Genomic DNA, 57,384 nt, shown 5'->3' with positions numbered 1-57,384 from the left:
GATCACGACGCTGGCCCAGAAGAACGAGCCGTCCTTGCGGACCCGCCAGCCATCCTCCACGTAGTGCCCGGTCTCTTCCGCGATCTTGAGCGCGCGGGCGGGCTTGCCCGCCGCCTGGTCGGCCGGTGTGTAGAAGCGCGCGAAGCTCTGGCCGATGATTTCGCCGGGCGAATAGCCCTTGATGCGCTCGCCGCCGGCGTTCCAGTTGGCGACGATTCCCTCCGGCGTCAGCATGTACAGCGCGTAGTCGGTGACGTTGCTCACCAGCAGGCGGAACTGGCTTTCGCTGGCGTCGAGATCCGCGCGCGCCTGTCGGCGCTCGGTCATGTCGCGGGTGACCATCGCGTAGCCGGTCAGCTTGCGCTTCTCGTAGATCGGATCGATGATGACAGAGGCATAGAATTGCGAGCCATCCTTACGGATGCACCAGCCCTCGGCCACGGCGTGCTTTTCCTTCCGCGCCATCTGCAACGCCTTCGCGGGAAGGCCCGATGCACGATCCTCCGCGGGATAAAAGACCGAGAAGTGCTTGCCGAGGATCGCCTTGGCCGGATAGCCGGTGATGCGTTCGGCGCCCTTGTTCCAGTTGATCACCCGTCCATCGGGGGCGAGCGTGCAAATCCCATAGTCAATCGCCCCTCCAACCAACGGCCGGAAGCTGCGCTCGCTTTGGAAGATGCCACGCTTGAGCCGGCCTGAATTCTTAACCATCACCAATCCTGCCAACCCCGGGAACGTTCGGGCGAGGCCAATGTTCCAATGCGATCAAATGCGCCGATCGGGCCCAAGCAATACGATCGGCTTACGCTACTGCGCAAAAAGTTCCAACACGCATTGGAACTTTTTGTTCCATCGACGATTAAGCTGCTCGGTTTGCGTCACAAATCGCGGTTTTGGCGTTTTCCCGCTTGAATAGATCAAGCGCAGTCATTCTTATGGTCACACTGGCTTCTCCGAGTCCCTGGATTCGTGGCCAGCGCGTAGGGGAAACTACATGACCGATCTCGGTTCGCCGCCTCGTCCCCGTGCTGATACACGCCGCGCCCAATCATCGAACGGAAGCCTCGATTCCTCGCACGATCTGCTGCAATCGCTGCAGGCGATGCGCGGCGGCGACTTCTCGGTTCGCATGCGTGGCGACTATCTCGGTATCGACGGCAAGATCGCGGACGCCTTCAACGAAATCGCCGCCGCCAACGAGCGCATGGCGCAGCAATTGGCGCGCGTCGGACAGGTCGTCGGCCGTGAGGGACAGACCCGCCAGCGCGTCAATTTCGGCCTCGCCAGTGGCGCCTGGGCCGACATGGAAAGCTCGGTCAACACCCTGATCGATGATTTGCTGTGGCCGACTCGCGAAGTCACCCGCGCGGTCGCCGCGGTGGCGCAGGGCGACCTGCTACAGACCGTGCAACTCGACGTCGAGGGCAGGCCGCTGCGCGGCGAATTCCTGCAGTCGGCGAACATCGTCAACACGATGATCAAGCAGCTCTCGGTGTTTACCTCCGAGGTCACGCGCGTGGCCCGCGAAGTCGGCACCGAGGGCAAGCTCGGCGGCCAGGCCGAGGTGCCGGAAGTGACCGGCGTCTGGAAGGACCTGACCGAGAGCGTCAACTCGATGGCCAACAACCTGACCGGCCAGGTCCGCAACATCGCCGAGGTGACGATCGCGGTCGCCAACGGCGACTTGTCCAAGAAGATCACGGTCGACGTCCGCGGCGAGATCCTGCAGCTGAAGGAGGCCATCAACACGATGGTCGATCAGCTGCGTTCATTCGCCTCGGAAGTGACGCGCGTGGCGCGCGAGGTCGGCACCGATGGCAAGCTCGGCGGCCAGGCGATCGTGCCCGGCGTTGCCGGCACCTGGAAGGACCTGACCGACTCGGTGAACGCGATGTGCGGCAACCTGACCGCCCAGGTCCGCAACATCGCCAACGTGACCACGGCCGTGGCGCGCGGTGACCTGTCGCGCAAGATCACGGTCGACGTCAGCGGCGAGATCCTCGAGTTGAAGGACACCATCAACACGATGGTGGACCAGCTCAACTCGTTTGCGTCGGAAGTGACGCGCGTGGCGCGCGAGGTCGGTACCGAAGGCAAGCTCGGCGGCCAGGCCCAGGTGCCCGGCGTCGCCGGCACCTGGAAGGACCTCACCGACAACGTCAACTTCATGGCGTCGAACCTGACCGCCCAGGTCCGCAACATCGCCGACGTCGCGACCGCGATCGCCGGCGGCGACTTGTCGAAGAAGATCACGGTGAACGTATCGGGTGAGATCCTTCAGCTGAAGGAAACGCTGAACACGATGGTCGACCAGCTCAATGCCTTCGCCTCCGAAGTGACGCGCGTGGCGCGCGAGGTCGGCACCGAGGGCAAGCTCGGCGGCCAGGCCAACGTGCTCGGCGTCGCCGGCACCTGGAAGGACCTGACCGACAACGTCAACTTCATGGCGTCGAACCTGACCGCACAGGTCCGCAACATCGCCGGCGTTACCACCGCGGTCGCCAACGGCGACCTGTCGAAGAAGATCACGGTCGACGTGCGCGGTGAAATCCTCGAGCTGAAGGACACCATCAACACGATGGTGGACCAGCTCAACGCCTTCGCCGGCGAGGTGACGCGCGTGGCGCGCGAGGTCGGCACCGAGGGCAAGCTCGGCGGCCAGGCCGAGGTGCGCGGCGTTGCCGGCACCTGGAAGGATTTGACCGACAGCGTCAACTCGATGGCCTCGAACCTGACGGCCCAGGTCCGCAACATCGCCGAGGTCGCGACCGCGGTGGCGAAGGGCGACCTGTCGAAGAAGATCACGGTGAACGTGTCGGGCGAAATCCTTCAGCTGAAGGAAACGCTCAACACGATGGTGGACCAGCTCAACGCCTTCGCCGGCGAAGTGACGCGCGTGGCGCGCGAGGTCGGCACCGACGGCAAGCTCGGCGGCCAGGCCGAGGTGCCCGGCGTTGCCGGCACCTGGAAGGATTTGACCGACAGCGTCAACTCGATGGCCGGCAACCTAACGGCGCAGGTTCGTAACATCGCCGAGGTCGCGACCGCGATCGCCGGCGGCGACCTGTCGCGCAAGATCACGGTCGACGTGCGCGGCGAAATCCTTCAGCTGAAGGAAACGCTGAACACGATGGTCGACCAGCTCAACCGCTTCGCGGGCGAGGTGACGCGCGTGGCGCGCGAGGTCGGCACCGACGGCAGCCTCGGCGGCCAGGCCAACGTGCCCGGCGTCGCCGGCACCTGGAAGGATTTGACCGACAGCGTCAACTCGATGGCCGGCAACCTCACGGCGCAGGTCCGCAACATCGCCGAAGTGACGACCGCCGTGGCGCGCGGCGACCTGTCGCGCAAGATCACCGTCGACGTGAAGGGCGAAATCCTCGAGCTGAAGAACACCATCAACACGATGGTGGACCAGCTCAACGCCTTCGCCGGCGAAGTGACGCGCGTGGCGCGCGAGGTCGGCACCGAAGGCAAGCTCGGCGGCCAGGCCGAAGTGCCCGGCGTCGCCGGCACCTGGAAGGACCTCACCGACAACGTCAACTTCATGGCGTCGAATCTTACGGCGCAGGTCCGCAACATCGCCGAGGTCGCGACCGCGATCGCCGGCGGCGACCTGTCGAAGAAGATCACGGTGGACGTGCGCGGCGAAATCCTGCTGCTCAAGGACACCTTGAACACGATGGTCGAGCAGCTCCGCTCGTTCGCCGCCGAAGTGACGCGCGTGGCGCGCGAGGTCGGCACCGAAGGACGGCTGGGCGGCCAGGCCGTGGTGCCCGGCGTCGGCGGTACCTGGAAGGACCTCACCGACAACGTCAACCTCTTGGCCGCGAACCTGACCACACAGGTCCGCAACATCGCCGAAGTGACGACGGCCGTGGCGCGCGGCGACCTGTCGCGCAAGATCACGGTCGACGTGAAGGGGGAAATCCTCGAGCTGAAGAACACCATCAACACGATGGTGGACCAGCTCAACGCCTTCGCCGGCGAGGTGACGCGCGTCGCGCGCGAGGTCGGCACCGAGGGCAAGCTGGGCGGTCAGGCTGAGGTGCGCGGCGTTGCCGGCACCTGGAAGGACCTCACCGACACCGTCAACGTCATGGCGGCGAATCTGACCGAGCAGGTGCGCGGCATCGTCAAGGTGGTGACCGCGGTCGCCAACGGCGACCTGAAGCAGAACCTGACGGTGAAGTCGAAGGGCGAGGTGGCAGCGCTCGCTGACACCATCAACAACATGACGGAGACGCTTGCGACCTTCGCCGCACAGGTGACCAGCGTGGCGCGCGAGGTCGGCGTCGAGGGACGGCTCGGCGGTCAGGCCAACGTGCCGGGCGCGGCCGGCACGTGGAAGGATCTGACCGGCAACGTCAACCTGCTCGCGGCCAACCTGACCTCCCAGGTGCGCGCGATCGCGGAAGTGGCGACCGCCGTGACCAAGGGCGACCTGACACGCTCGATCCAGGTGGACGTGCGCGGCGAGGTCGCGGAGCTCAAGGACAACATCAACACCATGATCGGCAACCTCCGTCTCACCACGGAGCGCAACACCGAGCAGGACTGGCTGAAGACCAACCTCGCGCGCTTCACCAACATGCTGCAGGGCCAGCGCGATCTTGCGACCGTCGGCCGCCTGCTGCTGACCGAGCTGGCGCCGCTGATCAACGCGCATATGGGCGTGATCTACCAGGTCGACAATCCCGAGAATGCGCAGCTGCGGTTGCTGTCGGCCTATGCCAGCGACAGCAGCAAACCGCATCCGCAGATCGTGCAGTTCGGCGAGGGACTGATCGGCCAGTGCGCACTCGACAAGCGCCAGCGCCTCGTCTCCGATATCCCCGGCGATGCAGTGCCGGTCAATTCGGCGCTGATGCGGATCATGCCGAAGAACCTCGTCGTATTCCCGGTGCTGTTCGAGAACCAGGTCAAGGCGGTGATCGAGCTGTCCTCGATCTCGTCGTTCACGACATCGCAAATCACGTTCCTCGAGCAGTTGACCGACAGCATCGGCATCGTGCTCAACAGCATCGAGGCGACGATGCAGACCGAGGCACTGCTCAAGCAGTCGCAGCAGCTCGCCGGCGAATTGCAGACCCAGCAGAAGGAATTGCAGCAGACCAACGATCAGCTCGAGCAGAAGGCCCAGCAGCTGGCCGAGCGCAATGTCGACGTCGAGCGCAAGAACCAGGAAATCGAGCAGGCCCGCCGCGCGCTGGAGGAGAAGGCGACCGAGCTGTCGCTGACCTCGAAGTACAAGTCCGAATTCCTCGCCAACATGTCGCACGAGCTGCGCACGCCGCTGAACTCGATCCTGATCCTGGGCCAGCAGCTCACCGAGAATCCGGACGGCAATTTGACTAGCAAGCAGGTCGAGTTCGCCCGCACCATTCATGGCGCCGGCACCGACCTGCTGAACCTGATCAGCGATATCCTCGATCTGTCCAAGATCGAGTCCGGCACGGTGACGGTCGATGCCGAGGAAATCCTCACCTCGAGCCTGCTCGAGACGGTCGGGCGGCCGTTCCGGCACGAGGCGGAGAACCGGCATCTCTCCTTCAGCATCGATGTCGACGCCAATCTTGCGCGCAGCATGGTGACGGACTCCAAGCGGCTGCAGCAGGTGCTGAAGAATCTGCTGTCCAACGCATTCAAGTTCACGGCGGAGGGCGGCGTCAGCCTGACCGTGTCGGCTGCGCTCGGCGGCTGGAGCGCCGAGCATCCGATCCTGAACACAGCACCAGCCGTGGTCGCATTCGAAGTGTCGGATACCGGCATCGGTATTCCCCAGGACAAGCAGAAGCTGATCTTCGAGGCGTTCCAGCAGGCCGACGCCGGCACCAGCCGCAAATATGGCGGCACGGGTCTTGGCCTTGCCATTAGCCGCGAACTGGCGGGCCTGCTCGGCGGCGAGATCCATCTGCGGAGCGCACCGGGCAAGGGTTCGACTTTCACGCTCTATCTGCCGCTGAAATATGCCGGGCCGACGGTGGCCTTGCGCCCCCAGGCGCAGGCGCTGGCGATGCCGCACACGGCGGCGACGTCGCTGCAGTCATCAGGCACACAGGAGCGTGTGATCGAGCAGCTGCCGGACGACCGGCTCGATCTCGAGCCCGGTGACACGATCCTCCTGATCGTCGAGGACGACCCGCATTACGCGCGGGTGCTGATCGATCTGGCGCGGGACAAGGGCTTCAAGGTGCTGGTCGCTAGCCGCGGCGCCGAGGCGCTGGATCTCGCCAAGCAGTTCCAGCCGAGCGCGGTTTCGCTCGACGTCTTCCTGCCCGACATGCTCGGTTGGACCGTGCTGAGCCAGCTCAAGCACAATCCGCTGACCCGTCACATTCCGGTGCAGATCATTACGCTCGACGAGGACCGGCAACATGCGCTGGCGCGTGGTGCCTTCTCCTTCGTCAACAAGCCGACCACGACCGAGGGCGTCAGCGCCGCGCTGTCGCAGATCAAGGAATACGCCAGGCCGCGTCGCAAGCGTCTGCTGATTGTGGAGGACAATGCGGCGGAACAGCTCAGCATCACCGAATTGCTCGGCCACGAGGATATCGAGATCGTGACCAGCGGAACCGGAGCAGGGGCGCTCTCAACGCTGCGCGAGCATCCTTGCGACTGTGTCGTGCTCGATCTGCGCCTGCCCGATATGAGCGGCTTCGAGGTGCTGGATCAAATCCGCAAGGACGAGACGCTCTCCAGCATACCCGTTGTCGTGTTTACGGGCCGGGAACTTTCAGCCGAAGAGGACGCGGAACTGCACACGATGGCGCGCAGCATCGTCGTCAAAGGTGTTGAGTCGCCGGAACGCCTGCTCGACGAAACGTCACTATTCCTTCACCGTGTGATCACGGAATTGCCTGTCGAAAAACAGAGGATGCTGGAGAAGCTCAATAGTTCCGATGAGGATCTTATTGGCAAGACCGCGCTCCTGGTCGACGACGACGCCCGCAACATCTTCGCGCTGTCGAGCGTGCTGGAGCGGCGAGGTATGAAGGTGTTGACTGCGACAACCGGTCACGAGGCGATCTCGCTGGTGGAGTCCAATCCGAAGATCGCGATCGTGCTGATGGACATCATGATGCCGCAGATGGACGGTTACCAGACCATCGGCGCCATCCGGCAAAATCCCGCCTTCGCGCGGCTGCCGATCATCGCGCTGACCGCGAAGGCGATGAAAGGTGACCGGGAGAAATGCCTGGAAGCAGGCGCATCCGATTATCTGGCGAAACCCGTGAACACCGAGCAACTGTTGCTGGCGATCCGCATGTGGCTGCACCGCTGATCGGCGATCGAATATGATGGACCATGAAAAGGTGAACATCCTTCTGGTCGATGACCAGCCGGCCAAGCTGCTAGCCTATGAGGTCATCCTGAAGGAGCTCGGCGAGACGCTCGTGGCCGCTTCGTCGGGCCGCGAGGCGTTGGAGTTCCTGCTCAAGAACGAAGTCGCGGTCATCCTGGTCGACGTCTGCATGCCCGAGCTCGACGGCTTCGAGCTCGCCGCGATGATCCGCGAGCATCCGCGCTTTCAAAAGACCGCGATGATTTTCATCTCGGCAATCCAGGTCAGCGACATCGACCGGCTGCGCGGCTACGAAATGGGCGCGGTCGATTACGTGCCGGTGCCGGTCGTGCCGGAAGTATTGCGCGCAAAAATCCGCGTGTTCGCCGAGCTCTACCGCAAGACGCGGCAACTCGAGCGCCTCAATGCCGAGCTCGAGGACCGGGTGCGCGCCCGCACCGCCGAGCTCGAGCAGTCAACCACACGGCTGGTCGAAAGCGAGGCGCGCCGCAGCATGGCGATTGCCGCGGGCAAGATGGGCTCCTGGGATTGGGATTGGGTCAACGGCGACTGGATGTGGGACGAGGGGCAATACAAGATATTCGGCGTCGATCCGAAATCCTTTGCGCTGACCTCCGACAATATCCAAAGGCTGTTTCATCCCGACGATCTCGAGAAACTCCGGCAGGGCTGGACTGGCTTCGGCAACGGCCGCACCTCCTATGAGGCCGAATTCCGCGTCGTGCGGCCGGACGGCGAGATCCGCTGGTGCGTTGGCACGGCTGCGGCGACCAGCGACAGGAACGGCAGGGTGGTGCGGGTCAGCGGCGTCACCGTCGACATCACCGATCGCAAGAAGGCCGAAGAACGGCAGAGCCTGTTGACCCGCGAAGTCGATCATCGCGCCAAGAACGCGCTCGCGCTGGCGCAATCGATCGTGCGCCTGACGCGTGCGCAGAACGTGACCGCCTATGTGCGGGCGGTCGAGGGCCGCATCACGGCGCTGGCGCGGGTTCACACCGTGCTGTCGCTGTCGAGCTGGCAGGGCGCCGAAATCCGGCGGCTGGTGACCGAGGAGATCGCACCTTATTCCGAGGCCGGGCAGATCCGGATCGCCGGCGGAGAGGTGCAGTTGCAGCCGGCGACCGCGCAGACGCTGGCGCTGGCGCTGCACGAGCTCGTCACCAACTCCGCCAAATATGGCAGCCTGTCGGTGTTGCCGGGCCGGCTCGCGATCACCTGGGAAGTGCACGGCGACACGCTGATCCTGGCCTGGGTGGAATCCGGCGGGCCCCCGGTGACCAAGCCGAAGCAGAAAGGCTTCGGCACACGAAGCGTCATCGCCAGCATCGAGACCCAGCTCGGCGGACGGGCCGATTTCGATTGGCGCGCCGAGGGCCTGATCTGCCGGCTCACGGTTCCTCTCAAGCCGCTTGTTGGAGACACGCCGGCGTTCCGCGAACCGACGACGGCCGAGCGCAAGCCCATGGTCAGTTCCGGGGCCGTGTAGTGCATGCTGCGGAGCGCTCGCCTGTGATGCGACGGCGCTTCCCAACGGCCATTGATACAGACGACATTGTGAATGCATCCTGCGCGCGAACTGCGCTATGAGCTGCGCGTCTGACAGGGACCTCGCGCGAGGAGCAAATGCGTAAGGCAAATCTTGCCGGCGTGAGCATTTCCGCCGTCATCCTCGCAGCGACCAGCATCGCGCGGTCGGGCGCTGAACCTGTGCTGAAGGGCGCGGAGGCCTTCGGCGACTGGCAGCGCGACAGACCGGGCACGGTGCGCCTGATCACGCCGCAGGACTTGCCCAAGCCGGGCGCAACGGCGTCCAGCAGCACCTCATCCCGCGTCGTGTCGCGCCCCGGATCGGCGGTGCCGCAGGTGCCGGCGGGCTTCAAGGTCGAGCTGTTTGCGAGCGGGCTCAGCGGTCCGCGGATCATCCGGACCGCGCCCAACGGCGATATCTTCGTGGTGGAAACCAGCTCCGGCCGCATCCGTGTCTTGCGCGGCGCCGACGGCGCCACCAAGCCGGCGACCAATGAGGTCTACGCAACCGGACTGAACCGGCCGTTCGGCATCGCGTTCTTTCCAAACGGCGACAATCCGCAATGGCTCTACGTCGCCAACACCGACAGCGTCGTGCGCTTTGCCTACCGCAACGGCGATCTCAAGGCGTCGGCAAAGCCCGAGAGGATCGTCGCCCAGCTGCCGCACGGCTACGCTCATTTCACGCGTGACATCGTGTTCACACTCGACGACAAGCGGATGCTGGTGTCGGTCGGCTCTGCCGGCAACGCTGGTGAGGGGCTGGGCAAGCCTCCCGAAGGTATAGAGGCCTGGAGTCGCGACCATGCACTCGGCGCGGCCTGGGGAGCCGAGACCGATCGCGCCGCTGTGCTGGCCTTCGATCCCGACGGCAAGAACCGGAAACTGTTCGCCACCGGTATCCGCAACTGCGTCGGACTTGCGATCCAGCCCGGCAGCGGCACGCCCTGGTGCTCGACCAACGAGCGCGACGGCCGCGGCGACAACCTCGTGCCCGACTATGTGACGCGTATCCGCGAGGGCGCGTTCTACGGCTGGCCCTGGTACTATATCGGCGCCAACGAAGACCCCGCGCATACCGGCGCGCGGCCCGATCTCAAGGACAAGGTGACTACTCCCGACGTGTTGTTGCAGGCGCACTCGGCCTCACTCGGCCTGACCTTCTATACCGGCAGCAGCTTTCCGGCCGAATATCGCGGCGATGCGTTTGCAGCCGAACACGGCTCGTGGAATCGCGCGAAGCGGACCGGCTACAAGGTCATTCGCATCAGGTTGAAGGACGGCGTGCCGACCGGCGAGTATGAAGATTTCGTCACCGGCTTTGTGATCGGCGATAACGAGGTCTGGGGCCGTCCGGTCGGTGTGGCCGTGGCGCACGACGGCGCATTGCTGGTCTCGGAAGACGGCAACGGCACGATCTGGCGCGTCAGCCACGACTAGCCGTTCGGACGGCAGCGGCTACCCCAGTCCGTCCTTGAGACCGTATTCCTCATAGATGGTCAGGGGATCGGTATCGGGAAACAACCGGCACTTGGCTTGCGCAAGATGCAGCGTGACGGCTCCGGCCTCACATCTCGCGGTCAGGAGCTTGCGGACGTCCTCCATATGCGCGCGCGGCTGATGCTTCGACGGCAACTGTTCGAGCGCGACCAGCGCGGTGGCCAGAGCTTCCGTGACCACCCAATCGTCGTGTCCGGTAATTCCCTTTCGCGGCATCACCACACCCTCCGTCGCACCGGCTGCGACATTGTAGCGCGAGAAGGGTGGGGGCTGTCATCAGCCAACATCCGCAGGGCGGGCAGGAACCGGTTGCCGCGGCCTGCCACGACGCGCCGCACGGAACCAGCGTGGCAGCGCGCGCAGGCAATGCCTACGCAGTTAGGCCGCCCGATGTTCGAACCCTGCTGTAATGGATCGTCGCCTGGACCGGGGTTGTCGGCAGCATGGTTCCTCGGCGATAGCGATCCGCTCGCCGAAATCGACCTGCAGATTGCAAGCCTTGCCGCGGCTGAACTCGACCGGATGGCGTAGGGTGCGCAGCGACTACGCCGCGGCGGCGCTGGCTCCGCTCAGCGACACACTCAAGATCCGCCATTTCGATATGTCGAAGAAGTAGGCGGCCTTGATACGCGCGGACGCGGGATCCGGCGCCTGAATCGCCGTGTGGAATTTCCGCTCCCCATCGCTCAGCGAAACCCGGAATGTCTGCATTGGTCGAACCTCCACGCGCGGATGCTGCGGCACGGACGGTTAACGTCAGGTTGCTGGCAGCGGTCCGGCGCAGCGCACGCGCGTCTCACGCGCTGCCGTTCTCACGTGAACCCCGCGGCAGCCGCACCATCGTGTCTTCTGCACCAACGACGCGTCCGTCCTGCGCTCTCAGCTCGAGGCGCCGCACCGGCAGTCCATTCTTTCGATCAACCAGCAGCACATGCGCTTCGTCGGGCTCGAAGAAGAAATCCTCACCCCACTGCCGGAGCGCGACAAGAAGCGGGAACAGCCCGCGTCCCTTTTCGGTCAGCACATATTCCTGATACGGGCTGCCGTCCGCCGCAGGCACAGTCTCCATGATTCCGTGCGCCAGCAGATTGCGGAGCCGGGCGGAGAGGATGTTCTTGGCAAGCCCGAGGCTCTTCTGAAATTCGCCGAACCGGCGCAGCCCGTCGAATGCATCGCGGACGATCAACAGCGACCACCAGTCGCCGATCGCATCGAGCGGCCGCGCCACGCCGCACATCGAGTCCCTGTGGCTCACTCGCTTCGCCATCGTGGTCCGCCTGACGCTCCTCAATCCACAATCTGATCGGGTGCGCGGCCCGAAAGACCGCCCCGTCGGGCTCGTGGTATATCGGTTGCAAAGTAAAACCACAAACGATACACGATGGTTTCAATCTAAAACCACCGGAGGCCTAGCCATGATCCAGTCCGACGCCACCTTCGACGGCACCTTTCCGTTCACGCCGCATTTCAGCGCGGCGCCAGGTTTCCGGATGCATTATGTCGACGAGGGCCCGCGGGACGGCGAGGTGGTGCTCTGCCTTCATGGCGAACCGACCTGGGGCTATCTGTTTCGCCATCTGGTGCCGGCCCTCAGCGCGACGCAGCGCGTGGTCGTTCCGGATCACATGGGGTTCGGCAAGAGCGCGACGCCGGCGCAGCGCAGCTATTGGCTGCAGGACCATGTCGACAATCTCGAAGCACTGGTCCTTGCGCTCGATCTCACCGACATCACGCTGGTCATGCATGACTTCGGCGGCCCCGTCGGCATGGGGTTCGCGGTCAGGCATCCGGATCGCATCCGCCGCATCATCTCGGCCAATGGGCCGACGCCGTTCGGGCAGAGCGATCTGTTCGAGCGCGTCACCGCCAATGCGCTAGCTTCGCCGTGGTTTCAATGGATCGCAAAGGCCGAGGCGAACGGGGAGCTCGAGCCGGTTCTCGGCCAACTCGGCTTCAACATCCTGAGCACGCTCAAGCTCAACGGCTTCGAGAACAACGCCGTCATCACCGACGCCTGGCTCGCCGCCTACGGCGCTCCCTTCGCTCGTCCGGCCGACTGCCTCGGCGCGATCGGATGGGCCAGGGGCTTTGCGACCGGTGCGCACAGGTTCGACGCGCCGGATCCCGCCGCCGACCGCGCGATCCGCAGCAGGCCGGCGCTCGCCATCTGGGGCGAGGCGGACCGCACCCTGCACGCAGAGCATTTCCTGCCGCTGTTTTCCGCGATCTTCCCGGCGGCACCGGTCAGGCGTCTTGCCGGCGTCGGGCATTACTGTCTGGAGGATGCCCCGGAGGAAATCGGCGGCCTGATCGCGGAGTTCATCCGGCAGACCTGACCGCGTTCCCGATCGCCTGCGCGGGGCAGGGCAGCGATGGCGCTGGTTAGGCGGCAGAGGGTTCGGGCGTTGATCAGGCCATGCCCTGCTCGCAGCAAACGAGCAGCACGGTCACGTTGCCACATCTCGATTGGCGTGTGGGTGGTTCAGCTCGCGCCCGCGATAATGACGAGGTTGTTGATGACGGGCGTCGAGCAAAACGCCACCACGAGGGCAATCCTGGAAAGGCTTTCGCTGCGCCAAAGCAACGCGATGACGAGGTACGTCAAACCCAGTTTCGGGATCAGCCACCAGGCACCGAACCAGGTCTGGGCCATCTCCATGAACGGATTAGCCTCGCCGAACCCGAGCTCCAAAATCCGGTTGGTGGTCGCGAGGTCGGCGCATCCAAGGAGCAGCACGGAGAGCAGCAGCAGTGCCTTGACCCAATTCATTTCAGCCTCTTGGTGCCCAGCGCCAGACTGGCAACGATCCCATCATTCAAGCTGATTCGTTAATTGTTGGTTTGGGCAGGAGATTCAACCGCGGCGCCAAGATGAGCTCCCAGCCAGTCAGCATACCGCTGCTCCGGTCACCCCCCTTGCATTTGCTCTAAACGACACCAGCGACCCTGATCGCCACTGGTTCGGCTCTCGCAAATCGTCTCCTTGCGTAGCCGATCAGCGGGGACTCGATCGTGCGCCAGGTGATCTCCGCCAAGACGCAGACAACTGGAAGCGCAAGGCAACCTGCAAGCGGACGGCCGAAGCCAAAGAACACGTCGTAGACGAGCATATGGAATAGATAGAGCGAATAGCATCTGCGTCCCGGCCATATGAACGGACGGAGCAATTCTGTCCGTTCCATGTTGGCGCCCAGCCACACAATCGCGCAGCATGCCAACGCTGCGACCGAGAGAAAGCCGTAGGGTTCAACCATGACCGCATACGCCACGTCGCAAAGCGGCGGCACGCAGGCCAGCATCATCCACACGGAGCGGGAACGGCAGTAGCCGCGCATGAAGCAGGCGAGGAGGACGCCGCCGAAAAGTTCATCGAGGCGGCCGGGCAGCAGAAACTGCCAGGAATGGTCCGGCAGATAGGCGTGAAAGAGCCAGCGCCAGACCGGTGCCAGCAGCACGCCTCCCCAAATGGTGCGGACCAGCCATTGGCGCGGCAGCCAGTAAATCAGGACGGGCAGGATCAGGTAGAACTGTTCTTCGATGGCCAGCGTCCAGGTGACGAAGGTCAGGTCAGGCTGAGGATAGCCGAACTCCAGCCACGGGATGGCCTGGATGAAGAGCAGGTAGTAGCCCCAGTGATCTGGCGGCACGAGCGCCAACAGCAGCCAATAGAGCGGCAAGATCCGAAATGCTCTCCGTCCATAGAAGGACGAGAAATAGCCCGGCTGTTCACGGCTATCCAACAGGATGCCGCCGATCAGGAAGCCGCTGAGAACGAAGAACAGATCAACGCCCAGCATGCCATATTTGAAACCGAAATAGTGACGAGCGATGACCAGCGAAATGGCCAGCCCCCTGAGCGCGTCCAGGGGTTCGGAACGGTCGGACTGACTCTTGCGTTCCGTGCTCATCGATCGCCGATGGCTGCAGTGCCCATCTTGCCCCGCCTTCAGGAGGAGCGGAAAGGCTCCCGCACCCGACAGCGGAGGGCAACCCGGGACTCTACGGAGAATTCCGGTGTTTGCTGAACGGTAATGCGCGGCTTCGGCGTCGTTTCCGTCGGGTGTGATTTGGCGGGAGGGGTGGGATTCGAACCCACGGTACCCTTGCGGGCACGCCGGTTTTCAAGACCGGTGCCTTAAACCACTCGGCCACCCTTCCAAACCAACAATCTCAAGTGCTTAGCGGTAGTCTCAGAGAGAACGAACCGCGAAATTGGCACCCGATTGGCACCTAACGCGCCAGCGCCGCATTGATCGCCGCCGCTGCCTTGCCGTCGTCGTTCCTAAACAAGTGGGCGTACACGCGCAAGGTGATGTCCGGCTTTGGGTGGCCGAGGCGCTTTGAGATGGTGACGATATCCACGCCGGCATCGATCAACTGGGATGCGTGGGTGTGCCGGAGATTGTGGAACCCCATGTCGGGCTGGAAGTCGCTCCAGGCCTTGCTGTAACGCTTCTGGGAAGGCAAGGCGCCGTCAAGGCATGCAAATAGCAGCGCATCGTCAGGAAGCTTTCCGGCGCCCAGCTTGAGCCGCAGCTCGAGGTGCTCTTTGCGGAAGTCGCGGAGGGTATCGACCAGGAGATCGGGCAGGGTGATGTCACGCCGGCCGGCCTTGGTCTTTGGAGCTTTGAGACGGACGCCATGGGCCTTGGTCTCCTCGATCGCCTCCCGGACCTCGATGACCTTTCTGTCGAGATCCAGCCGGCCCCATCGGAGGCCGAGCACCTCGCCAAGGCGCATGCCGGTGAACGTGAGACCATAGCCGGGACGAAAAGGCGGTGCCCGCGCAATGTTTCGATGAACGCCGGGACATCCTGGACGATTACCATTTCCTCGTCATCGACCTTAGGCGCCGACTCGATGGCGGCCACGTTTTTGATGACAAGCTCGTTCTTGGTAGCGTCGCGGAGTGCCTTCCCAAGAACACGGTGAGCATGACCGATCGTCCGCGGTGCGATGCCTCCCTTGCCGTCTGCTCGGCCGCCGTTGCGAAGAGCCGTGTGCCACTCCTCGATGTCGAGGGCGCGAAGCTTCTGTAGAAGCTTCAAACCGATGTGCGGCGCGATCTGATGTTCGGTCAGCTCTCTATAGCGCTCGGCGGTCCGGGCGCTGATCTCGCCCGAGGCTTCCCAATGGTCGACGCGGCCCCGCACCCATTCGGCGACCGTGATCTTGTTTGGCTCGACGTACTTCGCTTGACTGACTGACGCGATCAGTTCGGCAAGTTTGGTCTGCGCCTGGCGCTTGTTACCGCGGAAGGTATGGAATTGGGTCTTGCGCTTGCCGGTTTTTTCATCGCGGCCGGCGTCGAACTTCAGGCGCCACGAATCCTTGCCGCGCTGCTGAATGTGCCCTTTCATCTCGATCCCCGGTTTATGGCGAACTGATTCATCAGCCAATGAAACTGAAGGCTGCTGAGCATGTCCAACTCGCTTGTTCGCGCAATTAGTGAGGATTTCTCAGAGCTTGCCGCTCGCTTCTTCACTCGAAATGGCCGAAGGCATCCGCCATTACGGGAAGGAACGATTTCAAACCAGCCATCCACAAGGCCGGCGATACCGCGCGGGATCAGGCGCGGAGGTTCGAAGTGATGATAGATCGTCAGCAATTTCTTGAGATGTGGCGGCTGCTCGGGGAGCGCCTCTACATTCTCGCTAAGCCTGGCGCACCCTGATGCGGTTGCCGAGGCCTTCCTCCTCGAACGCGAGCGAAGTGGCTCGAAGGGACAGGAAGCCACGACGATCGAGGAAATCCGGCAGATCGGCGAAGCCGTAACGGCTGCCGCGGACCTCGTGCAATGCGCCGCCAAGCTGGTGCGAGATATCGCCGAATGGTGTGACGCGGAACAGGCTAAACAACAGCAGGAAGCGAGAAGTTCGTTGCAAGCGGCGACACCGGCTGGCAGTGCCTAATTCGGCCTCAGCAACCCTATCATTGCGGAGCCCTGAAACGAAAAGAGCCCGGCAGCCGTGAGGCCACCGGGCGGGACAGTTTTCCTATGCTGAAGTTGCGTGTTCAGCGAGTGACCCGTAGCATGGAACTACCGTGCGTTGAATCGCCCATTGGTGGTATTCACTGCCTGGGACGTCGAGTTCGCCGAAGGAAGGAGCGGCGCTCGCTGTGCTGGTCGCCGGCCTGCTGGACAAGCCGCTGCCGGATACTCTGCCCGATTGGGCGACTGCGTGGATCTGATCAAAAAGTACGCCGCCGGGCCCGAAATGGTTTGTCCCGGCGGCGCCCTGCTATTTTCCAGCGCTTGGGCCCTGAAATTCCCAGTTTCAATAGTCTAGCAAGCTCTCGGGCGGACAACTGTTGCCTGCCGCACACATAAACCTTGGAAGAAGAGCCGGCGCCAGGGCCCGTGCGCCAGCTCCTCCCGAAACGTGACCGTGCAAGTCCCCAATCGGTCCCGTCCCTAGAGAAGCCAGCGCCGATCTGGTTACTGATTTGCTAGCCGGCCCCCGTTTCGGGGATGCGCCCTTTGGAGTACGCCGTGAGACCCCGCAAGCATGCTACGACGTGGGATACAGTCCAGTACTGCCGCGGATGTACCGGCGCACTGCTGAACCGAGGCGGCCTGTTTACTGGCGCCCGCGCCCCCAGCAGACGGAATGACGGCCTCAGCGAGTCCCCACGCTGAGGCCGTTATCGGTTGGGGGTCAGTTTGATTGTGGCAGTGGGTGGCTCTGGGAGCCATTTTGCTTTCATGGGACAGTGGCTGAAAGTGGCGTTGATTGTTTTCGGCGTGTGCGCCGGATGGATGGTCGTTGGTTACTTGATCTTCGATGCTGATGACGACGACGTCGTCCACACCACCATGGCGCACAAATCGTATCGTACAAATGACCCCCAAACGCCCCCAGAGACCCTAACGACGGGCGGGTGTCAGAAGCGCCACCCAATAGTTGTCAGGAACCTAGTGGCAACGGCTGGAGTAGATACATGCTCCCTTTCAGGTGCCCATCCTCGACTGGGAGTTTTAGTGGCGACCTTGGCGCTCCCCGCGTCAGGGTCGCTTTTCATTTGCAGGGCCGTCGGTTCACACGCCGCGCCGGTTTTGTGCGCGACGCGGCCTAGGAACCTTTTGGTGTTTTTCTGCCTAGGAGATTTTGGGCCAACTTTCGTTTGTGGAGCTTGGAAAGATGACAAAGTCTGTCCGTCGCTGGACCGCCGATGACATCGAAAAGCTAAAAGGTATGGCGGGCAAATTACCCACCGCCAAAATCGCTGAGCAATTGGGCCGCGGTCCGATGTCGGTTGCAGTGAAGGCACACCAGCTCAAAGTCTCATTGCGAACCCGCGGCGACAGTTCTTCGACCAGGTCCTGATAGATTATGCCCGGCGGGCGTTTTCGTCCCTGAACTGGGGACACTGAAATCCCCAGCACCCTTAGAACTGCACGGACCGCGCCGCAGTCCGCGCTGAAGGGCGCAGGAACGAGTGACGATGTCGGGCGTAGTTTTGTTTGCTCCCGGCTTATCAGGCCCCCAAACCCAGGCTGGGAGCCCAGAGTGGCGACCCCGGCCCCCAACTGCCCCCCACACGCGCCGGGGGTCGTTTTTCATTGTGCAGCCGCCGGGTATCCCGCACTGCTTCAGCATCAAGTGTGCGTGAGATGTAAGGCCGTTCACATTTTAAAATCGCGAATAGGCCTAACGACCGGTAAGCCCCCGTGTCGGAGAATCGCGATGCCATCATTCAGCAGCGAAAGTTGGTCCGGAGTAGCCACCGCTTCGGTGGTCGGCATTCTCGTCGTCGCAGCGCTTGCCTTTGCGGTCGTTGGTTATGTGGAGTGGTCGTCGGACGCCAATCTAGCCCATTTCGTGAGCCGAACGACCGAGGTGGCCGAGGCCGCTCCAGCTCCGGTTCCGCCGCTCAAAGGGCGAACAGGTTGTCCGCAGGGCAACAAGGTGTTGCCTTCGACGCTTTCACAGTTGGACTGATGCTTTAAGCCGCGTTTGCTGACGACTTGCTGCGCAGCCATTGCGCGGCATTTGGCACCGGAATTGGCACCCAACTCAGTAAAACAGTCAGGGATGATCGGGTATCAACCGGACCCGACGACATTGAGAAACTCCAACAAAACAAGATAGTCTGGGACGGGAAGGGACTGGAGGGACAGCGAAAACTGTATTTCAAGACCGGTGCCTTAAACCACTCGGCCACCCTTCCGGATCATTCGGATCAGGCCCTTAGCGTAGGGCGACGCCGAACGCAACGCGAGCTTGGCGAGAACACCGGAGCGAAGTGGTCCGCTTGCTCGGTCTACCGGCAGCGAACCGTTTGAATTTGGGCGCGAGGACAAGCTGGCCTTCAGCCGATGCCATGGAGCCGAGGCCGCAGCAATTCGCCGCGGGTCACCGTCGCATGCGCGCACCACGGTTGACCACGACCATCGCCGTTGGCCACCATGAAGCCCATGAAGCGCGTCCTGTTCCTTTGCACCGGCAACTACTACCGCAGTCGATACGCAGAGGAGCTGTTCAATCATCTTGCCCGCGGCGAAAACCTGCCGTGGCGCGCCTCCTCGCGAGGCGCCGCAGAACGCGGCTCGCCAGACAATGTCGGCGCCATGTCGGTGTTTGCCGATGACCGGCTTCGCGCCAACGGCATCGTTCCGGAGGGCGCAGCGCGCTATCCGCAGCCATGTTCGTTGGCTGATTTCGACGGCGTGGACCTGGTGATCGCGCTCAAGGAGGCCGAGCACCGTCCGCTTATCGAGCGGCGCTTCCCCGAGGTCGCCGACAAGGTGACCTACTGGCATGTGCACGATATCGACGTTGCCCATCCCGCGGTTGCGCTGCCGATGCTCGACGAGCTCGTCCGCGAGCTGGTTTCATCGCTCAGGTAACAGGTTCGCTCTTCAGGAAGATCGCGAGCGCATATTCCGCCGAGAGTGCGAGCCTGCTGCTGATGCGTTCGAGGTCATCCACGGCGACGATTTCGAGGCGGCCTTCCGTGACCCTCAACCGGTCGATCGGCACGTCCCGCGCGAGGAACACCTCGCCGTGAAGGGTGCCGCCCGGCGTCGAATGATCCGGTCCGAAATAACGGCCGATCAGCTCGAAACGTTCGGGCGGCAGGTAATGGCCGATCTCCTCGTGGATTTCGCGCACCACGCATTCCAGGAAGGTCTCGCTGCCCTCGCGCCGCCCGCCAAACAGGCTGATCTTGCCGGGATCGGAAACGTGAGGAAGGTCGTCGCGCAGCTGCATCAGCAACCGGCCGTCCGTGCTGACCAGCAGCGCGGACGTTCCCTCTCGTACCCCGCCTGTCATTCGCGAATCCTCTCGCTGGAAACGTGGAGGATGCGTCAGGACTGGGTCTGGGAGAAGACGGCGGATCTGCCGTGCAGATCATAGCAGCCGAGCACTTGCTGGGTTGGTATCGCCAGCACGCCAAGGCTGAAGCCGGGGTTCGGGCGGCGAGAAATGAGGTGAGGGTAGCCGAAGCCTGTCGCATAGGCGCTGATGGCGCCAAGCACATCGCGTGTTCAGCCGAAAGCGAAGGCCAGCAGGCTCGAGCACAGCAGCACGAGGCTTGCCGCGGTCAGGGTTAGAAATCCGTCGGAGACCAAATCGTGATTACGCATGACACACCTGCCTTCAACCGATGCTCATCCGAATTGATTAAAGCTTTCCGAACATTCTCTCCTGGAAAGAGGTGACGCGTCTTTCCGCCTTCAACGCACTGTCAGGCCCGGTACCGATAGCCTTCCACGGCGTGCGCCAAGAAGATCGCCGCACTCACCAGGCCCATTACCGCCGTAACCGTCTCGATCATCGCAAACTTCCTATGCGCCCCACGTCCGCGAGAAAACGATTGCAGCCTTGCACAGTCAAAAAGATTCAATTGTCGGAATTGAAGATGCCCCCCGACTGATGATTTGCTGCAACAGTGTGTCTGATAGCGGGACAGGCGATGGCATTCTGCGCGGGAGGGAGGTCCGTAGAAGGACGGAGGAAGCGCAACAGACCATTCACCAAGGCGCCACCGCCCGATGGCTCTCCCCATTTCCGCCGTGTTCCGGTTGCGATATCTTCACCATCCGGTGCGGAGGTGGGCCGCACAGTGACAGAATCGATCCCGACGCCTCGGAGTAGGCGCGGGTCCGGGCAGAATGGTACTTGGGGCAGATGGGGATTAGACGGCCAGATTCGATGATCCGGACGGCGCGCGGCGCCGTTGCGGTGGCCACGTGCCTCGTCGTCGCCAATTGTGCCTCGTCGAACCAGTTCGCCAGCCGGGTCGATCCCAAATACGGCGTGTCCTCGAGCCCGCGCGTGGTGGCGTTCGGCGACCCCGTGCCGAAGGGCGGCGGCACCTACCGCATCGGCAAACCCTATGTCGTCGCCGGCCGCACCTATGTGCCGGAAGAGAATGTGAACTACCGCGCCGAGGGCCTGGCATCCTGGTATGGCGATGATTTCCACGGCCGCCTGACCGCCAATGGCGAGGTGTTCGACATGGGCTCGCTCACGGCCGCCCATCCGACCTTGCCGATGCCGAGCTACGCGCGCGTCACCAACCTGAGCAACGGCCGGTCGCTCGTCGTTCGCGTCAACGACCGCGGCCCATACCACGGCAATCGCCTCATCGATGTCTCGAACAAGGCCGCCGAACTGCTTGATTTCAAAGGCAATGGCGTCGCGCGCGTCCGCGTCGAATATGTCGGCCGGGCGCCGCTGGAAGGCTCCGACGACCGCCAGCTGATGGCGACCCTGCGCACCGGTACGCCGGCGCCGTCCCCGTCGATGGTCCGGGTTGCCTCGGCCCGGCCGTTTGTGCCGGAGATGTCGTCCTCGTCAGGCCGGGTCCGGGGCGATGTCCCGTTGCCCGAGGGGCGGCCCTACAGTCTCGGCAACACCCAGGCCGACTATGCCTCGGTCAACGCCACCTCGGAAATGTCGGCCTCGAGCCGGTCGCACCGCCGCGCGCCGAACAATCCGCACGAAGTCTCCTACGAGGGTGACGCGCGCTACGCCGCAACGCCGAGCGCGGCGGCCGCCTATGTGCCGATCGACGCGCGTGGACCGGCCGAGGTGCTGAGCGGGCGCGGGCTCTACTGAATCTAGCCGCTTGCTGAATCAAGTCGTGGCGAATCAAGCTTTTGGCCTGATCATTTCAGAAATGCGATCAGCGCCGCATTGACCTCGTCCGGGCGCTCCTGCTGGATCCAGTGGCCGGCGCCCTCGATGATCAGCTTCTGCCGCAGGTTCGGCAGCACGCGCTCCATGTCCGCAACCCGCTTGGCACCGATCAGCCCGGTAATCACCGAATCGTTCGAACCGGCGATGAACAGCGAGGGCTGATGGATCTGCGCATCCTGCCAGGGCGCGGTCAGCTCCCAATTGCGATCGAGATTGCGGTACCAGTTGAGGCCGCCGCGGAAGCCGGACTGCCGGTAGCCTTCGGCGAATTCGGCGATGTCGGCCTCGGTCAGCCAGGCCGGCAGCGGCATTCCGGTCGGCAGCTTGCCGAGGAAGCCCTTGGCTTCGTCGACGAACATCGAGCTCGGATCGGAGACGCCGCGCCCGAGCACCAGCCGCATGGTGTGGGCGACGTCGCGCTCGAACTCGGCCTCGGCCACGCCGGGCGGCTGAAAATATTGCCAATAGAAATTGGTGATGCCGCCCTCGCGCAGGGTCTCCAGCGGACGGCCGCGGCCACGGAACGGTGGCGGCACGCTGAGGCCGGCGACCTTGGTAAAGATATCAGGACGGAACAGGGCCGCGTGCCAGGCAACCGGCGCGCCCCAATCGTGACCGACGATCATGGCCTTCCGCTCGCCGAGTGCGGCCACCAGCGCGACCATGTCGCCGACCGTATCGAAGATCGTGTAGGCGCCGACATCGGCCGGCGCGGTGGTCCGGCCGAAGCCGCGCATGTCGGGGGCTGCGACCCGGAAGCCTGCCGCGGCGAGGGCTGCGATCTGGTGCCGCCATGAATAGGACAGCTCGGGCCAGCCATGGCAGAGCACGACCAGTGGGCCTTGCCCGGCCTCACGCACGAACATGTCGATGCCGTTGGCGGAAATGGTGCGGGAGGATGACATTCGCGTTTCCGCCTTGTTTGCCGGTTCTGCTGTCGTTAGCTGGTTCCAAGGATACGGGCGTTCGGCGCAGCCGGCAATCCAGCCGGCCGTGTACAAGCGGCGAAACCTCAGTTGTTTGCGATACTTCCAGCTGTTAGAACGCAGTCTTTCAGGACATCGCCGATGGCAGCCCAGACCGCAATTCCCCGCACGTTGTTCGCTCGCGCCGGGCGTTCTTGGCGTGGCCTGGTCGCGGCCGCGGTCGTGCTGGCGATCGGCTGTGGCGGGGTGGTCTATGCCGCCAACAACAGCGTCCAGGGCGCCAAGAAGGAAGATGGCGGGTTCGACGGCGATGCGCCGACCGCGATCCTGGTCGAGGCCTCCTCGGGGAGCGTGCTGTTCGAGAAGAACGCCGACGAGCTGCGCGCGCCCTCCAGCATGATGAAGCTGATGACGGCCGAGGTGGTGTTCGACGCCATCAAGAAGGGCGATATCAAGCTGTCGGACGAGTACCGGATCAGCGAGAACGCCTGGCGACGGGGCGGGGCGCCGTCGGGGACCTCGACGATGTTCGCGGCGATCAACAGCAAGGTCTCGGTCGACGACCTCCTGCACGGTGCGATTATCCCGAGCGGCAACGACGCCTGCATCGCGCTGGCCGAGGGCATCGCCGGCAACGAGCATACGTTTGCGACCGACTTCATGACCAAGCGCGCCCGCGAGCTCGGCATGACGAAGTCGACCTTCGGCAACTCCAACGGACTGCCGGATCCGGCCAACAAGATGACGGTGCGGGAACTCGCGATCCTGGCGCGCCACATCATCCTGACTTACCCGGACCGCTACAAGCTGTTCGGCGAGAAGGAATTCACCTGGAACAAGATCCGCCAGCAGAACCGCAACCCGCTGCTGAACGCTTTGCCCGGCGCCGACGGCCTGAAGACCGGCTACACCAAGGAAGGCGGCTACGGCATGGTCGGCTCGGCCGTGCAGAACGACACAAGGCTGATCGTCGTGGTCAATGGCCTCGAGGATTCCGAAGACCGCGCGACCGAAGCCAAGAAGATGCTGGAATGGGGGTTCCGCAACTTCGAGACCCGGGTCCTGATCGCGGCCAACCAGCCGGTCGGCTACGCCCGGGTGTTCGGCGGCGAGAGCCGCTCGGTCAAGCTGGTCAGCCCCGATCCGATCAAGGTGATGGTGTCGAAGAACGGCAACGACAAGCTGCTCGCGCGCGTCATCTATAGCGGCCCGGTCAAGGCGCCGATCGCCGCCGGCCAGCAGATCGGCGTCGTCCGGGTCTGGCGCGGCGCCAATGTCGCGGTGGAGACTCCGGTGTTTGCGGCGGATGCCGTCGGCACGGGATCGACGATGCGCCGCGCGCTCGACGGCGCCCAGGAGCTCGTGATCGGCATGTTCCGCGCAGGGGTCGAGAAGCTCTGACATGGCGGAAGCTGCAGTCCAACGACCGAGCTTGCGCGGTCGCTTCATCACCTTTGAGGGCGGCGAGGGATCGGGGAAATCGACCCAGATCCGCAAGCTCGCCGAACGGCTCGATGTCGCCAAGCTGCGCGCGATCGTGACCCGTGAGCCCGGCGGCTCGCCGGGAGCGGAGATCATCCGTCACCTGGTGCTGTCGGGGATGGGCAAGCTGCTCGGGCCGGAGGCCGAGACGCTGCTGTTTGCCGCCGCGCGCGACGACCATGTTCGCACCGTGATCCTGCCGGCGCTCAACCAGGGCATCTGGGTACTGTGCGATCGCTTCTTCGATTCCACGCGCGCCTATCAAGGCCAACTCGGGCAGGTATCGCCCGGCCTGGTCAATGCCATGCAGCGCGTCACCATCGGCGATCTCAAACCCGATCTCACCTTCATCCTCGATGTGCCGGTCGAGGTCGGGCTGCAGCGCGCCGCCCTGCGCCGCGGCAATGCCACGGCGGATCGCTTCGAGGCCGAGGGCATCAAGTTCCATCAGGATTTGCGCGATGCCTACCGCCGGATCGCGGCGGACGATCCACAGCGCTGCGTGCTGATCGACGCGACGGCAGATCCGGACACGGTGGCGGCGCGGATCTGGGCCGCGCTGCGCGAGCATCTGCGCGCAACGCTCACCGCAGACGGTCCCGTATGAGCGCACGCAAGGTCGAACAGGAGAACCCCGCTCGCCACCCGCGCGAAACCCCCGATCTGTTCGGGCATCGCGAGGCGGAGGCCGCACTGCTCGATGCCTATCGCAGCGGACGAATTCCGCATGCCTGGCTGATCGGCGGCGCGCAGGGCATCGGCAAGGCAACGCTGGCCTATCGCATGGCGCGATTCGTGCTCGCATTCCGCAACCCGAAGTCATCCCAGGTTCAGGCGGCGCCGACGCTGCGGGTCGATCCGTCCGATCCGGTGGCGCGCCAGATCACCGCGGGCGCCCATGGCGGGCTGCTGGTGCTGGAGCGCGGCCTCAACGACCGCGGCGTGATGCGCACCGTGATCACGGTCGACGAGACACGCGAGACGATCTCGTTCTTCGGCTCGACCGCGGCGGTCGACGGCTGGCGCGTCTGCATCGTCGACACGGTCGACGAGCTCAATCCCAATGCCGCCAACGCGCTCTTGAAAATCCTCGAAGAGCCGCCGCAGCAGTCGCTGTTCCTGCTGGTCAGCCACGCGCCGTCGCGGGTGCTGCCGACTATTCTGTCCCGCTGCCGCAAATTGCTGCTGCGGCCGCTGGAGACGAGCGACGTGGTCCGGGCGGCTGCAGCGGCAACCGACATCGAGGCTGACGATCCGGCGCTCGCGGAGGCAGCGGCGGCCTCCGAGGGCAGCGTCGGGCGGGCGCTGGCGCTGCTCGGTGGCGACGCGCTGAAACTGCAACAGCGTACGGCCGCGCTGCTGGCAACGCTTCCGAGCGTCGATCCGCGCGAACTGCACGCGCTGGGCGATGCGCTCGGCACCAGCGACCGCGTCGCGCTCGCCGCCTTCATCGACGGCATCGATCGCTGGATGAGCGAGCGCATGCGAACCGGTGACGCCAATGCCAATCTGCCGCGCCTTGCACGGCTGGCGGAGGTATGGGAAAAGATCGTCCGCGCCGCTCGCGATACCGAAGCCTACAATCTGGAGCGCAAGCCGCTGGTTTTCTCGGTGTTTTCGATGCTCGCGGACGCGACCCGGTAGACGCCAAGTCTGAAAACAATCAGTCTGACAACGCTCTCGTCCGAAAACACACTCGTCCGAAACACGTCAGTCTGACAACACTCCCGACAATCTCGTTTCGATCTGCAAAGGATTCCGTGGTGGCGACTGCTAAGAAAAAATCGTCGAAGAAGGCCAAGAAGACGAAGAAGGCATCGCCCGCCCGCGCGACCAGGAAAGCCACGGCGAAGTCGCGCGCTGCCAAGACCAAGAAGGGTGGGCGCGTCACCAAAAAGGCGAAGAAAGCCACCAAAGCCAAGGCGGGTGCCAAGAAGTCGACGGTAGAGAAGGTCGCCAAAAAGGCCGTCAAGAAAGCTGCGAAGAAGACCGCCAAGAAGGCTGCCACGAGGCCCACCAAGGCTCTGCCGGAGAAGGCAGCCGCTGCGGCCGTAGCTCCGGCTGCAAGGAAGCCCGCTGCGCCGAAAGCTCCCGCGGCCGAGAGGGCGCCGAAGGCGGCAACAGTCCGCGCGCCCAAACCCGCAGCGACGGCCGCTGCGCGCGCGCCGGTCTCAGCACCTGCCGCGGACCGCGGCAACGTCTACTACATCACGACCGCGATCGCGTATCCGAACGGTCAGCCGCATATCGGCCACGCCTATGAGGCGATCGCGACCGATGCGCTGGCGCGCTTCCAGCGGCTCGACGGCAAGGATGTGTTCTTCCTGACCGGCACCGACGAGCACGGACAGAAGATGATCCAGACCGCGCAGGGCGAGGGGATGACGCCGCACGATCTCGCCACCCGCAACGCTGCGCGGTTCAAGGAGATGGACGAGCGGCTGAACGTCTCGTTCGACCGCTTCATCCGCACGTCCGAACCTGCCCACCACAAATCGGTGCAGGAAATCTGGCGCCGCATGCAGGACAATGGCGACATCTATATCGACGCCTATGCCGGCTGGTACTCGGTGCGCGACGAGGCCTATTACGCCGAGGATGAGACAACAGTCGGCGAGGACAATGTCCGCCGTGGCCCGCAGGGCACCCCCGTCGAATGGGTCGAGGAGAAGAGCTATTTCTTCAGGCTGTCGGCCTACCAGGACAAGCTCTTGCACCTCTATGAGAGCCAGCCCGATTTCATCGGCCCGGATTCGCGCCGCAACGAGGTGATGAGCTTCGTGCGGGGCGGGCTGAAGGATCTTTCGATCTCGCGCACCACCTTCGACTGGGGCGTCAAGGTCCCCAACGATCCCGAGCATGTGATGTATGTCTGGGTCGATGCGCTGACCAACTACATCACCGGCGTCGGCTTTCCCGACGAGAGCGACAAGCACTGGCGCTACTGGCCGGCCGACGTGCACATCATCGGCAAGGACATCATCCGCTTCCACGCGGTGTACTGGCCGGCCTTCCTGATGTCGGCCGGCATCCCATTGCAGAGGCGCGTCTATGCGCACGGCTTCCTGTTCAATAGGGGCGAGAAGATGTCGAAGTCGGTCGGCAACGTGGTCGATCCCTTCAATCTGGCGAACCAATACGGCGTCGACCAGGTACGCTACTTCTTCCTGCGTGAGGTGCCGTTCGGCCAGGACGGCAACTACAACCACGAGGCCATCGTCGCGCGCATCAATGCCGACCTGGCCAACGATTTCGGCAATCTCGCCCAGCGTTCGCTGTCGATGATCGCCAAGCAGCTCGGCGGCGTGCTGCCGGAGCCCGGCGAGTTCAGCGACAACGACAGGGCGATCCTGGCACAGGCCGACGCCATGCTGGAGACATCGCGGACCGCGATGGCGACACAGCAGATCCATCAATGGCTCAACACGGTCTGGGCCGTGGTTGCCGAGGCCAACCGCTACTTTGCCGGCGAGGCGCCGTGGGCCTTGGCGAAGACCGATCCGGCGCGCCAGAAGACGGTGCTGTATGTCACCGCCGAAGTCGTGCGCCAGATCGCGATCATGGCTCTGGCCGTGATGCCGGAATCCTGCGGCAAGATGCTCGACAGCCTCGGCATATCAGCCGATGCGCGCAGCTTTGCCACCATCGCCGAGCGGATCAAGCCGGGTACGGTTCTGCCGGCGCCGGTCGGCGTGTTCCCGCGCTACGTGGAACCGAAGACTGAGTGAATGGTTCGAAAGTTATGCTGGTCGACAGTCACTGCCATCTGGACTTTCCTGATTTCGCCGACGATCTCGACGGGATCGTTGGACGCGCCGAAGCGGCCGGCATCGGCCGCATCGTTACGATCTCGACCCGGGTGAGGCGGCTCGGCGGCCTGCTTGCGATCACGGAGCGGTTTCCCGACGTCTACTGTTCGGTCGGCACCCATCCGCATCATGCCGACGAAGAGGACGGCATCCCGGCCAGCGAACTGATCGAGCTGACCAAGCACCCGAAAGTCGTGGCGCTCGGCGAGGCGGGGCTCGATTATTTCTATGAGCATGGTTCGCGCGAGGCGCAGGAGCGCGGCTTTCGCGCGCATATCGCTGCTGCGCGCGAAACCGGCTTGCCGCTCGTCATTCATACCCGGGAAGCCGACGAGGATTGCGGACGCATCCTGGAGGATGAGGTCGCGAAGGGCCCGTTCAAGGCCGTGCTGCACTGCTACACCGGCGGCCGCGAGCTCGCGATGAAGGCGATCGCGCTCGGGCTGTCGATCTCGTTCACGGGCATCCTGACCTTCAAGAAGTCGGACGCCCTGCGCGCGCTGGCCGCCGAGCTGCCGGCCGACCGCATCATGGTCGAGACCGATGCGCCGTATCTTGCGCCCGGAAAATTCCGCGGCAAGCGCAACGAGCCGTCCTATGTTGTCGAGGTCGCCAAGGTGCTCGCCGAAACCCGCGGCGTCTCGCTCGAAGAGATCTCGCGGCAGACCACTGAAAACTTCTTCCGGCTGTTCTCCAAGGTGCCGGCGCCGAAGGCTGCTGCATGACGCTGACACTGACCATCCTGGGCTGCGGCTCATCCGCCGGCGTGCCGCGTCCGGCGCTCGGCTGGGGCGCCTGTGATCCCAACAATCCCAGGAATCGCCGCCGCCGCTGCTCGATCATGGCCGAGCGCACCATGGAGCACGGCACCACGCGGGTCGTGATCGATACGTCGCCGGATCTGCGCGAGCAGTTGATCGACAGCGATGTCGAGCATATCGACGCGGTGTTCCTGACGCATGAGCATGCCGACCAGACCCACGGCATCGACGATCTGCGCTCGGTGGTGCTGCACCAGCGCCGCCGCATCCCGGTCTACTTCAACCAGTCGACCGCCAAGGACATCATGGCGCGGTTCTCCTACTGCTTCATCTCGCCGGAAGGCAGCGACTATCCGCCGATCCTGACCCGGCATTCGATCGAGGCCGGCGAGAGCCACACCGTCCAAGGGAAGGGCGGTCCGCTGAAGCTCGAGGCCTTCCTGGTGCAGCATGGCCAGATACCTGCGCTCGGCTACCGCATCGGAGACGCCGCCTACACGCCCGATCTGCACGACATTCCCGAGGCGAGCTGGCCGACGCTGGAAGGTCTCGATCTCTGGATCGTCGACGGCCTGCGCTATGCGCCGCATCCCAGCCATTTCAGCGTCGCCGACGCATTGTCGTGGATCGAGCGCTTCAAGCCGAAGCGCGCGGTCATCACCAACATGCATTCCGACCTCGACTACGAGGTGCTTCGGCAGAGCCTGCCGGCCGGAGTGATCCCGGCCTATGACGGCATGCGGCTGACGCTCGATCGGGCAGGCTGAAAACTCAATAGTCCTGAGCTGGCCGGACCTGGGCGCGCCTCCCGCGGACGCGCGGTTCCGCACGTCAGGGTGATCGACCGACACTGCAGTCGGCCATTGACCTTTTGCACATTGTCGATATTGTTATGATCATAACGAAATCGGGAGGCCTCAATGGCAGAAGCTTTGGCAGTGCGGGACTACTCCGACCGCACGCGATATGACGCGCTGATGGATGTCGTGAAGAACCGCCTGACGACCCGGGCGTTCGACGCCAGCTACGTGATGCCGTCGGAGCATTACGACATGATCCTGGAGGCCGCGCGGCACGCGCCGTCGGGCGCCAATGCGCAACCCTGGCACTTCATTGCCGTCACCGATCAGGACCTCAAGAACAGGATCACGGAATACTTCCGCGAGGAGCAGGTCGCACGCGCCCGGCTCAAGATGAAGTTTCCGACGCCCGATTATCGCGGCCTCGCGTCGGCCCCCGGCTTCATCGTCGTCGCCAGCGACTTCCGCTGGGTCAAGGCGTTTCCCGTGCTCAACGACGGCTCCGAGCTCGACAAGATGTACAAGGAGAATGCCGAACGCATCCTGCTGCAGAGCGTGGCGGCGGCGACGATGTCGGCGCATCTCGCGGCGGCCGCGCTCGGCTATAATGTCTGGTGGGTGACCGCGATCGGGCAGGAGAAGGCCCAGCAGGCGATGAAGCCGCTGCTCGGGATCCCCGATGAATTGTCCGTGCTCGACATCATGTGCTTCGGCCCGCCGGCCAAGCCGCCGTACAAGCGCTGGAAGAAGAGCCTTGCTGACATCAGCAACTGGAACAGGTTCGATGATCGGCACTTCATGACCGAAGCCCAGATCGACGAATGGGTGTCGACCACGCGCCACAAGGTGATGTACCGGGATGCCGAGAATGTCGACTAAAGCGGACGCGCCGGTCCGGCGCGTCGCGTCCGACTACCGGCTGGAGGACCAGGTCGGCTTCCTGCTGCGGCGGGCCTATCAGCGCGCCTCGTCGAACCTGGTCGACCGGATCGGATCCTACGACCTGACGGCGCCGCAATATGCGACCTTGGCCCGGCTCTACGAGCGCGGGGCGCTGTCGCAGAACCTGCTCGGCCGGCTGGTCGCGATGGAGCCGGCCAATATCCGTGACGTCGTGCTGCGGCTGAAGAAGCGGCGCCTGGTCGCGACCCGGCGCGACCCGACCGACAAGCGGCTGATCCTGATCGATCTGACCGCGGCCGGCGTGGCGCTGGTCGAGCAGCTGATCCCGATCGAGATCGAATGCACCGCGACCACGCTGGCGCCGCTCAAGGCCGACCAGAAACAACTGCTGTACGAATTGCTCGGCCGCCTTGCAGAGGGCTGAGCCGGCGCCACATACTCGCTGTCGTCCCGGGCTTGACCCGGGACCCTTCGCCGGGACGACAGCGTCTATGAGGCAAGAGTGCACTGCACGACACTGAAGGCGGCTTCTGCTCAGGCCGTAATCGCCTTGGCCGATCCGACCTGGTTGCGCAGCAGGAATTTCTGGATCTTGCCGGTCGAGGTCTTCGGGATCACGCCGAACACCACCGACTTCGGCGTCTTGAAGCCCGACATATGCTCGCGGCAATAGGCGATGATCTCGGCCTCGGTCGCCTTGGCGCCGTCCTTCAGCTCGATGAACGCGCAGGGCACTTCGCCCCATTTCGGATCGGGTTTTGCGACGACCGCCGCAAACAGCACGGCCGGGTGCTTGTAGAGGATGTCCTCGACCTCGACCGAAGAGACGTTCTCGCCGCCGGAGATGATGATGTCCTTGGAGCGGTCCTTGATGATGACGTAGCCGTGCTCATCGAGCACGCCGAGATCGCCTGTGTGAAACCAGCCGCCGGCAAACGCTTCGTGCGTCGCCTTCTCGTTCTTCAGATAGCCCTTCATCACGATGTTGCCGCGGAACATGACCTCGCCGATGGTCTCGCCGTCGCGCGGCACCTCGCGCATGGTCTCGGGGTCGAGCACGGTGACGCCTTCCTGCAGCGGGTAGGCCACGCCCTGGCGTCGCTTCAGCTGCGCGCGCTGATCGGCCGACAGCGCATCCCAGCCCGGCTGCTCGGCGCAGACGGAGGCGGGCCCATAGACTTCGGTCAGTCCATAGACATGGGTCAGCTTGATGCCGATGCGCTCGGCACCTTCGAGCACCGCAACCGGCGGCGCGGCACCAGCGATCAGGCCGACGACGGGCTTCGCCTTGCCGCCCTTCGGCGCGTCGGGCGCGTTGATCAGCGTGTTGTAGACGATCGGCGCGCCGCACATGTGGGTGACGCCGTGTTTCGGGATCAGCTCGAAGATTTTTACCGGATCGACCTTGCGCAAGCAGACATTGACGCCGGCGGTCGCCGCGATCGTCCAGGGGAAGCACCAGCCGTTGCAGTGAAACATCGGCAGCGTCCAGAGATAGACCGGATGCTGGCCGAGATTGCCGGCGAGGATGTTGCTGACGGCGTTGAGATAAGCGCCGCGGTGATGCGTCACGACGCCCTTCGGATTGCCTGTCGTGCCCGACGTGTAGCTCAGCGCGATCGCATCCCATTCGTCGGCCGGCGGCCGCTCCACGAATGCGGGGTCGCCTGAGGCGACCGCCGCCTCATACTCGATCTCGCCGATCCGCTTGCCGCCGCTGAAGGCGGCATCGTCAACGTCGATCACGAACGGCCTTGCGCCCTTCATCAGGGTCAGGGCTTCCGCGATCACGCCGGAGAATTCGGGGTCGACCAGGATGATCCTGGCGCCGCCATGATCGAGCTGGAACGCGATCGACGCCGCATCGAGGCGGATGTTCAGCGCATTCAGCACCGCGCCGGTCATCGGCACCGCGAAGTGCAACTCGTTCATCGCCGGGATGTTCGGCAGCATCGCCGCGACCGTGTCGCCATGGCCGATGCCGTGGCCTGCAAGATAAGACGCAAAGCGCTTGCAGCGTTCGTAGGTCTCTTTCCAGGTGAAGCTGCGGCCCTCATAGACCGCGCTGACATGGTCGGGATAGACCGCGGCCGAGCGGGCCAGGAAGCTCAGCGGCGTCAGCGGCACGTAATTGGCGGGCGTCTTGTCCAGCCCGATCGAGTACTGGTTTTGAGCTGCACTCATGGCTCTATCCAATCCGCTAGGTTCTCAAAGGAATCCAATCGATATCCAGGGGAAGATGGCGACGATGATCAGGCCGATCAACAGCGCCAGCATGTAGCCCCAGATCGGCCGAATACCCTCGGCCGGATCGACGCGCCCGATGGCGCAGGCGGCATAATAGCCGACGCCGAACGGCGGCGCGAACAATCCGATGCCCATCGCCAGGATGATGATCATGGCGTAGTGCACCTCGTGGACGCCGACCTGGCGCGCAATCGGAAACAGCAGCGGCCCGAACAGCACGATGGCCGGAATGCCCTCCAGCACGCTGCCGAGGATCACGAAGGCCAGGATCGAGACCGCGATGAAGGTCGCCGAACCGCCCGGCAGCCCGGTCATCGACGCCGCCAGCGCCCGCGAGAAGCCGGACTGGGTCAGGCCCCAGGCCATGCCGGTCGCGGTGCCGATGATGAAGAGGATCGCGCCCGACAGGCACGCCGTGTCGATCAGTATCGGCAATAGCCGCCGCCAGTTGAACTTGCGGTAGATCAGGAGGCCGATGACGAAGGCGTAGACGATGCCGATGGTCGAGACTTCGGTGGCCGTGGCAATGCCTTCGACCACGGCGTAGCGGATCACGAAGGGCAGAGCCAATGCGGGCAGGGCGAATATCAACGCCTTGCCGATCTCGCTGCCGGTGGCGCGCTGCACGTGGCTCAAGTTCTCGCCGCGGTAGCGCCACCACACCAGTCCGGACAGCGTGATTGCCAGCACGACGCCCGGCAGCAATCCGCCGGTGAACAGCGCCGAGATCGAGACGCCGGTGACCGAGCCGATCGTGATCAGGACGAGGCTCGGCGGAATGGTTTCGGTCTGGGCGCCGGTCGCGGCCAGCAGGGCGACCAGATCGCCCGGCTTGGCGCCGCGCTCCTTCATTTCCGGGAACAGAACGGGTGCGACCGCGGCCATGTCGGCGGCCTTCGATCCGGAGATGCCGGACACCAGGTACATGGCGCCGACCAGCACGTAATGCAGGCCGCCGCGGACATGCCCGAGCAGGCTCGCCAGGAACGCCACCATCGCGCGCGCCATGCCCGTCATCTCGATCAGGAGGCCGAGGAAGACGAACAGCGGCACCGACAGCAGGATGAGGTGGCTCATGCCCTCGTCCATCCGGCCGACCAGCACCATCAGCGGCGTCCGCGTGGTCAGCGCCAGATAGCCGAAGATCGCCATGCCGAAGGCAAAGCCGATCGGCACGCCGGCGAACACGCAGAAGCCGACCACGCCGACGAAGAAGATGATCAGATTGAGGTTGCCGAGCGGCCGCAGCATCGGCTGCGCCAGCCAGAACACGCCGATCAACGCGACGACCGTCAGCGCGGCCAGCAGGAAGGTTTTGACGTCGCCGACCCGCGCCAGCCGCAGCAGCGCAAACAGTCCCATCAGGCAGGTGCCGACCGGCAGCGCCGCCGCGCGCCAGGTATTGGAGATCTGCAGCGCCGGCGTCGTGATGAAGCTTTCCTCGTAGGCGTATTCATAGGCCGGCCGCACGATCAGGATCAGGAACGCCAGCGCTGCGCAGGTCGCGACGACGTCGAGATAGGCCCAGAGCCGCGGTCCGGCGCTGGCCACCAGCGCCGTCATGCGCATGTGCTCGCCGCGACGGAGCGCGACCACCGATCCCAGCATGGCGAGCCACAGGAACAGGATCGACGCCAGTTCGTCGGACCAGATGAGCGGCGCATGCAGCACATAACGCGACACCACGCCGGCGAACAGGATGACGACCTCGGCGACGACAAGGATCGCCGCCGGGATTTCGACCAGCCATCCGAGCGCCGCCTCGATAGAACCGAGAACAGAGCGGCGGCGAGGGGGCTGTGACGCCGCCTCGCCGGCCACGGCCGGTGTCATCTCGACATGCGCCATGGCAAGCCTCCCGCTTGATCGATCAGGACAGTTTGCCGACGGACTTCTCGAGCAGATCCCAGGCCTTCTCGCCGTACTTGCCCTTCCACTCGGCGTAGAAGCCGGCGGCACGGAGCTTGTCGCGGAACGGCCCGACCTCGGGCTGGTTGAACACGAGGCCCTTGCCGGTGAGCTCCTGCTTCACGGTGGCGTTGAGCTTCTCGGTGTCCTCGCGCTCCTTGACGGCCGCCGCGTTGACGTTCTTGGCGACGATGGTCTTGATATCGTCCGGCAGAGCCGCCCAGGCTCTGCGATTCATCAGGAACCAGAAGCCGTCCCACATGTGGTTGGTCAGCGAGCAATACTTCTGGACCTCATACAGCTTCGCCGTCGAGATCAGCGCCAGCGGATTTTCCTGGCCCTCGACGATCTTGGTCTGCAGCGCCGAATAGACCTCGCTGAAATTGATCGAGGCGGGCGAGGCGTCGAAGGCCTTGAACATCGAGGTCCAGAGCGGCGATACCGGCACGCGGATCTTGAACCCCTTGTAGTCGTCGGGCCCGTTGATCGGCTTGGTCGACGACGTGGTCTGGCGGAAGCCGTTGTCCCAGATCTTGTCCATGACCTCGAGGCCGGCCTTCTTGATCTCGCCGCGCACATAGGCGCCGAGGTCGCCATCCATGGCCTTCCAGACCGTGGGATAGTCAGGGAATGCGAAACCGATACCGTTGATCGAAGCCGCCGGCACCAGGGTCGCCAGGATCAGGCCGGACAGCGTGAAGAACTCGACGCCGCCGGAGCGCACCTGGCTCAGCACGTCGGTGTCCGAGCCGAGCTGGTTGTTCGGGAACACCTGAAGGTCGAACCGGCCGTTGGTCTCGGTCTTGATCGCCGCGGACATCTCGCGGGCCCGAGCCACCAGCGGGTGCGATTCCGGCAGGTTGTTGGCGAACTTGTAAGAGAATTCGGCGGACTGGGCGCGCGCGACATAAGGCGCGCCAATGCCGCCCATGACGGCGGAAGCGGCCGAGACCTTCAGTAGCGTGCGTCGTGAAAAGCTCATCGGTTTCTCCCTCGAGAGGCTTGTTGTTGTTCTGAGATGCCAATCCTATACGGACCTGACGCCGCGGGGTCACCAGCGATCTCTGCACAGCTGGCGCTTATTGCAGTGTCCGTAGGCGGCGGCAATATCGGCTTTCTGACGAGAGGATGGTTGGGTGGATCGTCGTGCTGCCGCGAGCAGTCGAACCAGCGGTCGTCGGGCGACAAGCTGCGGCCTTGTGCGAAGATTTTCCACTAAATACCTGATCTAATTGTAGATATAAATATTCCATAATATACCTTATGCGAATTACAGATATGGGCGTCCGTATCACTTGACGCCGGGGTTTGCGGATTTGCCTGATAGTCTGCCCGCGATTCAATGGCGCCTCGTGGAGGCTTGGAGACCAATGGCCCGACGGACCGGCAGCGCTGATCTCCCGCTTCATGGTGGACGCGTGCCGCCGTGGCTGGCGCAGCGCATGGCGACGCTGGGCGCGATCATCACGCAGGCCGTGGTCCATCATTACGGCCGTGACGCATTCCTGCAGCGGCTCTCGCATCCATTCTGGTTCCAGTCGTTTGGCGCCGTGATGGGCATGGACTGGCATTCGTCGGGCATCACCACGAGCGTCATCGGCGCGCTCAAGCGCGGGCTGGCGCCGCTGCAGGACGAGCTCGGCATCTACGTCTGCGGCGGCCGCGGCAAGCATTCGCGGCGCACGCCGGACGAATTGTCGGCGCTGGGCGACCGGACCGGCGTCGATGGCATTGCCCTCACCCGCGCCAGCCGTCTGGTCGCCAAGGTCGACAGTGCCGCGGTCCAGGACGGCTTCGAGCTCTACCTGCACGGCTTCTTCGTCACCGCGGACGGCAAATGGACCGTGGTCCAGCAAGGCATGAACGATCACAAGCGGCAGGCACGACGCTACCACTGGCATTCCGAGGGGCTGCGCAGCTTCGTCGACGAGCCGCACAGCGCGATCGACGGTCCAGCGCAGGGCGAGATCGTCAATCTCACCGATCACCGCGCCGACGCCTCGCGCCAGGCTCAGCTCGATCTGCTCGCCGCGCTCGGTCCCGATGGCATCGCGCGTGAATATGCCGAGTTGACCGAGCAGGTGGCGGCGCAGGGCGATCTGTTGCACCTGATCATGCCCGGGCATCACGATGTGCGCTCGAGCGATGTCTTCATCCGCCGCCTGCACGGCACCCTCGCCGCCGCGGCCGAGCGCGGGCCGCTGGACTTCCCCGAGCTGCTGCTCACGCCGGGCGTCGGCGCCCGCACCGTCGAGTCGCTCGCCATGGTCGCGGAGGTCGTCCACGGGACGCCGTACCGTTTCCGCGATCCGGCGCGTTTCTCGCTCGCGCATGGCGGCAAGGACCGTCATCCGTTTCCGGTGCCGATCAAGGTCTATGACGAGACCATCGGCGTGCTGAAATCGGCGGTGCAGCAGGCCAAGCTCGGCCGCGACGAAGAACTGCAGGCGCTGAAGCGGCTGGATGACCAGGCCCGCAGGCTGGAGCTGACCGCAACCGGTCCGTCCTTCGATGCTTACGTGGCCAATGAGCGCGCGCGTTCGCCGGATCTCGACGGCCGCTCGGTGTTCGGCTGGGAGGCCGACCTCGCCGGCCGCGGCCGCATCACCAAACGCTAGTGCGGCGCTTGTCGACCGCGACACCTATCAGCGCCCCCGGAAGCGCGGCTTGCGCCGTCCGAGGAAGGCCGCGACGCCCTCCTTGTGATCGTCGGTCAGGCTCGCCAGCGCGAACTGGTCGAGATCCATGTGGCTGGCGAGATCGTCGAGCGCATGGGCCAGCCGGTTGACCGTCAGCTTGGTCATCGCCACCGAAATCGGCGGCTGGGCGGCGACCTTGGCCGCGAGCGCCATCGCAGCCTCGTAGGATTTGCCCGGATCAGTCACCTGCTCCACAAGACCCCATTCGTAAGCCTCGTCGGCAGAGATCCGATCGTCGGCCAGGATCACGGCCTGCTTGGTGCGCGCCGGCCCCATCAAATGCAGCATGCGCGGCACGCTCTGCCAGCTCATGTTCATGCCGAGCGCGATCTCCGGCACGCGCAGATGCGCATTGCGCGCCATGACCCGAAAATCCAGCGCAACCGCGAGCGCCACGCCGCCGCCGACGCAGAACCCTTCGATCGCGCCGATCGTGACCTGCTCCATCTCGTGCCAGGCGCGCGTCAGCCGCGGCCCGAGCTTCAGGTGACGGCGCAGTGCGCCCATGTCCATGGTCTGGCGCGAGCGTCCTTCGGCATCCTTGAGGTCGAAGCCGGCGCTGAACGATTTGGCGCCGCCGGTCAGCACCACCACCGAGGTTTCGCCATCGTCCTCGAAGCTGCGCGCCGCATCGGTCAGCTGCCGCAGCGCCTCCGGCGACAGCGCGTTGATACCGTCGCCACGGTCGAACCGCACCACGGCGATGCGCCCCTCCGGTCCGAGGCCCTTCTCGATCGTCACATCGTCAACCACGCATACCTCCCCGCTCGCATTGTTGTGTACTGCTTGCCTCGACATAGCACGGCGATTTCGCCTATTCTGTAGGCATGAGCGAACATGATCATCACCACCACGATCACGACCATTCCGAACTGTCCGAGACCGAACTGCGCGTGCGCGCGCTGGAATCGATCCTGACCGAGAAAGGCTATGTCGAGGCTGCCGCGCTCGACGCCATCGTGCAGGCTTATGAGACGAAGATCGGCCCGCATAACGGCGCCCGGGTCGTCGCCAAGGCCTGGACCGATCCCTCCTTCAAGAAGGCGCTGCTCGAGGACGCCAGCAAGGCGGTCGGCACCCTCGGCCATGTCAGCCGGGTCGGCGACCATCTGGTCGCGATCGAGAACACGCCTGGCCGTCACAACATGGTCGTCTGTACTTTGTGCTCCTGTTACCCCTGGGAGATGCTCGGCCTGCCGCCGGTCTGGTACAAGGCCTCGCCGTATCGCTCGCGCGCGGTCAAGGATCCGCGCGGCGTGCTCGCCGATTTCGGCGTGAGCCTGCCGAAGGAGACGGAAATCCGCGTCTGGGACTCCACCGCAGAGACGCGCTTTCTGGTGCTGCCGATGCGGCCCGCGGGCACCGAGGGTTGGAGCGAAGAACAGCTCGCCGAACTCGTGACGCGCGATTCCATGATCGGCACCGGATTCCCGAAAACGCCGGGAGCACCGTCGTGAACGGCGTCCACGACATGGGCGGCATGGACGGGTTCGGCAAGGTCGAGCCCGAGCCGAACGAGCCGATGTTCCATCAGGAATGGGAATCGCGGGTGCTCGCCATGGTCCGCGCGATGGGCGCGGCCGGCGCCTTCAACATCGATGCATCGCGCTTCTATCGCGAGACCCTGCCCCCGGAAGTCTATCTGTCGAGCTCCTACTACAGGAAATGGCTGCTCGGGCTGGAAGCCCTGCTGCTCGACAAGGGCTTTATCTCGAAGGACGACGTCGCTGCCGGACATTCCGTCGCGCCGGCGAAATCGCTCAAGCACGGCAAGTTCTCGATCGCCGACGTCGAGCGCATCATGGTGCGCGGCAAGTTCGGCCGCGCCGCACCGGCGCCGGCGAAGTTCAAGGCCGGCGATCGGGTGCGGGCGAAGAACATCCATCCCGCCACGCACACGCGGCTGCCGCGCTATGTGCGCGGTCATGTCGGGGTGGTCGAGCGCGATCATGGCTGTCACGTGTTCCCCGATACCGCGGCGAACGACGCCGGCGAGCATCCGCAATGGCTGTACACCGTCGTGTTCGATGGACGCGAACTGTGGGGGCCGGACTCCGATCCGACCATCAAGGTTTCGATCGACGCGTTCGAACCGTATCTGGAGGCGATCTGATGGATGCCGGCGCCGCCGCGCGCGCGACCAGCGCCGTGCCCAGCATTCCCCGCGATCAGGACGGCCCGGTGTTCCGCGCACCGTGGGAGGCGCAGGCGTTCGCCATGGCGTTGACGCTGCATGACCGCGGCGTGTTCACCTGGCCCGAATGGGCCGCCGCCCTCGCCGATGAGATCAAGCGCGCGCAGGCTGCCGGCGATCCCGACACCGGCGACACCTATTACCAGCATTGGCTCGCGACCCTCGAACACCTCGTGGCCGCCAAGGGCGTGACGACGAAGGACGCGCTGCACCGCTACCGCGACGCCTGGGACCGCGCCGCCGACCGCACCCCGCACGGCCAGCCGATCGAGCTGACGGCGGCGGATTTTGAGTAGCGGCGCGTTTCCGCCGTGCGCCCAGATCGCGCCGCATTCACAGCTGTCGTCCCTGCGAAAGCAGGGACCCATACTCCGCGGCGAATATTGCGTGAACGCGACTCGTCGTTCCAGCATCGCTCAACAATAACCACTCGTGGTTGATGGTGTGGACGGCCCCCTACGGCATCAGTGTGCCAGAATGAGGTTGTTACAAATCTCAGACATGGGAGCCGTCCGTGAACCAGATTATCCGCATTGGGATGGATACGTCGAAGCATATTTTTGTGCTGCATGGGGTTGATGCGTCCGAGCAGCCGGTCTTACGCAAGAAGCTTTCGCGCAAACTCGTGCTGGAGTTCTTCGCCAAATTGCCGCCGACGGTGATCGGGATGGAGGCCTGCGGGGCGTCGCAATATTGGGCGCGAGAGCTTTCCAGGCTGGGCCATGAGGTGAAGCTGATGGCACCGCAATTGGTGAAGCCCTACGTGATGCGGAACAAGAATGACGGGCGAGACGCAGAAGGCCTGTGTGAGGCGATGAGCCGGCCGAGCATGCGCTTTGTGCCGGTGAAAAGCGCCGAGCAGCAGGCTGCGCTGATGCTGATGGGGGTCCGCGACGGACTGATCGCCCGGCGCACCCAATTGACCAACACGATCCGCGGCCATGCGGCGGAGTATGACCTGATCGCGCCCAAGGGGCTGGAGGCGATCGAACCGCTGCTGGCGCGGATCGCGCAGGACGAGACGCTTCCCGCTCTGGCGCGCGAGCTGTTTGCCATGCTGGGCCGGGAGTGCGTCAGGCTCGAGGACGAGTTGGAGGCGGTTGAGGCCAAGCTGATGGCCTGGCACCGCGGCGATGCCACGGGCCGGCGCCTGGCGCAGATTCCGTCGATCGGTCCGATCATTGCAACGATGCTGGTGATGAAGACACCTGATCCGGCCGCGTTCCGCTCTGGTCGTCACTTTGCGGCCTGGCTGGGATTGACACCCAAGGACCACTCCACCGCAGGCAAGACCAGGCTTGGCAAGATCACGCGGGCGGGCGATGAGGACCTGCGCCGTCTGCTGGTCGTCGGGGCCACGGCGGTGATCCAGCAGGCCAGGCGCGGACGCGGTCATCACTCGCGCTGGCTACTGGCGCTGATCAAGCGCAAGCCGCCGAAGCTTGCGGCCGTAGCGCTTGCCAACAAGGTGGCGCGCATCGCCTGGAAGCTGATGGTGACGGGTGAGAGTTATGACGCCGCACGGCTGAATGCCGCTACGACGGGTACCGCTTAACAGATTGGCCGGCCGGCGGGCTCGCTCGCCGACCGACCGACCGGAGCTGCAAGAGCAGATGGAGCGATCGATCGAGCAACGATGCGAGACAATCCGTGGGACCCATCGGCCGTCAACAGGTCGCGTGGTTGTTTGGAACTCGCATCGCGCAAACCATCTTGGCCAGCGATTCATTCGATCGCACTCAACAGGCCGGACATATGGATGCAAGCGATCCGATCAATCCCAGAAAGCTCTTGTGCCACGGGGGCCGTCCACATATGGGTCCCGGCCTTCGCCGGGACGACGATGAGGATGGTTCGCGATCTCCTTTGCATGGGGTTGTTTTCGATATTTTGGTAGTGCGCCCCTGCGGACGGCGGTCCGCCCGCGGTTACGGGCCGCCCTGCGCGACATACTCCCGCCAGCCCTTGGCCCGCAGGCTGCAGGCCGGGCATTCGCCGCAGCCGTAACCCCAATCGTGCTGCGCGCCGCGTTCGCCGAGATAGCAGGTGTGCGAGTGCTCGCGGATCAGATCGACCAGCCCTGCCCCGCCGAGCTCGTGCGCGAGCCGCCAGGTCGCGGCCTTGTCGAGCCACATCAGCGGCGTGTGCAGCTCGAAGTCCCTCGCCATGCCGAGGCTGAGCGCGGACTGCAGCGCCTTGATGGTCTCGTCGCGGCAATCCGGGTAGCCGGAATAGTCGGTCTCGCACATGCCGCCGATGATGTGGCGGATGCCGCGCCGATAGGCCAGCGCCCCGGCGAACGTAAGGAACACGAGGTTGCGGCCGGGCACGAAGGTGTTGGGCAAGCCGTCCGCGCCCATTTCGATTGCGACGTCGCGGGTCAGCGCGGTATCCGAAATCTCCGACAGCGTCGGGATCGCGAGCGTGTGGCTGTCGCCGAGCTTTGCTGCCCAGTCCGGCCGCAGAGCCCTGATCCCGTCCAGCAGGCGGTCGCGGCAGTCGAGCTCGATCGCGTGGCGCTGGCCGTAGGTGAAGCCGAGCATTTCGACGCGCGCGAAGCGGTCCAACGCCCAGGCCAGGCAGGTGGTGGAATCCTGGCCGCCGGAAAACAGCACCAGCGCGGTGTCGGAATTGGTCTGATCGGTCATGGAACGCGCTTTACCACTCCTTGGCGCCACGGCCAATCGGTGGACAGCGCCGCGATTCCGGCGCGTTTTGCTGGGATCGACGGGGCTGATTTGGCATAAGGCATATACCGCTCACAGTCCGGTGCCCGATGACCCCTTCCCGCGACATTTCCCGCCTGATCGAGATCATGGCTGCGCTGCGCACGCCGGTGACCGGCTGCCCGTGGGACCTCGAACAGAATTTCGAGACCATCGCGCCCTACACGATCGAGGAGGCCTATGAAGTCGCGGATGCGATCGCGCGCGGCGATTTCGAGGATTTGCGCGAGGAGCTCGGCGACCTCCTGCTGCAGGTGGTCTATCACGCAAGGATGGCCGAGGAGCAGAACGCGTTTGCGTTCGGCGACGTGGTCGAGGCGATCACGAGGAAGATGATCCGCCGTCATCCGCACGTCTTTGCCGACAAGGACGGCAATATCCAGCCCGCCGGCGTCAAGAGCGCCTGGGAGCGCATCAAGGCCGAGGAGAAGGCCGAGCGCGCCGCTCGGCGACCGCCGGAAGAGACCGCGCACGCATCCTTGCTCGCCAGCGTGAAGGCGGGCCTCCCTGCCTTGACGCGCGCGATGGAGCTGCAGCGCAAGGCGTCCACGGTAGGCTTCGACTGGAACGACCCGCGTGCGGTGCTCGCCAAGATCCGCGAGGAGGCCGATGAGATCGAGGCCGCGCTCGACCGCAACGACAGAGCCGAGATCGCGGAGGAGACCGGCGATCTGATGTTCGCGCTGGTCAACCTCGCCCGCCACGTCGACGCCGATCCCGAAACCGCGCTGCGCGCGACCAACGCCAAGTTCGAGCGGCGTTTTGCCTATATCGAAAAGGCCCTCGCTGCGAAGGGACGCTCGCTCGAGGGCGCGACGCTTGAGGAGATGGATGCGTTGTGGAACGAGGCGAAGACTGTCGTCACTGCTGTCGTCCCTGCGAAAGCAGGGACCCATACCGCGTGATCTATCGGTAGGCTGACGGTACCAGTACCGCGTGAGTGATGAACTGGCGCGGTCGTGGGTGCGGAACTGCGACCGAGCTCAACAACGATGGCCGGTGGTTATGGGTCCCTGCTTTCGCAGGGACGACATCGAGTATGTGGGACGTGGCCGCGTCAAAATACGCAGATGCGTCCCCTCACCTCACAACAGCGTCCCGTGCAGGATCACGGCAGCAACGCCGAAATAGATTACGAGGCCGGTGACGTCGACCAGCGTCGCGACGAACGGCGCGGAGGCACTGGCCGGGTCGAAACCGATGCGCTTGAGGATGAACGGCAGCATCGATCCGGACAGCGAGCCGAAGGTGACGATGCCGACCAGCGCGGCGCCGACGGTCATGGCCACCAGCATCCAATGCGGGCCGTAGTCGAACAAGCCCAGCGTCTGCCAGAGCGTGATCCTGACGATGCCGATCACCCCCAGAATGGACCCGAGCACGATGCCGGTCGGCAGTTCGCGCAAGGCGACGCGCCACCAGTCGCGCAGCCGCACCTCATGCAACGCCAGCGATCGGATCAGGAGCGAGGTGGCCTGGGAGCCGGAATTGCCGCCGGAGCTCATGATCAGCGGGATGAACAGCGTCAGGACGATCGCCTTCTCGAGCTCGCTCTGGTACGACTGCATCGCGGTTGCGGTCAGCATTTCCGAGAGGAACAACGCGCACAGCCAGCCGCCGCGCTTCTTGATCATTTCGGGGAAGCCGATCCGCAGATACGGCTCGTCGATCGCTTCCATGCCGCCGAACTTCTGGACGTCTTCGGTCGATTCCTCGACGATGGCGTCGATGACGTCGTCGACCGTGACGATGCCGAGGATATGGCCGGGGCCGTCGACGACGGCGACCGCGAGCAGATCGTAGCGCGAGATCAGCCGCGCCGCCTCCATGCGGTCGGCCTCCGGCGAGATCATCAGCGGCTTCCGCGCCGGTGCCGCGGTGAGCACATTGGCATGCGGATCGGCCGAGATCAGGCGGCGCAGCGGCACGGCCTGGATCAGCGTCTTCTTGACCGGGTCGATCACGAAGATCGAATAGACGGTCTCGCGGGTGCGCTCGACCATCCGGATGTGATGCAGGACCTCGGCGATGGTCCAGTTCGAGGGCACGCTGACGAATTCGGTCGTCATGATGCTGCCGGCGCTGCGTTCGGGATAGGCCAGCAGCCCGGAGATGACGCTGCGGGTATCCGGATTGAGGCCGTTCAGCAGCGTGGTGCGCAGCGGCTCGACCAGCTCCTTGAAGATGTCGGCGGCGCGGTCGTCGGAGACGCCCGACAGCAGCGACACCGCCGTGTCCTTCGGCAGTTCGGCCAGGATCTCGCAGGTGTTGTCGAGCCCGGGCAGGTCGAGCACCTCGATCGCCTTCTCGGCCGGCAGCGATTGCAGCAGCTTCGCCGCATCCGCCGGCTCCCGGGCATTGAGGGCATCGACGATCTCGGGCGCCCGCACATGGGCAAGGTCCCCGTTCTGGCCGGCGAGCGTGTCGTGGGTAATGGTTTCGCTGGTGTCCTGCATCGATCCGCCTCGGCTTTGCGTCCAGCAGCGCAATGAACCAAGGCGGCGCAGATTTCAAACAGAAAGTGCGGCGGCACGTCGCAGGCGCGGTCGAGTGAAGCCGCGTCACGGCGCCGTCACATTTCGGGAGATTGCGAGGTGCCGTCCCGGAGGGCCGCTCAGGCCCGGCCGAACAGTTTCGCGGCGTCGTCCACCGCCTGGCGCGCGGCGGCAAGATCCGGCGTTTCGTTGTCGTCGTTGAAGGCGAAATAGTCGTTTTCGCCGACCGGCTGGACAACGATGCCGTCGCGCCGGCCGAGGACGCTGAGGTTGCGGTAGAAGACGCCGTAATTGACATCCGGCTGGGGGATGAGCCAGGCGATCTGGCCGCGCACCGGAACGATGCTCTCGTCACGGAACAGCGCACGGGCGCCGTAGCCGGTGCAATTGACAATGACGGTTTCGCGGATCTTCGAAAGATCGGACGGCGTGTGCAGTTCGATCGGGACGAAGAGTCCACTGGCCCGCTGAAACTCTGCTTCGAGCTGACGGTAGAGATCCGTGACGTTGTAGGTCAGCGAGGCGCTCTTCCACGCGTACGGCGCCGGAAACGGATTTGCTCCGGCGGCCAGCAAGTCCCATCGCGGCGTGAGCGACCTGATCCGGCCGCGCAATTCGAGGAATTTCTTTGAGCCGGCGCCCGAGGCATGCTGGCGCCTGTGCGGGCGGCCGTCGGCGTCGGGCGCATCGTCGGACAGCAAATAGCGATCGGTCCATTCGATCGGATTGCCGGCAAGGCCGAGATAGCTTTGATGGGTGGCAAAGGTCGTCCGGGCCACCCGCTCCCAGCGGTCGGCAAAGTCCGGCGTGACATCTGCTTCCATCGCGATACGCGAATCCGGCGACCAGTCCCCGGTCGCACGCGCCGAGCGCACCTGCGGGAAGCGCTCCTTGGCGTAGATCGTCACGGTCGCGTCCATCCTCTGGGCGGTGATCGCCGTCGTCAGACCGATCGCGCCGGCGCCGAGGACAGCAATGTTGCGCGCGCTCAATTGCAGGGCGAGCGGCACGGCCTCCTGCGCGGCGCCCCAGGACAGCGACCAGCCGCTGCCGCCGTGTCCGTAATTGTGGACGACATATTTGCTGTCGATCCATTCCGCTTCGATGCGCGGACCGGCGGCGCGGAACGGACGCAGGCATACGGTGACACGAAACATGCGGTCTGGACGCGCAAGAACCGGCCGGAGCGCGGGCGCGTCGACGAAAGCAGCGTTGTCGGCAACGCCACGCGTTGAGATCCCTGCGACCGCAGCGCTTGCCAGGCCGCCGCCGAGAAATGTTCGACGGTTGAACATCGTTCCCCCTTGCCGCCCGCGGATTCCCGGGACGCTACATCCCGTGCGGCAGAGCATCGAATCGTGACATGACGATGTCGCGCTTGGTCTCGTCGACCCGCACCGTCATGTCGAAGCGCTCGCCATTGAGCTCCTTGTTCAGGACCTCGGCATTGCGATGCAGCCAGCTGATGCCGGCGCCGTCGGAGGCGTCGATCGAAAGATTGAGCGTGATGCGCTTGGCCGCGAGGCGGTCCTCGATCGCGGCCAGGAGCTCATTGATCCCCTCGCCTGTGACGGCCGAGACGAGGAAGCACGGCCGCTCCGGCGGCCGGCGCGCGGCGATGTTGCGCAGATTGTCCCGCGCCTCCGGATCGAAGCGATCGATCTTGTTCCAGACCTCGATGATGCGCTGGCCGCCGTCGGCGTCGGGATCGATGCCGAGCTGGTGCAGCACCGCCTCGACGTCGCGCTCCTGCGCCTCCGCATCCTCGTGGGAGATGTCGCGGACATGCAGGATGATGTCGGCTTCCAGCACCTCCTCCAGCGTGGCGCGGAACGCGGCCACCAGCTGGGTCGGCAGATTGGAGATGAAGCCGACCGTGTCCGACAGCATCGCCTTGCCGCCATGCGGCAGGTCGAGCGCGCGAAGGGTCGGGTCGAGCGTCGCAAACAGCATGTCCGCAGCCTGCACGTCGGCGCGCGTCAGGCGGTTGAACAGGGTTGATTTTCCGGCATTGGTGTAGCCAACCAGCGCCACCACGCGGTATGGCACGCGCTGGCGTCCGGCGCGATGCAACCGCCGCGTCGCCTGCACCTTCTTCAGCTCGTTCTCAAGCCGCGTGATGCGGTCGCCAATCAGGCGGCGGTCGGCCTCGATCTGGGTCTCGCCCGGGCCGCCCATGAAGCCGAAGCCGCCGCGCTGGCGTTCGAGATGGGTCCATGACCGCACCAGGCGGCTGCGCTGGTAATTGAGATGGGCAAGCTCGACCTGCAGCGCGCCTTCCTTGGTCTTGGCGCGGCGGCCGAAGATTTCCAGGATCAGGCCGGTGCGGTCGAGCACCTTGGTGCTCCAGGCCTTCTCGAGGTTGCGCTGCTGGATCGGCGACAACGCGCAATCCATCACCACGAGTTCGACCTTGTCGCCGGCGACGAGGCCGTTGATCTCCTCGACCTTGCCCTTGCCGAGATAGGTCGCGGGCCGGATCTGGCTGATCGGCGCGACGACGGATTCCACCACAGTGAGGTCGATCGCACCGGCGAGGCCGGCGGCTTCCTCGATCCGCGCTTCGAAGTCGCGGACAGAGGAATCCGTTTGCGCATCGCCGTCGCCACGGCGCATGCGCAGGTACGGGCCGATGACGACCACCCGCCCGGTGCTCAAGTCCCCCGCCGACCCGGGCCTAGACTTGGTCCGGTCGACGCCCCCTTCAGGATTGAAGGGTTCCAATCAATTCACTCTCAAGCCGGTGCGTCCTCACCACCTTCGAACAGCTGAATCGGAGCGCCGGGCATGATGGTCGAGATCGCGTGCTTGTAGACAAGCTGCGAGTGACCGTCGCGCCGCAGCAGCAAGCAGAAATTGTCGAACCATGTGACAATGCCCTGCAGCTTTACCCCGTTGACCAGAAATATCGTCAGTGGCGTTTTTGTTTTACGAACGTGATTAAGGAAGGTGTCTTGTAGATTTTGTGCGCGGTCTGCCGCCATTGTTTTTGTCCCGCAAGCTTGTGCTTCTTTTTATTAAACCGGTTGCGGCTCTCTGACGGAGCCTCCTCCGGCTGCCCGCCTTCCCTGAGATCCCCCTCTGGCAGGCGTAGCGGTAGGATTAGAGGCCACGCGCGGTTTTTAGGCAAGCCGGTTCGCGCGGCAGTCGGTAGGAACACGGTGGCAATTCTAAGAAAGCGCAGGGAAAGAGACGAATATTCTCGTGGAGAGTGGATAAATCCCCGGGTTGTGCCGGCCCTGCCCTCGCCTCGCGCGCCCACCCGGACCCGAGCCTGGCTCCTGCTTCCCCGGCGGTAACCGCCGAGGCTTCGCGCCAAGCCGCCGGCGATTGCCCGCCCAGGCGTATCGGGATCAGCCGACCCCGTGCGTCAGCCGACCCCGAGCGCCTTCAGCTTGCGATGCAGGGCCGAGCGTTCCATGCCGACGAACTCCGCGGTGCGCGAGATGTTGCCGGAGAAGCGGCTGATCTGGGCGATCAGATAATCGCGCTCGAACACCTCGCGCGCCTCGCGCAGCGGCAAGCCCATGATGTGCTCGCCATTGTTGGAGGTCGGCATCGCCGGCACCATGGAGCCGACGTCCTGCGGCAGCATGTCGGCGGTGATGATCGCCTCCGGCCCGCCGCCGGCCAGGATCATCACGCGCTCGACATTGTTGCGGAGCTGGCGGACGTTGCCCGGCCAGACATGCGATTGCAGCACGGCCATCGCGTCCTGTCCGATCTGCCGCTTCGGCAGGCCGGTCGCCGCCGAAATCTGGTCCATGAAATAGTCGATCAGCTCGGGGATGTCCTCGCGGCGCTCCGACAGCGGCGGCACCCGGATCGGCACCACCGAGAGGCGATGATAGAGATCCTCGCGGAAACGGCCCGCCGCGATCTCCTCCTCGAGATTGCGCGCGGTCGAGGAGATGATGCGGACGTCGACATGGACCTTGCCGGTGCCGCCCTGGCGCTGGAAGGTCTGATCGACCAGTACGCGCAGGATCTTGTTCTGGGTCTCGCGCGGCATGTCCGCGATCTCGTCGATGAACAGCGTGCCGCCATGCGCTTCCTCGAGCGCACCGGCCTTGCGCTGCTGCTCGCCGTTCGATCCCTCGATGCCGAACAGCTCGATCTCCATGCGCTCCGGCGTGATCGCGGCCGCATTGATCACCACGAACGGCCCCTCGGCGCGCCCGGAGGCATGATGCAACGTGCGCGCGGCGAGCTCCTTGCCGGCGCCGGAGGGACCGACGATCAGGATGCGGCTGTTGGCCTTGGCGGCGCGGTCGATGGTCTGGCGCAGCTGGTTCATGCAGGCCGAGCGTCCGGTCAGGACGCTCGCAGCCGGCGCCAGTTGCTTGAGCTCCTTCACCTCGCGCTTGAGCCGCGAGGTCTCCAGCGCGCGGGTCGCGACCAGGATCAGCCGGTCAGACTTGAACGGCTTCTCGATGAAGTCATAGGCGCCGCGCTTGATCGCCGCGACGGCGGTCTCGATGTTGCCGTGGCCGGAGATCATCACGACCGGCAGATCGGCATTGTCCTTCTTGATCTGCTCGAGCAGCTGCAGGCCGTCGAGCTTGGAGCCCTGCAGCCAGATGTCGAGGAAGACCAGGTTCGGGCGGCGGTTGGCGATCTCGGCCAGCGCCGAATCGCTGTCGCGCGCGGTGCGCGTGGAGAACCCCTCATCGTCCAGGATACCCGCAACGAGGTCACGAATGTCAGCTTCGTCGTCGACAATCAGAATGTCACTTGCCATGGGTTACACCTGCGTTGTCAGTCGCCCGTCGCGGCTTTGATTCGTGGCTGTTGGCTTCTTGGCTCTTGCGCATTTGGCTCTTGGTTACTTGGTTCTTGCTGATCGGGTTCTTGGATTAGTTGTTGGATTTTTGGTTCATTGTTGGTCGCCTGTGCCGGGCCGTTGGTCGGCTCTTGCGGCGGATTTTTTTCGCTGTCGGGGTCGGATGATTTCACGTCCGGCTTTTGTTCCTTGCTCTCCGGTTTGGCCGCCTGGCCCGTGACGGAGAAGCGCAGCCGCATCCAGGCACCGCGCTGGCCCTCGCGGAAATCGGACGCGTCCTTGAGTTCGATGCGACCGCCATGGTCCTCCAGAACGCGACCGACGATCGCAAGTCCAAGGCCGGTGCCCTTCGCACGCGTCGTGACATAGGGCTCGAGCAGGCGCGCACGGGCGACCTTGGGCAGGCCGATGCCGTTGTCGACGACATCGATCAGGATGTCGTCGCCTTCGCGCTGCGCCACGACGTCGATGCGGCCCTTGCCGAGCTCCTCGCGCGGGACCTGCTCGATCGCCTCGGTCGCGTTCTTGATGATGTTGGTCAGCGCCTGCGAGATCAGCCTGCGGTCGAACTGTGCCGGCAGGGGCGACTGCTTGATGTCGGCCTCGATGTCGAGATCCGGATGCGCGACCTTCATCAAAAACACCGCCTGACGCACCACGTCGGCGACGTCCTCGCCTTCGATCACGGGCTTCGGCATCCGCGCGAAGCGCGAGAACTCGTCGACCATGCGCCTGATGTCGTCGACCTGGCGCACGATGGTGTCAGTGCACTGCTCGAAGATCGACTTGTCCTTTTCTTCGGTGATGGTCTTGCCGAACTTGCGGCGGATCCGCTCGGCCGAGAGCTGGATCGGGGTCAGCGGGTTCTTGATCTCGTGGGCGATGCGGCGGGCGACGTCGCCCCAGGCCGAGGTGCGTTGCGCGGAGACCAGTTCGGTGATGTCGTCGAGCGTGATGATGTAGCTGTCGCGGGACTGGCTGGTCTGCTCGGCGGAGACGCGAACCGACAGATTGCGCTCATTGCCGTCGCGCAGGATCGTGACCTGCCCCTGCACCAGGCGCTGGGTGCCCTCGCGTGCGGTCCTCATCATCTCGTCGAGCTCCGGCAGCACGTCCGAGAGCGGATGGCCGAGCGTCTCCGACTCGGCATGCCCGATCAGCTTCTCCGCCGAGCGATTGAGCACGCCGATGGTGCCGGAGGCGTCGACCCCGATGATCCCTGCGCTAGCCGACGACAGCACCGCCTCGATGAAGCGGCGGCGGCTGTCGATGGTCTCGCTGGCGTCGACCAGCTCATTGCGCTGGGTGCGCAGCTCCTGGGTCATCTTGTTGAAGATTTCGCCGAGCATCGCGAGGTCACTTGCCGATTTGTGGACCGGCACCTGGACATTGAGGTTGCCGGTCGAGACCTCGCTCGCGGCGCCCATCAGCTGGCGGATCGGCGACACCAGCCCGTTGGCGAAATTCAGGCCGATCAGCACCGAAGCCATCAGGATGGTCAGCGCGATCACCGCGAACATCAGCGCGAACGCCACCTGGATGCCCAGCCGGCGGGTCTCGAGCTGGGCGTATTCGGCGGCGCTGGTCTGGGTCTGCTTGAGCTGGGCGACGACAGCCGGATCGAGCAGACGCGCCACATACAGGAACATGTCGTCATAGGCCCGCAGGCGGACCACGGAGGCGACGTAGTTTTCAGGAAAGACCGAGATCTTCGGCTCGGTCTCGTTGATATCCTTGAGGATGTCGGGTGGCGGCGCTTCATAGTTGAAGCGAACGCCGGTTTGCGCGCTGGCGACGATCTTGCCGTCCTTGTCCATCAGAACCGCGACCGGCAAATTGCGCGCCTCGGCGCCGGCGGTCAGGAGTTGCAGGAACGTCATGCGATCCTGGTCGTAGAGCGGACGCGCATGAGCGAGATCGTTGGCCATCGCCAGCGTGTCGCCGTTGATGAGCTGCGCGTGCTCCTGCATGTAGGCGCTGGCGATCGTCAGCGAGTTCTGGATCACCTGCTTGGTGGGACCCGAGAACAGCCGGTCGAGGCCGCGCTCAATGGTGACATTGGCGACGATCGACACCAGCACGGCGGGCAAGACCGCGATCACCGAGAACAGGCCGACGATCTGCACGTGCAGCCGTGCCGCCGCCCGGCCGCGCCGCCTCGCCTGCACCATCTGCCAGACTTCCCTGACGATGATGCCGACCAGCAGCAGGATCGTGGCGGCGTTGATCATCAGGAAGGAGCGGACGACGTCTGAGGTCGGCTCGATCGGGGTCAGGCCGGTCAGCACCACGAAGGTCAGGAAGGCGGACAGCAGCGCGATCGCCACGGCGAACGGCGCCAGCCAGCGCCGCAGCGGGAAGCCCCGCGCCTCTGCATTGGGCTCGGCCGGGGGCGCGTGTAACGTCGAAGCGGTGGTCTCTGCGCTGGTCATACCGGCAATTGAGCTGAGTGCGATCGCCCGCGGGAATTGCGAACTGATGCAATCATATCACAATGTTGCCGAATTACGACATTTCCGCGGCGCAAACCCCGTTGTGGCGCCGTGTCCTCAAACCATTTGTGTGACTACTCAAAAACGGCGGCGAGGCTCGCGCCCCGCCCCGTCAGCCCTAGCCCCCGCTCCGGTACACCTGGATATCGAGGTCGCGGATCTTCTTGCGCAAGGTATTGCGGTTCAATCCGAGCAGGTCGGCGGCCCGGATCTGGTTGCCGCGGGTCGCCGCCAGCGCGGCGGTCAGAAGCGGGATCTCGATCTCCTTGAGGATGCGGTGGTAGAGGCCCGGCGGCGGCACGCCGTTTGGGAAGCCGGAGAAGTGCGAGGACAGGTAGGCCTCCACGGCACCGCCGAGATTGTCGACGCCGACGGTCGCGGTGCTGCCCGAGGTGACGGCCGGCGGCGCCAGCTCGCCGTCGATGACAGAAGCGGTGATGACGTCCTGCGGATAGAGCGCGGCGAGCCGCCGGGCGAGGTTTTCCAGCTCGCGGACGTTGCCCGGCCAGCGGTGCTGCTTCAGCCGCTCCAGCGCCTGGGTGTCGAGCTTCTTCGGCGGCAGGCCGTCCTTCTCGGCGAGCGAGAAGAAGTGCCGGATCAGGTCGGGCAGATCCTCGATGCGCTCGCGTAGCGGCGGCAGCCGCAGCGGCACCACGTTGAGGCGGAAGAACAGATCTTCGCGGAACAGGCCCTGCTGGATCAGGATGCGCAGGTCCTTGTTGGAGGCCGCGACGATGCGCACGTCGGTCTTGATCGGCGTGCGGCCGCCGACGGTGGTGTATTCGCCCTGCTGCAGCACGCGGAGCAGACGGGTCTGCGCCTCCATCGGCATGTCGCCGATCTCGTCGAGGAACAGCGTGCCGCCCTCGGCCTGCTCGAAGCGGCCGGAGGCACGGGTATTGGCGCCGGTGAACGCGCCGCGCTCGTGGCCGAACAATTCGGATTCGATCAGGTCGCGCGGGATCGCCGCCATGTTGACCGCGACGAACGGGCCATTGCGGCGCCGGCCGTAATCGTGCAGCGCGCGGGCGACCAGCTCCTTGCCGGTGCCTGATTCACCTGAAATCATGACGGTGAGATCGGTCTGCATCAGCCGCGCCAGCACGCGGTAGATCTCCTGCATCGCCGGGGAGCGGCCAACCAGCGGAATTGAGTCGAACTCGCCGTCGTCGGCGGGACTGGCGACCCGCTCCTTCGGCTCGGCCAGCGCGCGGCCGACGATCGTGATCAGCTCCTTCAGGTCGAACGGCTTCGGCAGATATTCGTAGGCGCCGCGCTCGGAGGCGCGGATCGCGGTCATGAAGGTGTTCTGCGCGCTCATCACGATGACAGGCAAATTCGGCCGCATCTTCTTGATCCGCGGCAGCAGATCAAACGCGTTCTCGTCGGGCATCACCACGTCGGTGATGACGAGATCGCCCTCGCCCTGGCTGACCCAGCGCCATAGCGTGGCGGCGTTACCGGTCAGGCGCACCTCATAGCCGGCGCGCGACAGCGCCTGGTTCAGCACGGTCCGGATGGCGGTGTCGTCGTCAGCGACAAGTATGCTACCTGCAGGCATTGGTGTTCCTCATCGTGAGGCAGGCGAGGACGTACCCGGAACGTCCTCGCGGTTGCTGTGATCGTGTTGTTTCGCAGCGCTGTACATCGGCATCAGCACGCGGAAGGTGGTCTTGCGCGGCTGCGACTCGCATTCGATGATGCCGCCGTGATCGCCGACGATCTTGGCGACCAGCGCGAGGCCGAGCCCGCTGCCGGTCTGCTTGGTGGTGACGAAGGGATCGAACAGGTTCGGCAGCAGGTCTTCCGGGACGCCTGAGCCGTTGTCCTTGACGCAGAATTCCAGCGGCAGCGAGACCCGCGATTTCTTGCCGGGCACCGACAGCCGCACGCCGGGCCGGAACGCCGTGGTGAGGTGGATCTCCGCATCGGTGCCGAGATCGGCAACCGCTTCGGCGGCGTTCTTCACCAGGTTGAGGAACACCTGGATCAACTGGTCCTGATTGGCGAGCACCGGCGGCAGCGACGGATCATAGTCCTCAATGAAGCGGACGTTGCGGGCGAAGCCCGATTGCGCCAGCCGCTTCACATGGTCGAGCACCGAGTGGATGTTGACCGGGCCGCGCGCCACCGGACGGTCGTCGCCGAACACTTCCATGCGGTCGACCAGCGTCACGATGCGGTCGGCCTCGTCGCAGATCAGCCGCGTCAGCAGCCTATCCTCTGAGGAAGCCTGCTGCTCGAGGAGCTGCGCGGCGCCGCGGATGCCGGACAGCGGGTTCTTGATCTCATGGGCGAGCATCGCGGCCAGCGCGATCACCGAGCGCGCCGCGCTGCGATGGGTGAGCTGGCGGTCCATCTTGTCGGCGATGGTGCGCTCCTGCAGCATCACCACGATATGCCCGGGCCGCTCGGTCAGCGGCGCGACGTGCAGGTCGACCTGACGATCGCCGCCGATCCGCGGCGTGCCGAGATCGACCTTGTATTCATTGACCGGCGAGCCGCTCGCCCGCACCTGCTCGATCAGCGCGAGCAGCGGACTGCCGAACGGCACCAACTCCTTCAGCGACTGCCGGCGCAAGAACTGCGTCGAGATCTCGAAGAAGGATTCGGCGGCGATGTTGGCGTCGACGATCCGTCCGTCGGGTGCGACCAGCAGCACCGGATTGGGCAGCGCGTTGAGGATGGCCTCGCCATCGGTAGGCACGGGCCGGCGAAATTCCATGGCTGACGTCATGCGGCAGCACTCCAGGCAAAATCGTCATAGGCGTCCTCGAGCGCGCGATGCACGCTGGACGGCTGCTCCGAGGTCAGGATCGCCTGCCGCCAGGTCTTCAACGTTGCCGCCGGCGCGCAGCTATAGGCCGCAGCAGTCTCCAGCGCCCAGCCGAGATGCTTGCGCGCATGCCTGAGCCCGATACGCAGGCCATAGTGGCTGCAGACCTCGTCATAGAGCGCGCGAACATGCTTGAGCTGCTCGGCAAGCGACGGCGCAGCCTCGGCGATGCCGGTCTCGAGCCGGCGACCGATCTGGCCGGGCAGCCAGGGCTGGCCCTGCGCGCCGCGCCCGATCATGACGGCGTCGGCGCCCGACATCTCCAGCGCGCCGAGCGCCTTGTCGAACGAGGTGATGTCGCCATTGACCACGACCGGGATCGCGACGGCGTCCTTGACCGCGCGCACCGCGCTCCAATTCGCCTCGCCCTTGTAGAACTGGCAGCGGGTGCGGCCATGCACGGTGATCATCTGCACGCCTGATGCCTCGGCGCGGCGCGCCAGTTCGGGCGCATTGAGCGAGCGATCGTCCCAGCCGAGCCGCATCTTCAGCGTCACCGGCACCTTGACCGCCGACAGCGTCGCTTCGATCAGCGTCACCGCGTGATCCAGGTCGCGCATCAGGGCCGAGCCGGACTGGCCGCCGGTCACATGGCGCGCCGGGCAGCCCATGTTGATATCGATGATGTCGGCGCCGGCGCCCTCGGCGATCCGCGCGCCCTCCGCCATCCAATGGGTCTCGCAGCCGGCGAGCTGGACCACATGCGGCCCGATCCCGGCTGCCTCACAACGCAGCTTCGACATCGGCTTGCCGTTCACCAGATCGTCGCTGGCCGTCATCTCGGAGACCACCAGCCCGGCGCCCAAAGTGGCAGCGAGTCGCCGGAAGGGCGCGTCGGTGATGCCGGACATGGGCGCGAGGAGAACCCGGTTGGCGACCGCAATATCGCCTATCTTCAATGGGTTACGAGGAGTACTTTGCACGCCGGTCACAGCCGTCTCGTCGTTCTGTCAGCCACGCCATTGCAGCTGACGTCGTCTATTCTGCGCACAATTCTTGTGCAGTCAAGGCTCATGCCTACGGTTTAGACATTCCTACCATCAGTGCAAGTGCACTGCAACAAAATCCGCTTTTCCCACAGTCATCGGCAAACGCTCTGTTTTTGCGCAGCGGTCATGCTAAGGGCTGTGCGCGGCGGTCCCCCGCCGTCCCCCTCATCCCCGATTCGTCTGTCACTGGTTCAACATGCCGAAGCCTGAGCGTACCGCAGCCATCCTTGTCGCAGCCGGCCGTGGACTGCGCGCTGGCGCAGGCGGTCCGAAGCAGTACCGGACGATCGGCGGACAGACGGTGATCTACCGCGCCATGCAGGCGTTCTCCGGGCACCCCGACGTGTTTGCGGTGCAGCCGGTGGTCAATCCTGATGATGCCGCGTTGTTCGATGAAGCGGTGGCTGGCCTCCGCTATCAACCGCCGACGCCGGGCGGCATGACCCGGCAGGCCTCGGTCCATGCCGGGCTCGAGGCGCTCGCCAGCGAGAAGCCCGACATCGTACTGATCCACGATGCCGCGCGCCCCTTCGTTACCGCGGCCGTGATCTCGCGCGCGATCGCCGCGGCCGGCCGGACCGGTGCTGCGATCCCGGTGATTCCCGTCACCGACACGATCAAGCTCACCGGCGATACCGGCGATGTCGAGGCGACGCCGGAGCGCGCCCGCTTGCGGATCGCGCAGACACCACAGGCATTTCGTTTCGACGTAATATTGGAGGCGCATCGTCGTGCCGCCCGCGAGGGCCGCAGCGATTTCACCGACGATGCCGCGCTTGCTGAATGGGCGGGATTGACCGTTGCGACGTTTGAAGGCGATGCTGCCAATATGAAACTCACCACACCCGAAGACTTCGTACGCGAGGAAGCGCGGCTCGCGAGCCAGCTCGGCGATATCAGGACCGGCACCGGCTACGACGTGCACGCCTTTGGCGACGGCGACCATGTCATGATCTGCGGCGTGCGCGTGCCGCACAGCAAAGGATTCCTGGCCCATTCCGACGGCGATGTCGGACTGCATGCACTGGTCGACGCGATCCTCGGCGCGCTGGCCGACGGTGACATCGGCTCGCACTTCCCGCCGAGCGACGCCAAGTGGAAAGGCGCCTCCTCCGACCAGTTCCTGAAATACGCCGTCGAGCGCGTCACCGCGCGCGGTGGCCGGATCGCCAATCTCGAGGTGACGCTAATCTGCGAGCGGCCGAAGATCGGGCCGCTGCGCGACACCATGCGGGCGAAGATCGCGGAGATCTCCGGCGTTCACATCTCGCGCGTGGCGGTCAAGGCCACCACCAGCGAGCGGCTCGGCTTCACCGGCCGCGAGGAAGGCATCGCCGCGACCGCGAGCGCCACGGTCCGTTTGCCCTGGGATGACAAAGGTTGGGACGATAAAGGCTGGAGTGCCTGACATGGGCGGCAGCGACGCTCGAGCCCTCTCCCGCGCGCTGCTCGACCTGTGCCGGATGCGCAAGCTGACCATCGCGACCGCCGAGTCCTGCACCGGCGGTCTGGTCGCCGGCGCACTCACCGACATTCCCGGATCTTCCGACGTGATCGATCGCGGCTTCGTCACCTATTCGAACGAGGCCAAGCGGGTGATGCTCGGCGTCAAGGCGGCGACGCTGGAAACGTTCGGCGCGGTGAGCAAGGAAACCGCGACCGCGATGGCGATCGGCGCGCTGGAAAAGGCCGGCGTCGACCTTGCGGTCTCGATCACCGGGATCGCGGGCCCCGGCGGCGCGACGCTGGGCAAGCCGGTCGGCCTGGTGCACTTCGCCGTCGCGGCGCGCGACGGTCGCATCGTTCATCGGGAGCAACGATTTGGCGCGATCGGCCGCAGCACGGTGC

At 64.7% G+C, this 57,384-nt stretch carries 50 protein-coding genes and 1 tRNA gene (2 of these 51 cut by a window edge); 26 read left to right on the top strand and 25 right to left on the bottom strand.

Translation table 11 applies throughout. The features are described 5' to 3' along the window. On the bottom strand, positions 1-711 hold the start of the coding sequence (locus ACVW1C_RS40330; RefSeq protein ID WP_456762964.1) for a PAS domain S-box protein. Its footprint begins 1,245 nt before the window's first position; only the first 711 of its 1,956 coding nucleotides appear in the window; the start codon lies at positions 709-711; its stop codon lies off the left edge, out of view. A 283-nt stretch (positions 712-994) separates the two neighbouring features. Between ACVW1C_RS40330 and ACVW1C_RS40325 the strand changes: the two genes are divergently transcribed. The 3 genes from ACVW1C_RS40325 to ACVW1C_RS40315 all read left to right on the top strand — a co-directional run bounded on the left by ACVW1C_RS40325 (position 995) and on the right by ACVW1C_RS40315 (position 10,276). Continuing rightward, positions 995-7,285: a HAMP domain-containing protein gene (locus tag ACVW1C_RS40325; protein WP_456762963.1), complete on the top strand. Its 6,291-nt coding sequence runs from the start codon at positions 995-997 to the stop codon at positions 7,283-7,285. 16 nt (positions 7,286-7,301) lie between these two features. Further along, positions 7,302-8,795 (top strand): sensor histidine kinase, encoded by a 1,494-nt coding sequence (locus tag ACVW1C_RS40320; protein ID WP_456763295.1) that lies wholly within the window; start codon positions 7,302-7,304, stop codon positions 8,793-8,795. A 137-nt stretch (positions 8,796-8,932) separates the two neighbouring features. Next, positions 8,933-10,276, top strand: coding sequence for a PQQ-dependent sugar dehydrogenase (locus tag ACVW1C_RS40315; RefSeq protein WP_456762962.1), 1,344 nt, complete (start codon positions 8,933-8,935; stop codon positions 10,274-10,276). 18 nt (positions 10,277-10,294) lie between these two features. On the opposite strand, the gene ACVW1C_RS40310 is transcribed toward ACVW1C_RS40315, so the two are convergent. From ACVW1C_RS40310 to ACVW1C_RS40300, 3 genes are all read right to left on the bottom strand, one after another. Beyond that, on the bottom strand, positions 10,295-10,552 hold the full coding sequence (locus tag ACVW1C_RS40310) for a hypothetical protein (RefSeq protein WP_092114459.1): 258 nt from the start codon (positions 10,550-10,552) through the stop codon (positions 10,295-10,297). A gap of 327 nt (positions 10,553-10,879) precedes the next feature. Then, complete coding sequence (locus ACVW1C_RS40305; protein ID WP_375783051.1) at positions 10,880-11,047, bottom strand: hypothetical protein; 168 nt, start codon at positions 11,045-11,047, stop codon at positions 10,880-10,882. An 85-nt stretch (positions 11,048-11,132) separates the two neighbouring features. Continuing rightward, positions 11,133-11,603, bottom strand: a complete 471-nt coding sequence (locus ACVW1C_RS40300; RefSeq protein WP_456762961.1) for a winged helix-turn-helix transcriptional regulator — start codon at positions 11,601-11,603, stop codon at positions 11,133-11,135. Between the two features lie 148 nt (positions 11,604-11,751). Between ACVW1C_RS40300 and ACVW1C_RS40295 the strand changes: the two genes are divergently transcribed. Beyond that, complete coding sequence (locus ACVW1C_RS40295; protein ID WP_456762960.1) at positions 11,752-12,672, top strand: alpha/beta fold hydrolase; 921 nt, start codon at positions 11,752-11,754, stop codon at positions 12,670-12,672. Between the two features lie 146 nt (positions 12,673-12,818). Here the strand turns inward: ACVW1C_RS40295 and ACVW1C_RS40290 are convergent, their stop codons facing one another. The 4 genes from ACVW1C_RS40290 to ACVW1C_RS40275 all read right to left on the bottom strand — a co-directional run bounded on the left by ACVW1C_RS40290 (position 12,819) and on the right by ACVW1C_RS40275 (position 15,076). Beyond that, positions 12,819-13,106, bottom strand: a complete 288-nt coding sequence (locus tag ACVW1C_RS40290; protein WP_456762959.1) for a DUF5658 family protein — start codon at positions 13,104-13,106, stop codon at positions 12,819-12,821. Positions 13,107-13,263: 157 nt separating this feature from the next. After that, the gene (locus ACVW1C_RS40285; RefSeq protein ID WP_456762958.1) at positions 13,264-14,244 is read right to left on the bottom strand and encodes an acyltransferase family protein; all 981 of its coding nucleotides are present in this window, start codon (positions 14,242-14,244) and stop codon (positions 13,264-13,266) included. 160 nt (positions 14,245-14,404) lie between these two features. Then, positions 14,405-14,494: transfer RNA gene (locus ACVW1C_RS40280), tRNA-Ser, on the bottom strand. A 72-nt stretch (positions 14,495-14,566) separates the two neighbouring features. After that, positions 14,567-15,076: a site-specific integrase gene (locus tag ACVW1C_RS40275; RefSeq protein WP_456762957.1), complete on the bottom strand. Its 510-nt coding sequence runs from the start codon at positions 15,074-15,076 to the stop codon at positions 14,567-14,569. A 38-nt stretch (positions 15,077-15,114) separates the two neighbouring features. Here ACVW1C_RS40275 and ACVW1C_RS40270 point away from each other — a divergent pair, with 38 nt between their 5' ends. Next, a complete protein-coding gene (locus ACVW1C_RS40270; RefSeq protein ID WP_456762956.1) occupies positions 15,115-15,375 on the top strand; it encodes a hypothetical protein in 261 nt (86 codons plus the stop codon). 222 nt (positions 15,376-15,597) lie between these two features. Then, positions 15,598-15,723 (top strand): hypothetical protein, encoded by a 126-nt coding sequence (locus tag ACVW1C_RS40265; protein ID WP_456762955.1) that lies wholly within the window; start codon positions 15,598-15,600, stop codon positions 15,721-15,723. Between the two features lie 267 nt (positions 15,724-15,990). Here the strand turns inward: ACVW1C_RS40265 and ACVW1C_RS40260 are convergent, their stop codons facing one another. Then, positions 15,991-16,221, bottom strand: coding sequence for a hypothetical protein (locus tag ACVW1C_RS40260; protein ID WP_456762954.1), 231 nt, complete (start codon positions 16,219-16,221; stop codon positions 15,991-15,993). A gap of 1,257 nt (positions 16,222-17,478) precedes the next feature. On the opposite strand from ACVW1C_RS40260, the gene ACVW1C_RS40255 reads away from it, so the two are divergent. The 3 genes from ACVW1C_RS40255 (at position 17,479) to ACVW1C_RS40245 (ending at position 19,187) form a co-directional block, all read left to right on the top strand. Beyond that, positions 17,479-17,664, top strand: coding sequence for a hypothetical protein (locus ACVW1C_RS40255; protein WP_456762953.1), 186 nt, complete (start codon positions 17,479-17,481; stop codon positions 17,662-17,664). 360 nt (positions 17,665-18,024) lie between these two features. Continuing rightward, positions 18,025-18,279 (top strand): hypothetical protein, encoded by a 255-nt coding sequence (locus ACVW1C_RS40250; RefSeq protein ID WP_456762952.1) that lies wholly within the window; start codon positions 18,025-18,027, stop codon positions 18,277-18,279. A gap of 467 nt (positions 18,280-18,746) precedes the next feature. Beyond that, on the top strand, positions 18,747-19,187 hold the full coding sequence (locus ACVW1C_RS40245; RefSeq protein ID WP_456763294.1) for an arsenate reductase/protein-tyrosine-phosphatase family protein: 441 nt from the start codon (positions 18,747-18,749) through the stop codon (positions 19,185-19,187). On the opposite strand, the gene ACVW1C_RS40240 is transcribed toward ACVW1C_RS40245, so the two are convergent. After that, positions 19,180-19,614, bottom strand: a complete 435-nt coding sequence (locus tag ACVW1C_RS40240; protein WP_456762951.1) for an NUDIX domain-containing protein — start codon at positions 19,612-19,614, stop codon at positions 19,180-19,182. The genes ACVW1C_RS40245 and ACVW1C_RS40240 overlap by 8 nt on opposite strands. Positions 19,615-20,472: 858 nt before the next feature. Here ACVW1C_RS40240 and ACVW1C_RS40235 point away from each other — a divergent pair. Beyond that, positions 20,473-21,405 (top strand): septal ring lytic transglycosylase RlpA family protein, encoded by a 933-nt coding sequence (locus ACVW1C_RS40235; protein ID WP_456762950.1) that lies wholly within the window; start codon positions 20,473-20,475, stop codon positions 21,403-21,405. 50 nt (positions 21,406-21,455) lie between these two features. Here ACVW1C_RS40235 and ACVW1C_RS40230 read toward each other — a convergent pair whose 3' ends face one another. Next, positions 21,456-22,391, bottom strand: coding sequence for an alpha/beta fold hydrolase (locus tag ACVW1C_RS40230; RefSeq protein ID WP_456762949.1), 936 nt, complete (start codon positions 22,389-22,391; stop codon positions 21,456-21,458). A 162-nt stretch (positions 22,392-22,553) separates the two neighbouring features. Between ACVW1C_RS40230 and ACVW1C_RS40225 the strand changes: the two genes are divergently transcribed. From ACVW1C_RS40225 to ACVW1C_RS40190, 8 genes are all read left to right on the top strand, one after another. Continuing rightward, complete coding sequence (locus ACVW1C_RS40225; RefSeq protein ID WP_456762948.1) at positions 22,554-23,813, top strand: D-alanyl-D-alanine carboxypeptidase family protein; 1,260 nt, start codon at positions 22,554-22,556, stop codon at positions 23,811-23,813. A gap of 1 nt (position 23,814) precedes the next feature. After that, positions 23,815-24,501 carry a dTMP kinase gene (tmk, locus tag ACVW1C_RS40220; protein ID WP_456762947.1) on the top strand — a complete coding sequence of 229 codons (687 nt, stop codon included), beginning with the start codon at positions 23,815-23,817 and terminating at the stop codon, positions 24,499-24,501. Further along, positions 24,498-25,538: a DNA polymerase III subunit delta' gene (locus tag ACVW1C_RS40215; protein ID WP_456762946.1), complete on the top strand. Its 1,041-nt coding sequence runs from the start codon at positions 24,498-24,500 to the stop codon at positions 25,536-25,538. The genes tmk and ACVW1C_RS40215 overlap by 4 nt, the downstream gene beginning before the upstream one ends. A 119-nt stretch (positions 25,539-25,657) precedes the next feature. Continuing rightward, on the top strand, positions 25,658-27,622 hold the full coding sequence (gene metG, locus ACVW1C_RS40210; RefSeq protein WP_456762945.1) for a methionine--tRNA ligase: 1,965 nt from the start codon (positions 25,658-25,660) through the stop codon (positions 27,620-27,622). A 14-nt stretch (positions 27,623-27,636) separates the two neighbouring features. Then, positions 27,637-28,428 (top strand): TatD family hydrolase, encoded by a 792-nt coding sequence (locus ACVW1C_RS40205; protein WP_456763293.1) that lies wholly within the window; start codon positions 27,637-27,639, stop codon positions 28,426-28,428. Beyond that, complete coding sequence (locus tag ACVW1C_RS40200; protein ID WP_456762944.1) at positions 28,425-29,231, top strand: MBL fold metallo-hydrolase; 807 nt, start codon at positions 28,425-28,427, stop codon at positions 29,229-29,231. The genes ACVW1C_RS40205 and ACVW1C_RS40200 overlap by 4 nt, the downstream gene beginning before the upstream one ends. 153 nt (positions 29,232-29,384) lie before the next feature. Beyond that, positions 29,385-30,143, top strand: a complete 759-nt coding sequence (locus ACVW1C_RS40195; protein ID WP_456762943.1) for a nitroreductase family protein — start codon at positions 29,385-29,387, stop codon at positions 30,141-30,143. After that, positions 30,133-30,591 carry a MarR family winged helix-turn-helix transcriptional regulator gene (locus ACVW1C_RS40190; protein WP_456762942.1) on the top strand — a complete coding sequence of 153 codons (459 nt, stop codon included), beginning with the start codon at positions 30,133-30,135 and terminating at the stop codon, positions 30,589-30,591. Before ACVW1C_RS40195 ends, ACVW1C_RS40190 begins: the two co-directional genes overlap by 11 nt. 110 nt (positions 30,592-30,701) lie before the next feature. Here the strand turns inward: ACVW1C_RS40190 and ACVW1C_RS40185 are convergent, their stop codons facing one another. From ACVW1C_RS40185 to ACVW1C_RS40175, 3 genes are read right to left on the bottom strand one after another with little or no spacing between them, the layout of a single operon-like run. Beyond that, positions 30,702-32,351, bottom strand: a complete 1,650-nt coding sequence (locus tag ACVW1C_RS40185) for an acyl-CoA synthetase (protein WP_456762941.1) — start codon at positions 32,349-32,351, stop codon at positions 30,702-30,704. A gap of 24 nt (positions 32,352-32,375) precedes the next feature. Continuing rightward, positions 32,376-34,262 (bottom strand): TRAP transporter large permease, encoded by a 1,887-nt coding sequence (locus tag ACVW1C_RS40180; protein WP_456762940.1) that lies wholly within the window; start codon positions 34,260-34,262, stop codon positions 32,376-32,378. A 22-nt stretch (positions 34,263-34,284) separates the two neighbouring features. Then, on the bottom strand, positions 34,285-35,304 hold the full coding sequence (locus ACVW1C_RS40175; protein WP_456762939.1) for a TRAP transporter substrate-binding protein: 1,020 nt from the start codon (positions 35,302-35,304) through the stop codon (positions 34,285-34,287). Positions 35,305-35,692: 388 nt separating this feature from the next. Here ACVW1C_RS40175 and ACVW1C_RS40170 point away from each other — a divergent pair, with 388 nt between their 5' ends. Beyond that, the gene (locus tag ACVW1C_RS40170) at positions 35,693-36,940 is read left to right on the top strand and encodes a DUF763 domain-containing protein (RefSeq protein ID WP_456762938.1); all 1,248 of its coding nucleotides are present in this window, start codon (positions 35,693-35,695) and stop codon (positions 36,938-36,940) included. A gap of 27 nt (positions 36,941-36,967) precedes the next feature. Here the strand turns inward: ACVW1C_RS40170 and ACVW1C_RS40165 are convergent, their stop codons facing one another. Then, entirely contained in the window at positions 36,968-37,774 is an 807-nt protein-coding gene (locus ACVW1C_RS40165; protein WP_456762937.1) for an enoyl-CoA hydratase/isomerase family protein, read from the bottom strand. Between the two features lie 74 nt (positions 37,775-37,848). Here ACVW1C_RS40165 and nthA point away from each other — a divergent pair, with 74 nt between their 5' ends. The 4 genes from nthA (at position 37,849) to ACVW1C_RS40145 (ending at position 40,770) form a co-directional block, all read left to right on the top strand. Next, complete coding sequence (gene nthA / locus ACVW1C_RS40160) at positions 37,849-38,478, top strand: nitrile hydratase subunit alpha (RefSeq protein WP_456762936.1); 630 nt, start codon at positions 37,849-37,851, stop codon at positions 38,476-38,478. After that, positions 38,475-39,134 carry a nitrile hydratase subunit beta gene (gene nthB / locus ACVW1C_RS40155; protein ID WP_456762935.1) on the top strand — a complete coding sequence of 220 codons (660 nt, stop codon included), beginning with the start codon at positions 38,475-38,477 and terminating at the stop codon, positions 39,132-39,134. The genes nthA and nthB overlap by 4 nt, the downstream gene beginning before the upstream one ends. Beyond that, positions 39,134-39,511, top strand: a complete 378-nt coding sequence (locus tag ACVW1C_RS40150) for a nitrile hydratase accessory protein (RefSeq protein ID WP_456762934.1) — start codon at positions 39,134-39,136, stop codon at positions 39,509-39,511. Before nthB ends, ACVW1C_RS40150 begins: the two co-directional genes overlap by 1 nt. 218 nt (positions 39,512-39,729) lie before the next feature. Further along, positions 39,730-40,770 (top strand): IS110 family RNA-guided transposase, encoded by a 1,041-nt coding sequence (locus ACVW1C_RS40145; protein WP_456758036.1) that lies wholly within the window; start codon positions 39,730-39,732, stop codon positions 40,768-40,770. Positions 40,771-41,143: 373 nt separating this feature from the next. Here the strand turns inward: ACVW1C_RS40145 and queC are convergent, their stop codons facing one another. Further along, positions 41,144-41,863, bottom strand: a complete 720-nt coding sequence (gene queC / locus ACVW1C_RS40140; protein ID WP_456762933.1) for a 7-cyano-7-deazaguanine synthase QueC — start codon at positions 41,861-41,863, stop codon at positions 41,144-41,146. 128 nt (positions 41,864-41,991) lie between these two features. Here queC and mazG point away from each other — a divergent pair, with 128 nt between their 5' ends. Continuing rightward, positions 41,992-42,846 carry a nucleoside triphosphate pyrophosphohydrolase gene (mazG, locus tag ACVW1C_RS40135; RefSeq protein WP_456762932.1) on the top strand — a complete coding sequence of 285 codons (855 nt, stop codon included), beginning with the start codon at positions 41,992-41,994 and terminating at the stop codon, positions 42,844-42,846. A 180-nt stretch (positions 42,847-43,026) separates the two neighbouring features. Here mazG and mgtE read toward each other — a convergent pair whose 3' ends face one another. The 9 genes from mgtE to dusB all read right to left on the bottom strand — a co-directional run bounded on the left by mgtE (position 43,027) and on the right by dusB (position 55,446). Next, positions 43,027-44,397, bottom strand: coding sequence for a magnesium transporter (mgtE, locus tag ACVW1C_RS40130; RefSeq protein ID WP_456762931.1), 1,371 nt, complete (start codon positions 44,395-44,397; stop codon positions 43,027-43,029). 158 nt (positions 44,398-44,555) lie between these two features. Beyond that, a complete protein-coding gene (locus ACVW1C_RS40125; RefSeq protein ID WP_456762930.1) occupies positions 44,556-45,731 on the bottom strand; it encodes an FAD-dependent oxidoreductase in 1,176 nt (391 codons plus the stop codon). 34 nt (positions 45,732-45,765) lie between these two features. Then, positions 45,766-47,160 (bottom strand): GTPase HflX, encoded by a 1,395-nt coding sequence (gene hflX, locus ACVW1C_RS40120; RefSeq protein WP_456762929.1) that lies wholly within the window; start codon positions 47,158-47,160, stop codon positions 45,766-45,768. An 11-nt stretch (positions 47,161-47,171) separates the two neighbouring features. After that, on the bottom strand, positions 47,172-47,420 hold the full coding sequence (gene hfq / locus ACVW1C_RS40115; protein WP_006020546.1) for an RNA chaperone Hfq: 249 nt from the start codon (positions 47,418-47,420) through the stop codon (positions 47,172-47,174). 386 nt (positions 47,421-47,806) lie between these two features. Continuing rightward, positions 47,807-49,177: a nitrogen assimilation response regulator NtrX gene (gene ntrX / locus ACVW1C_RS40110; RefSeq protein ID WP_028331957.1), complete on the bottom strand. Its 1,371-nt coding sequence runs from the start codon at positions 49,175-49,177 to the stop codon at positions 47,807-47,809. A 17-nt stretch (positions 49,178-49,194) separates the two neighbouring features. Then, a complete protein-coding gene (locus ACVW1C_RS40105; protein WP_456762928.1) occupies positions 49,195-51,651 on the bottom strand; it encodes an ATP-binding protein in 2,457 nt (818 codons plus the stop codon). A gap of 178 nt (positions 51,652-51,829) precedes the next feature. Next, positions 51,830-53,272, bottom strand: coding sequence for a nitrogen regulation protein NR(I) (ntrC, locus tag ACVW1C_RS40100; protein ID WP_456762927.1), 1,443 nt, complete (start codon positions 53,270-53,272; stop codon positions 51,830-51,832). A 9-nt stretch (positions 53,273-53,281) separates the two neighbouring features. After that, the gene (locus tag ACVW1C_RS40095; protein ID WP_456762926.1) at positions 53,282-54,448 is read right to left on the bottom strand and encodes a two-component system sensor histidine kinase NtrB; all 1,167 of its coding nucleotides are present in this window, start codon (positions 54,446-54,448) and stop codon (positions 53,282-53,284) included. Continuing rightward, complete coding sequence (gene dusB / locus ACVW1C_RS40090) at positions 54,445-55,446, bottom strand: tRNA dihydrouridine synthase DusB (RefSeq protein WP_456762925.1); 1,002 nt, start codon at positions 55,444-55,446, stop codon at positions 54,445-54,447. Before dusB ends, ACVW1C_RS40095 begins: the two co-directional genes overlap by 4 nt. A 286-nt stretch (positions 55,447-55,732) precedes the next feature. Here dusB and ACVW1C_RS40085 point away from each other — a divergent pair, with 286 nt between their 5' ends. Then, positions 55,733-56,944 carry a bifunctional 2-C-methyl-D-erythritol 4-phosphate cytidylyltransferase/2-C-methyl-D-erythritol 2,4-cyclodiphosphate synthase gene (locus ACVW1C_RS40085; RefSeq protein WP_456762924.1) on the top strand — a complete coding sequence of 404 codons (1,212 nt, stop codon included), beginning with the start codon at positions 55,733-55,735 and terminating at the stop codon, positions 56,942-56,944. Between the two features lies 1 nt (position 56,945). Beyond that, positions 56,946-57,384, top strand: partial view of a CinA family protein gene (locus tag ACVW1C_RS40080; protein ID WP_456762923.1) — the 5' portion only. Its footprint extends 161 nt past the window's final position; the window shows 439 of its 600 coding nt (coding positions 1-439); its start codon is at positions 56,946-56,948; its stop codon lies beyond the right edge, outside the window.

It is taken from the genome of Bradyrhizobium sp. USDA 4011, from assembly GCF_054063415.1.
This window is presented reverse-complemented; position numbering and strand designations above follow the sequence as displayed.

Bases quoted from the DNA above. Each gene is read 5' to 3' on its own strand.
- ACVW1C_RS40325 (WP_456762963.1), top strand. From the start codon at position 995: ATGACCGATCTCGGTTCGCCGCCTCGTCCCCGTGCTGATACACGCCGC.
- ACVW1C_RS40320 (WP_456763295.1), top strand. From the start codon at position 7,302: ATGGACCATGAAAAGGTGAACATCCTTCTGGTCGATGACCAGCCGGCC.
- ACVW1C_RS40315 (WP_456762962.1), top strand. From the start codon at position 8,933: ATGCGTAAGGCAAATCTTGCCGGCGTGAGCATTTCCGCCGTCATCCTC.
- ACVW1C_RS40310 (WP_092114459.1), bottom strand. From the start codon at position 10,552: ATGCCGCGAAAGGGAATTACCGGACACGACGATTGGGTGGTCACGGAA.
- ACVW1C_RS40305 (WP_375783051.1), bottom strand. From the start codon at position 11,047: ATGCAGACATTCCGGGTTTCGCTGAGCGATGGGGAGCGGAAATTCCAC.
- ACVW1C_RS40300 (WP_456762961.1), bottom strand. From the start codon at position 11,603: ATGGCGAAGCGAGTGAGCCACAGGGACTCGATGTGCGGCGTGGCGCGG.
- ACVW1C_RS40295 (WP_456762960.1), top strand. From the start codon at position 11,752: ATGATCCAGTCCGACGCCACCTTCGACGGCACCTTTCCGTTCACGCCG.
- ACVW1C_RS40290 (WP_456762959.1), bottom strand. From the start codon at position 13,106: ATGAATTGGGTCAAGGCACTGCTGCTGCTCTCCGTGCTGCTCCTTGGA.
- ACVW1C_RS40285 (WP_456762958.1), bottom strand. From the start codon at position 14,244: ATGAGCACGGAACGCAAGAGTCAGTCCGACCGTTCCGAACCCCTGGAC.
- ACVW1C_RS40275 (WP_456762957.1), bottom strand. From the start codon at position 15,076: ATGCGCCTTGGCGAGGTGCTCGGCCTCCGATGGGGCCGGCTGGATCTC.
- ACVW1C_RS40265 (WP_456762955.1), top strand. From the start codon at position 15,598: ATGGAATTGGGTCTTGCGCTTGCCGGTTTTTTCATCGCGGCCGGCGTC.
- ACVW1C_RS40255 (WP_456762953.1), top strand. From the start codon at position 17,479: ATGACAAAGTCTGTCCGTCGCTGGACCGCCGATGACATCGAAAAGCTA.
- ACVW1C_RS40250 (WP_456762952.1), top strand. From the start codon at position 18,025: ATGCCATCATTCAGCAGCGAAAGTTGGTCCGGAGTAGCCACCGCTTCG.
- ACVW1C_RS40245 (WP_456763294.1), top strand. From the start codon at position 18,747: ATGAAGCCCATGAAGCGCGTCCTGTTCCTTTGCACCGGCAACTACTAC.
- ACVW1C_RS40240 (WP_456762951.1), bottom strand. From the start codon at position 19,614: ATGACAGGCGGGGTACGAGAGGGAACGTCCGCGCTGCTGGTCAGCACG.
- ACVW1C_RS40235 (WP_456762950.1), top strand. From the start codon at position 20,473: ATGGGGATTAGACGGCCAGATTCGATGATCCGGACGGCGCGCGGCGCC.
- ACVW1C_RS40230 (WP_456762949.1), bottom strand. From the start codon at position 22,391: ATGTCATCCTCCCGCACCATTTCCGCCAACGGCATCGACATGTTCGTG.
- ACVW1C_RS40225 (WP_456762948.1), top strand. From the start codon at position 22,554: ATGGCAGCCCAGACCGCAATTCCCCGCACGTTGTTCGCTCGCGCCGGG.
- tmk (WP_456762947.1), top strand. From the start codon at position 23,815: ATGGCGGAAGCTGCAGTCCAACGACCGAGCTTGCGCGGTCGCTTCATC.
- ACVW1C_RS40215 (WP_456762946.1), top strand. From the start codon at position 24,498: ATGAGCGCACGCAAGGTCGAACAGGAGAACCCCGCTCGCCACCCGCGC.
- ACVW1C_RS40205 (WP_456763293.1), top strand. From the start codon at position 27,637: ATGCTGGTCGACAGTCACTGCCATCTGGACTTTCCTGATTTCGCCGAC.
- ACVW1C_RS40200 (WP_456762944.1), top strand. From the start codon at position 28,425: ATGACGCTGACACTGACCATCCTGGGCTGCGGCTCATCCGCCGGCGTG.
- ACVW1C_RS40195 (WP_456762943.1), top strand. From the start codon at position 29,385: ATGGCAGAAGCTTTGGCAGTGCGGGACTACTCCGACCGCACGCGATAT.
- ACVW1C_RS40190 (WP_456762942.1), top strand. From the start codon at position 30,133: ATGTCGACTAAAGCGGACGCGCCGGTCCGGCGCGTCGCGTCCGACTAC.
- ACVW1C_RS40185 (WP_456762941.1), bottom strand. From the start codon at position 32,351: ATGAGTGCAGCTCAAAACCAGTACTCGATCGGGCTGGACAAGACGCCC.
- ACVW1C_RS40180 (WP_456762940.1), bottom strand. From the start codon at position 34,262: ATGGCGCATGTCGAGATGACACCGGCCGTGGCCGGCGAGGCGGCGTCA.
- ACVW1C_RS40175 (WP_456762939.1), bottom strand. From the start codon at position 35,304: ATGAGCTTTTCACGACGCACGCTACTGAAGGTCTCGGCCGCTTCCGCC.
- ACVW1C_RS40170 (WP_456762938.1), top strand. From the start codon at position 35,693: ATGGCCCGACGGACCGGCAGCGCTGATCTCCCGCTTCATGGTGGACGC.
- nthA (WP_456762936.1), top strand. From the start codon at position 37,849: ATGAGCGAACATGATCATCACCACCACGATCACGACCATTCCGAACTG.
- ACVW1C_RS40150 (WP_456762934.1), top strand. From the start codon at position 39,134: ATGGATGCCGGCGCCGCCGCGCGCGCGACCAGCGCCGTGCCCAGCATT.
- queC (WP_456762933.1), bottom strand. From the start codon at position 41,863: ATGACCGATCAGACCAATTCCGACACCGCGCTGGTGCTGTTTTCCGGC.
- mazG (WP_456762932.1), top strand. From the start codon at position 41,992: ATGACCCCTTCCCGCGACATTTCCCGCCTGATCGAGATCATGGCTGCG.
- mgtE (WP_456762931.1), bottom strand. From the start codon at position 44,397: ATGCAGGACACCAGCGAAACCATTACCCACGACACGCTCGCCGGCCAG.
- ACVW1C_RS40125 (WP_456762930.1), bottom strand. From the start codon at position 45,731: ATGTTCAACCGTCGAACATTTCTCGGCGGCGGCCTGGCAAGCGCTGCG.
- hfq (WP_006020546.1), bottom strand. From the start codon at position 47,420: ATGGCGGCAGACCGCGCACAAAATCTACAAGACACCTTCCTTAATCAC.
- ntrX (WP_028331957.1), bottom strand. From the start codon at position 49,177: ATGGCAAGTGACATTCTGATTGTCGACGACGAAGCTGACATTCGTGAC.
- ACVW1C_RS40105 (WP_456762928.1), bottom strand. From the start codon at position 51,651: ATGACCAGCGCAGAGACCACCGCTTCGACGTTACACGCGCCCCCGGCC.
- ntrC (WP_456762927.1), bottom strand. From the start codon at position 53,272: ATGCCTGCAGGTAGCATACTTGTCGCTGACGACGACACCGCCATCCGG.
- ACVW1C_RS40095 (WP_456762926.1), bottom strand. From the start codon at position 54,448: ATGACGTCAGCCATGGAATTTCGCCGGCCCGTGCCTACCGATGGCGAG.
- ACVW1C_RS40085 (WP_456762924.1), top strand. From the start codon at position 55,733: ATGCCGAAGCCTGAGCGTACCGCAGCCATCCTTGTCGCAGCCGGCCGT.